We start from the raw sequence: 57,671 nt of genomic DNA on the forward strand, positions 1-57,671 counted from the left end.
ACCAGCGCCATCCGCCGCTTCGGGTTCTCGGCGGCACGGGCCAGCTGCTCGGGATCACGGCGGCCGAAGTAGCCGACGCACTCCTGCCAGACGTCGTCCAGCGGGCGGCGGATGATCTGGGTCTCCAGCCGGGCGCGCTCACTGTCGGGCAGCGCCTCCAGGCCGTCGTACCGCTGGTACAGCTCGTACAGGCGCTTGGCGCGCATCGGGAACAGGGTGCCCTTCTTCAACACCTGGAGTTCCACGCCCATTTCGAACATGTCGGCGGCCGGCGCCATCTCGCAGTCCGCGATGCCCGCGTCCGCCAGCAGTTCCTTGGTCGGCTTCGACGCACCCGACTCCACGCACGACTGGTTGACCGAGCCGGTGACCACATAGGCCGCGCCCATGGTGAACGCCGCCGCGACGGAGGAGGGACAGCCGAGGCCGCCCGCCGCGCCCACCCGGATCGGGGTCGGGTAGCGGTGGTCGTGCTGGACGGTGTCCCGCAGCCGGAGGATCGTCGGGAGGAGGGCGGTGAGCGGGCGGCGGTCGGTGTGGCCGCCCGAGTCGCCCTCGACCGTGATGTCGTCGGCCATCGGGACGTACTTCGCCAGGTCCGCCTGTTCGGCGGTGATCAGGCCCTGGGAGTGGAGGGCGCTCACCAGAGCCGCCGGTGCGGGGCGCATGAAGCGCTCCGCCGTCTCCGGGCGGGAGATCTTCGCGATGAGCCGGTGTGCGGCGACGACCTCACCGGACGGACCGCGGCGCAGGCCGGCCAGACGGTAGCGCACCACGTGCGGGCTGAGGCTCATGAAGGCCGACGCCTCCACACACCGCACCCCGTACCGCAGGAACAGCTCCACCGCCTCCCGTTCCAGGCGCTCCTCGCTCGGGCTGTGGATCAGATTGACGGCGTACGGCAGCCCCGGGATCTCGGCGGCGAACCGGGTGAGCGCCTTCTCGATGGTCTCGGGCAGCAGCCCGGCCGCCCCGTACGAGGCGAGGAAACCCTCCTGGGCCAGGGCGATCACCAGGTCGGCCGAGGCGATGCCGCCCGCCATCGCGCCCGCCATATAGGCGTACCGGACGCCGTGCGCGGCCAGGAAGGCCGGGGAGCCGAGAGCGCGCGGGGGAAGCGGGCCGGCGGCGGCCAGGAGGGGGAACCCCTCGCCCGGTGTGGCCCGGCCCCCGGAGACGGCGCCGATGCCGGTGGGTGTGCGGACGACGAAGGCGGGCCGGTCGAGGTCGGCGAGTGACCGGTAGATGCCGGCCGGGTCGGTGCCGGGGCTGCTGTCTCCGTACCACCGCAGAGGAGTGGTCTGGGTGTGCATGGTCGGGGTCGTCTCCTCTGAGCCGGTCAGGCCCGGTCGCGGGTGGTGTCGGGGCTGACCTCGATGGCCACGTCGGTGAGTTCGTAGATGCGCAGCCCCGGCTTCCACAGGTCGGCGTCCGCGATCACCACGAGCCGCCCACCGTCCCGGCGGACCTCCTTGACGTGGACGTCGAAGCGCAACTCCCCGTCGTGACGCAGGATCTGGCCCCGGTACTTCCAGCTCGTCGGGACATCCACGGCGAGACCGAACCGGGGGTTCTCGATTCCCTCGGCGAGGCCCTGCTCCAGGACGAACAGGCGCAGTCCCTGGAGGATCGCCTCCACACCGAGGGAGCCGGGCATCACCGGGTCGCGGTGGAAGTGGCAGTCGAAGTACCACTCGTCGGGCCGGACCTGGCGGTAGCCGTGGAGGTATCCGGCGCCGTGCCTGCCGCCGTCCGCGACCAGGTCGACGTGGTCGACGAGGTGGTAGTGACCGCCGGGCAGGTGCAGCCGGCCGCCGGTCGGGTCGGTGAACGCCGGTGCCTCGTCGGGGAGTTCGATGCGGCGGATGCGGGAGGCGGCCGGTTTCTCCTGCTCGATCCAGGGCGCGACGTACGTCCCGTTGTCCAGGCCCACCTGGTTGGTGAGCGCTGCCTCGCTGAAGTAGCCGAACAGGGACTCGCCGGTGTAGAAGACCTCGCCGTCGGCCGAGAGTTCGTACTTGAAGTTCTGAAGTACGGCACCCGACACGGCACTTGTCATCAGCAGCGTGGAGTGATGACGGATCGTCCTGCCGCGCAGATCGATGTCCTTGACGTACGTCGCCCTGCCGTCGAGGTTGCGGATCGAGTACTCGGTCGTCGGCTGCTTCAGGGTGGCGCCCAGGTAGTAGCCGTTGAGGATGGCCGCCTGGAGCGAGGTCTCCATCAGCACGCAGTTGGGCAGGTGGGGATGCGCGTTCTCGCGGTAGTACCAGGCGTCCGCCGGTGAGTCGTACTCCGTCACCATTTCCGCACCCGGCTTCAAATCGCCCCGAGTGCCGGTGAGTTGCATGATGCGGTCCACGAACTGGAAGTCCCCGTTGGGGATGTACGGGGCCCGGCTCTCCTTGTACACGTCGAACTCGGGGCCCATCGCCGTACCGAGGTCGCCCTTCGCGGCGTGCGCCAGATGGAGTTCGTTGATCAGGGCGGGCTCACCGGCGCGGTTGCGGCGGCCGAGGAACTCCGGGATGCCGCCGGGGCCGGCCCGGTAGGGCGTACCGTCCTTCTCGCGGATCTGGATGCCGAAGTTGCGCATCCGGATCACCGCCTTGTCGCCCAGGTACACGAGGATGTCGGCGACGACGGAGGGACGCGGCAGCAGCGTCAGCTCCATGATCTCGATCTCGTACCGGATCTCCCGGTGCTTCGGTGTGATCTGGCCGCGGACCTGCACCTCGGTCTCCAGCCCGACGATCGTCTGGAAACGGGCGTCGGGCAGCACCAGGTGCATGCCCTGGTGGAGCAGATACGCCTGGAGGGTCTGGACGGCGCCCTCCGCCACCATCGACCCCGCCAGCACCGGATCGTCGGGGAAGTGGCACTCGAAGTACCAGGCGTCCGGCTCCAGCCGCTTGTGAGCGGTGATCGCACCGATCCCGCGCGGCCCGCCCGTACGGTCGATGAGGATCTCGTCGACCATCCGCAGCCGCGCGTCGGGCAGCCGCAACGCCGGGTTGAGACCGGCGTCCTGGGCGTGGTGCGGCCCGAACACCTCGCCCGGCTTCCCCGCTGCCAGCAACTCCAGGTCGGCGGCGGTGAGCCGGTTCTTCTCGGTGTCGGCCAGCGGCTTGAAGGTGGTCCTGGTCAGTGCGGCGCGCCGCTTCCTGTCCCGCTCGGTGACGACGACACCCAACGGCGTGTCGAGTTCGGCCTGCGTGAAGAACCCGGCGCTGGCGTCCTTGAGTTCGAGGATCAGCTCGCCGTCGGCGTAGCAGAGATAGCTGAAGAAGAAGAGCGTGGTGTCGCCCTGACGGATGAAGCGGTTGATCGAGATGTCGTAGCGCAGGGTCTGGCCGGTCCTCGGCAGGTCGCCGTGGAAGACGAGGGTGCTGTCGAGGAGCCGGTAGACCCGCTCGCCCTTGTTGCGGAAGTCGATGCCGAGATAGCTGATGAGCAGCAGGTCGCACTGGCCGGCCTCGATGGCCACGGCCGGCGGCACCCCGCCGTCCACCGCGTACCAGGCGTCCTTCGGCACGTCGTACTCGGTGCGGATGAACGACGGTTCGTAGACGCCGGTCTCCGCCCGGAGATCGGTGACCCGGGTGACGAAGTGGTACGGGGGTGCGGGCAGCCGGACGCGCTTCGCGTAACCGTCGATGTCCGCGAACTCGGGGCCGAACACGTCCGTGATCCGGCCCGTGGCGAAGGCGAGGAGCTGTTCCTCGTCCCAGATGACACCGGGCGCCCTGGGCGGCGGGGTGACGTGAGGTGCCGCTTCGATGGCGGCGGGGAGCGGCGGGCCGGCAGGGAGCGCGGACGGCGGCGGGGCGACGGGCGCCGTGGTGGGCGCGGGGGGCACGAAGGCTGCTTCGAGCAGCGCCTCCGTGCGGGCCAGGGTGTTCTCCTGGAGGACGCGCTGTGTCTCCATCACCACCGAGTGCGTGGCCACCATCTGCTGCCGGATCTCCCGTACGAGATCGGTCGCGGCGTTTCCGGACGACCACCCGGAGGACGGGACAGGGGCGGGGGTAGTGGCACGGCCGGGTGGTGGTGTGTCCGGGGCGGCGGGCACGAGGGACCTGTGCACCGGCGCCGCAGCCGGCGCGGCCGGTTCCGCCCAGGGCAGGAAGGCGATCGGTTCGCCGTCGAAGGTGATGACCTCGATGTCGTCGAGGCTCGGGTCGGCGGGCATCGGGGCGGGTACCTCCAAGTCGGCCGCCGTACGGGCGGGTCGGGCGTCCTTGACGTCAACTGCCTGGGGAGAAAGCTCCGTTGAGCCGTACCTGGTAGCCACGCCGACGGTCGCGGGCTCGGGCCGCGCGGCGGCGAGGACCGGTGAGGCCGCCGCCAACCGCGCCGTGATGCCCGCCGGAATGGGTGCGCCGCCGCCGACCGGCACCCGCAGCAGGGCCGGTCGGGTGGCCGGCACGGGGTCCGGCCCGAGCAGTGCCATGAGGTCCACCGGCAGCCCGTGCGCGGTGAGCCGGGCCGCCAGCTGGGCCACGGAACGGGCGGCGGGGACACCGCGCCGGTCCACCGGCATCGCCACGTGCTCGGCGTCGCCGAGGGTGTCGTGCACCCACCGGGTACAGGTGGCGCCCGGACCGACCTCGACGAAGTAGCGGTAGCCACGGTCGTACGCGGTACGCACCAGGCGCGGGAAGTCGATCGCGGCGCGCAGGGTCCGCGCGATCCGCCGGGCCACCTCCGACCGCTCCAGTTCGGGGACGGAGCCGTAGTCGTAGGCGCTCAGCAGGTCGAGGCCGCCCGGGGAACCGGTCGGATGGTCGTTGAGCTCGGCGAGACCGGCCGACTCCCCGTCCACGACCGGACAGTGCATCACCGAGCCGACCGGTGAGCGGGCCGACGGGCAGCCCAACTCCTCGATCAGAGAACGGCACTGAGCGGGATCACCGGCGATCACCGCCTCGCGCGGGGTGTTGACATGGGTCAGGAACACCCTGGCGTAGGGGGTGTCGGCGCGGGAGAGGGCCTCCGTGATCCGGTCCGCGGACTCCAGCAGCACGAAGCTGCCCCACACGGCCTCGTCCGGTGTGTCCTCGGAAAGGCGCCACAGTTCACGGACGGTACGGCGGGGCCCGGACAGCCGGTCGCGGAACAGGGGAGTGGCGCTGATCCGGTCGTCCCGGCGGGCCGAGCGCTGCCAGCCGCCGGTGGCGAACAGCATGCTGCTCTCGCCCAGGCTGTAGCCGAACGCGCCGTGCGCACGCACGCCGAGCAGCTCGCGCACCAGGTCGGTGTAGAGGATCGCGAAGGTGGTGCCGGTGGCGAGCATGAACGGGATGTCCTCGCCGAGTTGGCCCTCCAGAGCCATCAAGTCCCGTCGCTCAGGGGTGACTTGAGTGCGCGGATAGAGCTGGGCCGCGCGGAAGAGCCGGTCCGGGTCGGAGGCCTCCGCCTCGAAGGTGTCGAGCAGGGACGGGAAGGCCCGGAAGAAGTCCTGGCCCAGCCCCGGGTACGAGTTGAACGCGCCCGGATAGACCAGGGCCACCTTCCCCTCCGGCCCGATCGGCCGCGGCGCGAAGCAACTCCCCGCCGGGGTCGTCCACTCCTCGCCCTTCGCAGCCGCGCCGGGCAGGTCACGTGCCGCCAACTCGAGCTGGGCACGAAGCTGTTCGGCGTCACGGCCGACCAGGACGACACGCAGCGCACTGCCCGGTAGGCGCTCGGCGGCGGCCCGGCCCAGTCGGTACGGATCGACGCCCTCGCCGAGGAGCCTCAGATGCCGGTCCACCTCGGCGAGCAGCCCGTCGACGTCCGGTGCGCCGAGCGGCAGCAGCACCGGGCCGCCGGCCTTGCGCCAGTCGCTGCGGGCGATGTCGCCCCGGGTGCGGTCGGCGGACAGGACGACATGGGCGTGGGCGCCGTCCGAGCCGATGGCGCTGACGGCCGCGTACCGACGTACACCCTGCGCGTCGCGCAGCCAGGGCCGGGACGCGTCCGGCACATGGAACGCCGATGCGGCGAAGTGGTCGGCCAGCTCCGGCGCGGGCCTGCGCCAGCCGGGTGCGCCGGGAACGTAGGCGTGGTGCAGGCACAGCACGGCGCGCAGCAGGCCCGCCATCGCGGCGGCGGTCTGGGTGTCGCCGAGCTGCGCCTTGGCACTGCCCAGCGCGACCGTGCCGGAGCCCGCCGGGTACACCTGGGCAAGCGCCCCCAGCTCGGCCGAGTCCTGCCCGGGTGTGCCGCCCGCATGCGCCTCGACATAGCCGACGTCGGCCGGGCCGATGCCGGCGGCGGCCAGCGCGTCCCCGGCGGCCAGGGCGAGCGTGTCCGCGTCCGCCTCCGGCAGCACACCCGCGACGGGCGAGGCGTGCCGTACGGCCACGGAGTCGATCCGCGCGTACGCACGCCGTTCGTCCGGGGCCGCGCCGGGACGCGTGACGACGACGGCACCCGCGCCCTCGCCGATCCGCCGGCCGTGCTTCCCCTCGCCGAAGCTCAGACCCGCCCCGGACACCGGCTTGTCGTCGCGCAGCAGCAGGTTCTCCGGCGAGGCCGCGAGATCCACCGCGCCGACCAGCACCGCTTCGACACTCTCGTCCAGCAACAGGAGTTGGGCGATCTGGAGCGCCTCGGCGGTGCCCGCGCCGTCGGACGAGACGGTGAAGGACGGTCCGGTGAGGTTCCAGAGGGAGGAGATCCGGCTCGCCATGATGTTGCCGATGTAGCTCAGCACCTCGTTGGCGACGATCGGCTCGTGGACGCCCTCCCGGGCGACGGCGGCGACGGCGGCGAACTGCTCCTCCGTCAGTTCAAGGCCGGCATCGTCGTAGGCGCGGCGGAGGAAGTCGCCGAGCCCGTAACGGGCCAGGTGCAGATGGGCACTTGGCTCGATCTCCATGGCCACGACCACCGCGATCCGGCGCGGCTCGGGCGCCTTGCGGCCCGTCGGCACCGTCCGGTCGTACCCCGCGTCGCGCAGCGCCTCGTCGGCGACCTTCGACATCAGGGCGTGCTGGAGGTTGTAGTTGCGCAGGTCGGCCGGGGGAATGCGGTTGTCGGCCGGATCGAGTTCGACGCGGTCCACGAACCCGCCCTCGGGCAGCGCCGCCCGGTGCAGCCCCGCCCGCTCCAGCGTGCCGCCGCGGGTTTCCTCCAGGCCGCGCCAGCGGTGCTCGGGCAGCGGCTGGAAGGCGTCGGTGCCGTCGTGCAGGGCGCGTTCGAAGGCGGTCACGTCGGCGAGGGTGCCGAAGTGCGAGCCGAGACCGATCACGTCGAGGGCGGGCGGTACGACGGGTTCCGCGACCCCGGCTTCCAGGGCGTCCGGCCGCTGGGAGAGGACGACATGGGCGTTCGTACCGCCGAATCCGAACGCGGAGACCGCCGCCCGGCGCGGTCCCGGCCCGCGGTCGGGCCAGTCGCGGCCCGCGCGCACCACCGGCACCTCGCCCGCGCTCGGTGTGCTGAGCGGCCGGTCGATGCCGATGGTCGGCGGGAGATGCCCGTGTGCCATCGACAGGATCACCTTGAGGAGACTGCTCAGCCCGGCCACGGTCAGCAGATGACCCAGGTTGCCCTTGACCGAGCCGAGCGGCGGGACCGTGCCCCGCGTTCCGAACCAGGCGGCGACCGACTCCGCCTCCGTGCCGTCCCCGATGGGCGTCCCGGTGGCGTGGCACTCCAGGTAGTCCACCTGCTCGGGCCCGAAACCGGCCTGGGCGTAGGCGAGTTCGTAGGAGCTGAGCTGTCCCGCCGGATTCGGCACGAGGAGATGGCGGCCGGCGCCGTCGTTCGACAGTCCGATGCCGTCGATGACCGCGTAGATCCGGTCGCCGTCCGCGATCGCGTCGGCGAGCCTGCGTACGGCGACCATGCCGGCGCCCTGACCGGTGAGGATGCCGGTGGAGCGGGCGTCGAAGGGCTGGCTGACACCGTTCTGCGGGTAGGCGTGCAGGTCGGAGAAGGACAGGTGGATGAGTGTCGGGTCTGGTGCGCACACCCCGCCCGCCAGCACCAGGTCGGCCTGTCCGGCGGCGAGATGGTCGCAGGCCAGCTTCAGCGCGTACAGGGCCGAGGAGCAGGCGGCGTCGAGGGCGTAGCGGGGGCCGCCGAGGCCCAGGGCGGTGGCCGCGAGCCGGGCGGGGGCACCGCTCACCCGGGCGTCCGCCGGGAACACGGCGGCGGGGTCGAGCAGTGGGCCCGGGGCGGGCGCGGGGCTGCCGGACCCGCGCAGGCCCTCCAGCACGGCTTCGTGGACGAGAGGCAGGCTGATGCGGGCCGAGGCCGGGGTGGGGAAGGAGTAGTCGCCGACCACCAGGCCGGTGCGGGCCAGCAGTTCCGGGCGGCCGTCGTGACCGCTGTCCCGGAGCGCCTCGCGGGCCACGTGCAGCGACCAGTGGAAAACCCGGTCGAGACCGGCGAGAGCGTCGGGGCGGAGCAGGAATCCGGTGGGGTCGAACTCGAAACCGGTGACGAAACCGCCCCGGACACAGGTGATGGTGTGATCGGGATCCGGAGCCTGCTGCCGGTCGTCGGCCGGTCCGGGAGCGGCGGGGCCGAAGACCTCCGGGCCGCCCTCCGCGCGGCTGTCGACGCCGGCGCGGAGGTTGTCCCAGAACGCGCCGGGAGTGTCCGCCCCGGGGAAGAGGCAGGAGATCCCGACGATCGCGAACTTGGTGCTCATTGAAGCTGTTCCCTCCAGGGTGCCGGGGGCCCGGCGGGGGCCGAGGAGACCCTCCGCCGGGCGACCACCGGTCCGGTCGTCGGCTCAGCGGCTCGCGAACTTGGCGGCCAGCTGCGGGGTGGACACAAGGGAAACTCCTGTGAACCGAGTCAACACCCGTCCGTCGGGAGTGCATGCCGTCACTGTGAGCGCAGCGGACGTACGGTTCTGGCTCCCGCTGCCGTTCACAGAGGCCGGTTCCGGTTCCACCACGACGACGAACGGCTCCCCGTCGGGCAGGGCCTCGTAGAGATCGACCCGAGCCACCCCCATCGGCAGACTCGCCGTGTCGCGGCGCAGCCGCATCCACACCAGCGCGGCCTGGAGCAGCAGATCGGCGGTACCCGGTGCGTACCTGCCCGTCCCGAACGCCCCGCCCGCCGGCCGGTGTTCGGCCAGCGCGCACTCCAGGACCAACCGGTCCTCGTCCGACGCCAGCACCCGCCGCAGCCCGCGCAGGGACTCCCCGTGGAAGAGCGTGCCGTCGGCGTAGAAGACCTGCGCGTCACCGCCACCGCCCAGCGCGGGCAGCCCGGCCATCTGCCCCGGAACCTCACCGCCGGCGCCGCCCAGGATCACCCGGGCCGCGTAGTGCGGCCGTACGGTGCCGTCGGCACCGGTCGAACGGATCGCGACGTCGGCCTCGGCGCCGTCGGGCGTCGGGTCGACGGAGAGCTGGAAGGGCCCGCCGAAGCCCCCTGTTGCGCTGCCGCCGTCGCCACCGACGCCGTAACCACCGCTGCCGTCGAAGACCACGCCCTTGTGGACCGCGAAGTCCCGGACCTGCGCGACGACGCCGCCGGTCAGCCGCTCCACCGCACCCGCGGCCCAGCCGAGGGCAGCGGCGGCGGGCAGCACCGGTACGTCTCCGATCACATGGTCCGCGACGAGCGGATCGGTGACCAGGCCCGCGAGATCCCGTTCCAGTACGGCCGGCGAGGTCGGCGCGATCTGTTCGCGAGCCGACAGGGGAGTGGTCGGCCCGAGAACCGTGACCACGTCACCGGCCCGCTCGGGGCCGAACTGCTCGGTGAACATCACCGTCCCGGTCCCCACCGGGATGAGCGGAATGCCCCGCTGCTCGAACACCGCCTTGATCTGCGGCGACACCATGCCACTGTCCCAGGCACCCCAGTTGAGGGCGGTCACATGTGCCTCCGGACGCCCGCGCCGGAAGGCGGCCGCCCAGGTGTTGAGCACCTCGTTGGCCATCGCGTAGTCCGACTGCCCCCGATTGCCGAAGAACCCGGCGACCGAGGAGAACAGCACCACGTGCCGCAACCGCTCGGCGGGCAGAGCGGCCACCACCGAGCGCAGACCGCCCAGCTTGACCGAGAAGACCCGGTCGATCTCGGCCGCCTTCTTCGCGGAGATCAGCTGGTCCGCGAGCACACCCGCGCCGTGCACCACTCCCGTCACGCGCTCCCGGTAGGGGGCCAGCGCGGCGGCCGTCGCGGCGGCGTCGCCGATGTCCACCGCCACGTACTCGACCTCGCTGCCCGCCGCCCGGATCTCGGCGAGCGTCGAACGGACCTCGCGCTCGCCGATCACCGCCTGGTACAGCTGCTCGACCCGCTTCGGCGTCGGCTTCTCGCCCGCCCGCTTCAGCTGGTCCACGGCCGCCGCCTTGAGCGACGCCGCGTCGGCCAGTCCGCGCGCCCACTCCGGCTCCTCGCCGAGTGCGGTGCGGCCGAGCAGCAGCAGGCCCGGGCGGTACGCGGCGGCCAGGGCCACCGTGCAGCGGGCGGTGATCCCACGTCCGCCGCCGGTCACGACGAGCAGGTCGTCGGAGGTGAGGGCAGGGGCCGGCCCGGCCGGGCGTATCCCCTCGCCGGGCGCGATGTGGGGAGTGGGTTCGAGGGTGAGGGCCACCCGACGAGCACCGTCCCGGCCCACCTGCACCGGGCCGGAGGCCGCGTCGTACACCTCCTCCAGGACCAGTTCCGCCGCGTCCGCCGGGTTCAGGGCGGGGGCGAGGTCGACGGCCCGGCAGAACAGCTCGGGCGCCTCCACGGCCAGCGTCTTGACCAGCCCGCCGACACCGCCGGCAGGCACCGCGTCCTCACCCACCCCACCGAGCCCGAACGTTCCGTCGAGCCGGGTGACCGTGACGAACGCGGCCCGGTGACCGCTCGCGGCGGCCTCGGTGAGCGGGCCCACCGCGTGCTTGGCGATCAGCAGGGCGTGCGCCAGCCTGCGTACGCCCTCCGCCCAGGGCAGCTCGGCGGCGGCTGCGAAACCGAGCACCAGATGCACGCGCTCGCCGCCCAGCTCATCGAACCCGGCCGCGAGTTCGCCGGCACCCCAGCCGCCGAGAGGCAGATCGGCCGCCCCGGTGATCCGCTGAGGGACGCCGGGCAACCGCAGAACACGCACCCGCCAGCCGGTCGCGACGAGCCGTGCCGCCGTAGCCTCGGCGACCTCGCTGCCGTCGTCGACGACCACGGCGGCGGCACCCAGCGGATACGCGCCGACGAGGCGGTCCGGCGTCGGCAACCCGGCGAGCGACGCCTGCCCACGGCCGAGCGCGGCAGGCGCGGCGACGGGCGCCGCCCCGGGGTTCGGCTGCCGGGCCGGGGAGCCCACGGCAGGGGAGGCGGCACCGGCCGACCCGGACGGGGCCCCGGACAGACCGGCGACGAAGCCCACGATGTCGCCCAACGTGCGGAGTTCCGCGAGTTGTTCGGGTCCGACGGGGGTCGGGCTCGGGAACTGTTCCTGGAGGACGCCCATGATCTCGACGCGTTTGATGGAGTCGATGCCGAGGTCGGCCTCGACGTCCATGCCGAGGTCGAGCATCTCGGCCGGGTATCCGGTCTTGGCCGCCACGACGTCGAGAAGGGCCCCGCGCACGGCATCGCCTTCGACGGCGGTGGCCACGACGGGCCCAGGAGCCGTGTCGGTTGCCGGAGTTGAGGCAGAACCCCCCGAACCGCCGTTCAGACTGAGCATGAAGCCGACGATCTCGTTCAGCGTGCGGAGTTCCGCGAGTTGTTCGGGTCCGACGGGGGTCGGGCTCGGGAACTGTTCCTGGAGGACGCCCATGATCTCGACGCGTTTGATGGAGTCGATGCCGAGGTCGGCCTCGACGTCCATGTCCAGGTCCAGCGTCTCCGCCGGGTAACCCGTCTTGTCCGACACGACACCGAGCAGTACGTCCGCCACGTCCTTCGCGCCGATCGCGGCCCGGGGGGACGCGGTCGTGGTCGCGGTGGCAACCGGGACCTGCTGGACCCGAGGAGCGGCGCTGCGCGAACCTCCGAGACTGAGCACGAAGTTCACGATCTCGTTCAGCGTGCGGAGTTCCGCGAGTTGTTCGGGTCCGACGGGGGTGGGGCTGGGGAAGCGTTCCTGGAGGACGCCCATGATCTCGACGCGTTTGATGGAGTCGATGCCCAAGTCAGCCTCCACGTCCATGCCGAGGTCGAGCATCTCGGCCGGGTAGCCGGTTTTCTGCGACACCACGTCGAGGAGAGCCGCCGCCACGTCGTCTGCCGTGACGTCGGCCGACGGAGGCTCGGACGGGTCCGGGGCCGCGACAGGCGCAGGCAGAGAGACAGGTGCAGGAGCGACCGGGGGCGCGACGGCGGCTGCCACCGGAGCCACGGGAGTCACCGGCGGCGCAACAGGCGCCGCGAGCGCGGCCGGAGTCGCCGGGGCGGACGGCGCGACCGGAGCAGCCGGCGCCGACGTGCCGAGCTCCATCGACGCCAGGTCCCGCAGGATCTCGTTGGCCCGCAGATGCGTACGCCCGATGGCCAGCCCGTGTTCCTTCACGGTGGCCACACCGGGGATCACCGCGTCGACCCTGCCCTGCTCGTCCGCCCTTTCCAGGATGCCCATCAGGCGCTGGGCGCTGTTCAGCTGGCCCTGGAGATAGTCGTCGTGCAGGGCCAGGTGGTCGGCGATCAGTCCGGAGAGCCGGTCGGGGGCGGGTGTCCGGTCGTGTTCTTCCACAGGCTCGCTCTCCATGATGTGGGCGGCGGGAACGGGCGGCGCGGCGGGCGCCACCGGGTGGGGGGCCGGTCGTACGGCGACCGTGGTCGACGCGGACCCGGACGTGGTCGAAGGGGGCGGCGGCGTCTCGGGAACGCGCGCGACGGTGGCACTCGGAACGGGGACGGCCTCCTGGCCGGCCCGCGCGGCCACCGCTCCGGCGGCCTGGCTCGCGCCCGCGACCCGGTAGCCGTTCTCCAGCGCATCCCGGTACGCGTCGCGGCGGGCCTGCGGCACATGGTTGATGCCGTGGAGCGGTACCGTCATGCCCTTGGTCGGCTCGACGGCCATCGGCTCGGACACATAACGGTCGGCCGTGGCCAACGGCAGCCCGAGTGTGAAGAGTTGGGCGACCGCCCGCTTCAACGCGGTGTCGGCGTCCCCGCCGCTGCCGGGGTCGAGCTGTACCGCGAAGTGCTCGCGCTCGCCGAGGATGCGACGGACCAGCTGGGTCAGCACTCCCTTGGGGCCGAACTCGACGAACGTACGGAAGCCCGCCGCGTACATCTCCTCGACCCGGTCGGCGAACTGCACCGGTTTGACGAGCTGGTCCACCAGTGTCCGCCGGTTGGCGTCGAGGTCCGAACCGTACGAGGCGCCAGGGGAGTTGGCGAAGACCGGGCGCCGTGGTTCGACGATGCGCGCGTCGGCGACACGGCGGCCGAACGCGTCCACGGCGTGGGCGACGAACGGCGTGTGGAAGGCCGCCGACACCGGCAGCCGAGTCGCCCGTACGCCGGTCGAGGCCGCCGCCTCCACCAGTCGCTCCACGGCTTCGGTGGCACCGCCGACCACCACCTGGTCCGGCGCGTTGCGGTTGCAGACGGCCAACCCGGGGTGTGCGGCGAGGAGTTGTTCCAGCTGCCCGGCGGAGGCGGTCACCGCGGCCATCGCCCCGGGGTCGAAGCCGGGCTCGGCGGGCGGTGCCATCGCGGCTCCCCGCGCCCGGGCCAGCGCGAAGTAGGTGTCGTCGTCGATCGCGCCTGCCGCCCACAGCGCAGCCAGTTCGCCGAAGCTGTGGCCGAGGAACCCGTCGGCGTCGAAGCCCAGTTCGGCCAGATACCGGAAGTGGCCGGCGGCCAGCGCGCCGATGGCAGGCTGGGCGTACTCCGTGCGGCGCAGCTCGCTCTCCTGGGCCGTACGTGTCGCCTCGTCGAAGGCGGGCGGCGGGAACGCGACTCGGGACAAGGGGAGTTCATGGGCCCCGAAGGCGGCGTTGGCCCGGTCGAAGGCCGCCCGCAGCGGGGGCAGCGCCAGGACCGCGGTCCGGCCCGGGGAGACGTACTGGCTCCCCTGCCCCGCGAAGAGCGCGGCGACCTTTCCGGTGGGGGCGGCGGACCGGCGGAAGTAGATCCCCTTGGGGTGCACCCAGGAGTCGGCCTCGCCCCTGGCCCGCAGTTCGGCCACGGCGAGGGCACGCAGCTCGGCGAGTTCGTCCTCGCCTCGGGCCACCAGGGCGAGCCGTGGATGGGATGCCGGGGCCGGGCCGGAGCTTGGCCGTTGGTCCGCTTCGAGGGCCCGTACGAGAGTATTCATGTCAGGTTCATGCCATGCATATACCTGGCTCACAGGGAACATCACCCGCAGGTCGTCCCCGTCGCCGTGTTCCTCCAGCACCAGATGGAAGTTGGTGCCGCCGAACCCGAACGAGGAGACCCCGGCCCGGCGTTGCTCCCGGCGCGGGTCACGGATCCACGGGCGGGTCCGGGTACTGACGTAGAACGGGCTCGCGGGCCAGTCGAGGGCCGGGTTCGGGGTGTCCACGTTGATGGTGGGCGGCAGCAGCCTGTGGTGCAGGGCGAGCGCCAGCTTGATCATGCCGGCCGCGCCGGCCGCCGCCTTGGTGTGACCTATCTGCGACTTCACACTGCCGACCGCCGCGAACTGCCGTTCCTCGGTGTGTTCCGACACCACCGCCGACAGCGCCGACAGTTCGGTCGCCTCGCCGACCGCGGTACCCGTGCCGTGCGCCTCGAAGAGCTCGACCGACGCCGGGGAGCAGTCCGCGTCCTCGTACGCGCGGCGCAGGGCGGCCATCTGGCCCTCCTTGCGCGGGGCGTAGATGGACTTGAAGCGGCCGTCGCTGGACGAACCGATACCGCGGATCACGGCGTAGATCCGGTTGCCGTCCCGCTCGGCGTCCGAGAGCCTGCGCAGCGCGAGCATGCCGATGCCCTCACCGATGAGGGTGCCGTCCGCGTTCGCGTCGAACGGGCGGATGTGGCCCGCCTTGGAGAACGCAGGCGTCTTGCTGAAGCACAGGTACATGAAGATGGTGTTCTCGGCGTCGCAGCCGCCCACCAGCATCATGTCCGAGCGCCGCTCCAGCAGTTCACTGACCGCGGCCTTCACCGCGCCCAGCGAACTGGCGCAGGCCGCGTCGATGGTCATGTTGGTGCCGCCGAGGTCGAGGCGGTTGGCGATCCGGCCGGCCACCACGTTGCCCAGCATGCCGGGGAAGGAGTTCTCCTCCCAGGGCGCGAAGGCGAGCTTGAACTTCTCCGCGATTTCGTCGGCGTCCCGATCCGAAAGGCCGCAACTGCGTACGACCTCCTTGATGACGGGCGTCTGGAGCCGGGCCGACAGGGGCTGGGTGAGCTGGTTGGCGCCGGTCACCCCGAGCACGACCCCGGTCCGCGAGGCGTCGTACCACTGCTGGTCCGAGCCCGCGTCCCGGAGCAGATCGCGGGCCACGACCAGGCTCAACAACTGGAGCACATCGGTGACTTCGAGGGTGTTGGGCGGCAGCCCGAACTCCAACGGGTTGAAGGGGACGGCCGGGATGAAGCCGCCCCGCTTCGAGTACGTCTTGTCGGGAGCTGAGGGATCGGCGTCGTAGTGCTCGGCCACACTCCAGTGGGTCTCGGGCACGTCCTCGATGCAGTCGGCGGCGGAGACCACGTTGTCCCAGAAGGCGCGCAGATCACGCGACTTGGGGTACAGGGCGGACAACCCGACGATCGCGATGGGGTCGCGGGCCAGCCGGCGGTCGAGTTCGGAAGGGTGCGAAGCGTTCACGGGAGGCTCTCTTGGTCGGACGGCGGGGGACGCACCCCGCAGCGGTTCGGAGGAACTGCACATGACGCACGAGAGAAGGAATGGGGGCGGAAAGACGGAAGGAGGAGAAGGAGAAGAAAGAGGGAGAATGGGGAGAAGAAGGAGAAGAAGGACAGGGGAGATCGACGGAAAGAGGTGAAACGGCGGGAAGGTACCGGTCAGGACGCCTGGAGCAGCGGTGCGATCACGCTGAGGGAGTCCGGGTGGGCGAGCATCGTGTAGTGGTCGCCGGGACAGCGGTACGTGGTGAGGCCGTGCGGGGCGAGCGGGCGCCAGCCGAGTGTCGGGTCGGCCGGGACCAGGCTGCGTTCCGCCTGCACCAGCAGCAAGGGCAGCATGGCGGAACCGGGGCGGTGCGGAGCGGTCAGCCGGTTGTTGCGCAGCAGGCCGTCGACGTAGGTGTCGTAGAGCTTGCGCAGACCCGGCAGCGGGGTGCCGGGCAGCAGTGCCCCGGTGGCGGTCGCGGAGTCGAGGACGGCGGTCAGCCCCTCGTCGGTCCCGCACCCGGCCAGCCGGTCCATGTCGAGCGGCACCGGACGGCCCCGCTTGGCACCCAGGTACATGGCGAACCAGCTGAGCAGCAGATCCGGCCGGAGGGCGTCGTCGGGCTGCTTGTACTCCTCGACGGGGGCGATGCTGTCGAGGAGCACCAGCCGCCCGGGCAGTCGTCCGGCGGACATCAGCCCGGTCATCGCCAGGGCGAGCACCCCACCGAAGGACCAGCCGGCCAGGCTCCAACTCCCTTGCACAGTGGCGCCGTTGCCCTCACGCGACCGCTCCAGCGCGGCCAGCAGCAGGGCCGCCAGATCCTCCACGGTGGTCGCGGCCCGGCCGCCGGTGAGTGCCGCGTCCGCGTACTCGGGGACCGCGCCCAGGTCGAGCACGGTGAGCCCGGTGCCGTCCGGCAGCGCGTTCGCGAGCCCCTCGTACACCTGGACGGCCAGGGCGCCCGGATGGACGACGTACACCGTGTGGCCGCCGGACGTGGCGGTGCGGAAGGGGCGGGCGACCGGCGGCGGACCCTTACGCGGTGGCCGCACGACGGCCGCACTCCTCGGCTATGTAGGCCGCCAGGTCCTTGACGGTCGGGTGGTACCAGAGGGTCGTCGTGCTCAGCTCGAAGCCGAGCCAGTTCTCCATCTCGCCGGCGAGGATCAACGCCTCGGTCGAGTCGAGGTCGAGTTCGTCGAAGTACACCTCGGGCGAGATCTCGCCCGTCGTCACGCCCATCCGGTGGGCGATCTTCTCGATCAGCCAGTCCTGGGCCTCGCGAGCGGTCACTACGGCCATGGTGTGTCGTCCTTCCCTGTGGCGCGCCCGGTCGGGGATCCGGGGCGCGAGTGGATGGTGAACGCTCCCGCTCGAAAGGGTCCTCAATGGCCCGATTCGGGAGCGCACTGTTCCGACCCGGCATCAATCGGCTGACCGGTACGAAACGGGTCGAGATAGACGGCAGCGTTTTTTGTGACTTACTTCACCGCGTGCGGCGGAGAACAACCCGTCGGAACAACCCGTCAGTGGACGGGTGTAGTAGGAATCCGGTCTTCTGGTCCAGACATGCCACTCCGCACGAAAGGAGCTGCGTTCGGGATTGGCCGCCCGGAGCACGCAGGCCACAGTCTTGCCAGCTCGCTGAATCTTGGACAACCACTCTTCCGGAGAGTGGAAAGAAATCGTGGTTTACGGGCGTAGAACGGGAGGCGGAATATGTTACCGACGAGTGAAGTCCTGTTCGGTGGCCGCGGGGTTGGCGCTAATTCTGGGGATGGGTGCCGCGCCGGAATGTGCCAGGTGTCATATTCACCCGTCGCACGAAGAACTTGCCGAAGTTCGTGACTTCGGTGAACCCGAGCTGTCGGGCGATGGACCCTACGGGCAGATCCGTGTGGACCAGCAGGCGTTTCGCCTCCAGGGCGACGCGGGCGTCGATCAGGTCCTTGGTGGAGGTGCCGGCGACGATGCGGCAGGCCCGGGACAGCGTGCGGGGCGTGCAGTTGAGCGCGGTGGCGTAGTCCTCGACCAGCCGGGTCGTGCGGTAGGAGGCCTCCAGCTCGCGGCGGAAACGGAGGAACAGCTCACCGTTCTCGCCGGAAGGGGATTCGCCCGTCTTGTGATCACTGTGCTGGCTGCGGCACATCTGGTCGATGTACATCAGGGCGACCGCCAGCAGATGTTTGAGGATGTCCTCTCCGAGACCCTGGTCGGGCCGCGCGAACTCCTCCTCCATCAGGTCGAGTACCCGTTTGAAGCCGGCCAGCTCGTCGTCGCGGAGCTGCCAGTGGCAGGGGCGCAGGACATCGTCGAGCATTCCCATCGGGGCGCGCAGCCGCAGCGGGAAGGTCTCGGTGAACATGACGAGCTGAGCGTCCATGTTCGTCGCCGACGTGAACTGGATCACCTGGTTCGGCCGGATCCACAGCAGTGAGCCCACCCGGCACGAGTAGCGCGTGGAGTCGATCGTGAAGTCTCCGCTTCCCGACCCGATCAGCATGATCTGGTGGTATGCGAGCCGGTGGGGCGAGGTGGCGAAGCTCATGCCGACCTTCGAGCGCACCTCACTGAGCGAGGTCACGGCCAAGCCGACCCCGGGTCTGCAGACGGGTGTGTAGGGGATCACAGGGATCGGTAACGAAGCGAAATCGACCATGAGCGTTCCGGAATCGACCTTTCTCAAGCTTCTTTAAAAATCAATGATAGGCGTGGCCGCCCGTTGCCAGATCACTCTGGCGTATGCACGAGTAACTGTCCCCACATGATGTGCAGGTGAAGGGAAGTTCACGGGATGACCACCCACCCAGGCGCCCCCGAGCGCTCGGTTGTCGACCGTACGCTCAGCATCCTCGGCGTCTTCGACCGCGACAACCGCACCCTGACGCTGAGCGACATCAGCCGGCGCTCCGGTCTTCCGGTCGCCACAGTCCATCGCATCGTCAACAAACTCCAAGGCTGGGGCGCACTGGAACGAGGAGCGGAAGGCGGGTACAGCATCGGCCTGAGGCTGTGGGAGACGGCGACGCTGGCCCCCCGCTACTCGGGCCTGACCGACGCCGCGCAGTCCCACCTCGTGGACCTCCAGGGCCAGTCCGGCGGAGCGGCCGTCCTCGCCCTGCGTGACGGAACGGAGAGTGTCTGTCTGTCCTTCCTCTCCAACGACCCCGGTCTCACGGCCTTCTGGGGCGACCCCGGCTGCCGGCTTCCCCTGCACGTCACCGCGACCGGCCTGGTCCTGCTGGCCAACGCCGGTGTCGTCCTGCAGGACGAGATCTGCGCCGGCCCGTTGCGCGCGTACACCGCCGCCACCATCACCGACGGCACCACACTGCGGAATCACCTGAGCAAGATAAGGCGCGAAGGTTACGCGATGGTGTGCAGCACTCTGCGCGAGGGCCGGGGAGCGATCGCGGCCCCGGTGCGCAACGCGCGCGGCTCGGTGGTGGCGGCGGTGGGCGTCGTGGCCCCGCTGAACATGCTCCAGCCGACCCGACTGGCCCCGCTCGTCCTGGCCACGGCCGAGGCGGTCTCCCAGCACGACCGGACGGAAGGATGGCGGATGGCGGGCGTGGGCGCGTAGGCCCTGCACCAGGCACGCTGCCCCGCCCCCGGCCGCCGGCGCCGCCGCGATCCGCCGACGGGCCCGCAGCCGTTCCGACTGCGCCACCGGGGGGCAGGAGTTCCTCCCGAAGAGGGAGGAACATGCCGCCCCACCGGGTCGGGCCGGCACGCGGACAACCGCCGAACGAAGTCACCGGGCTCGGGGCATCGGACGCGGCAGCGGACATCTTCACACTCTTCCTGCACTGCCCGCCGGAACCGAAGCCCGCGCCCGGGGCCGTGACAAGTGGTCCCAGGGAAAGCGTGCGTGGGGCTGTGGACATACCGGCTTCCGGTTGAGCCCCACGCCCGGTCGCCACGCCCGCCGAATACTGGCACGCTCACCAGCGAGACCGATACGACGGACCCACGATCGGAGCGTGCATGAGGACGGACCGGACCGCGTACGGCGAAGTGCCGCCGACCGCCCAGGAGGTGGGAAAGGCGAACGCCGCCGGAGTGGAGGTGGGGCCCGTCGCGGGGCACATCGGCGCCGAGATCTCGGGAGTCGACCTGACCGAGCCCCTCGACAGCGCCGTGGTGGCAGCGATCAGGGCAGCCGTCCTGCGCTGGAAGGTGGTGTTCTTCCGCGGTCAGCGGCTGGACCACGCCGGGCACATCGCCTTCGCGCGCCGGTTCGGCGAGCCGGTCGTCCTCGGCCGGCGCGGCGGCGCCTCACCGCGAGACTTCCCCGAGATCGAGACGACCGCCGACCGGCTGGAACTGGGCGGGCGCTACGGCATGGAGCACGCCGAGTGGCTGGAGCGGCGCCGCCACTCGCTGCTGCGCGGCTGGCACTGCGACCACGGCGCCCGTGTCGACCCGCCCGCCGCGACGATCCTGCGCGCCGAGACCGTACCCCCGTACGGAGGTGACACCACCTGGTCCAACCTGGCCGCCGCGTACGCCGGACTCTCCGCGCCCGTACGGGAGTTCGTGGACGGCCTCAGGGCCGAGCACCGGCTCGGCGTCGGCTACCAGGCGCGGCCCGGCGACGACGCGTACCTCAGGCACCTGCTGGACCACCAGGTCGCCTCGGTGCACCCGTTGGTGCGTGTCCACCCGGAGACGGGGGAGCGGGTGCTGTTCGTCAACGGCTACTACCTGGAGCAGATCGTGGACGTCTCCCGCGCGGAGAGCCGACTGCTCCTGGAGATGCTCCTCGAACAGGCGACCAGGCCCGAGTACACGGTCCGTTTCCGCTGGGAGCCCGGCAGCGTGGCCTTCTGGGACAACCGGGCCACCATCCACCTGGCCCCCGGCGACAACGCCCACCTCGGCCACCCCCGGGTCATGCACCGCGTGATGCTGACCGGCGACATCCCGGCCGGCGTGGACGGCAGGCCGTCGGAGCCGGTCACCGGTACCGAACCCGGGCGGTGGTGAGAACTCCGGAGGGTCCTCAGCCGGTGGCCGGCCGCCAGCCCAGCGCGGGACCGAGCCGGGTCGCGATGTCCGTGAGGATCTGGACGTAGTCCTCGTGGCCGAAGGTGAACGGCAGCGCGAAGGCCACCTCGTCGATCTCCTGGAACGCGACGTGCGCGTAGAGGCGTTCGGCGATCTCGGCCGACGTGCCGACGAGGTCCGGCGCGAACATCAGCCGCGCCGGACCCTGTGGGGCCGCGGTCCGTGGCAGCCGCTTCGCCGCGTACTCCTCGTACTTCGCGCGCTGCTCGGGCGAGGCGCTGTCGGTGGGGATCACGACGAGACCCTGGGAGACCCGGGCCCGGTCCCCGTCCGGGTGGTGGGCGCGGAAGGCCCGGACGCCCGCGAGCTGGATCTCGGCGAAGTCCGGCGCCTCGTCGTCCCCTTCGGCCTTGACGACACTGCTGGTCAGGAAGTTCATCCCGTGCTCACCGGCCCACCGGGCCGAGCGCACACTCCCGCCGCCGTACCACAGCCGGCTTCCGAGCCCCGGGGAGTGCGGCTGCACCCGGTCGGAGAACACCTCGAACCCCTGCACCCCGCTGAAGTCGCTGGCCGCCTTCCCGCGTACGTGGTCCAGCAGCCGCTCGACCCGCTGGTAGCTGAAGTCCTCGGCGTCCGCCGTGTCCGGGTACAGGGCGCCCTTGACGTGGTCGTAGTTCATCGGCGGGCCCACACTCAGACCCGGGTTGAGCCGGCCCCCGGAGAGGATGTCGACGGTCGCCCAGTCCTCCGCCAGGCGCAGCGGGTTCTCCCAGCCCAACGGGGTGACCGCGGTGCCCAGTTCGATACGGCGGGTGCGCTGCGAGGCCGCCGCGAGGACGGCAACGGGGGAGGAGATCCCGTACTGGAGATGGCGGTGGCGCAGCCAGGCGCTGTCGAAGCCGAGTTGCTCACCCAGCTCGATGATCTCCAGCGTCGACTCGTGCCCCGCTCGCGGATCGTCCCCGTCGAACAGTCCGATGGTGAGGAAGCCCAGTTTGCGCAGCGGCTGTGAGGGGGTCGGCACGGGCTCCTCCATCGATCGTCGTACGGACGTTCACGCTTCGTCGATTGTGCCAGCCGGCCAGGTCAGCGGAATGACCACCTCGTCCTCGACCGGCGGATCCAGCTCCTGCCTGAGCTTGCCGGTCGCGGAGAAGCAGCGCAGCCGGACCTCCTCGGGGGACACGTCGAGACGCAGGAAGCTCTTGAAGAACGGCGGGCTGTACGTCGCCGAACCGGGGGAGAACAGCTGTGTGTACACCTTCCGGACCGGGAGCCGCAGCCGCCGCTTGCGGCCGGGACGGCGGGCCGTGCCCAGCAGGCCGGCGACCAGCCGGATGCGCCAGGTGAGTCGGACGGGATCGCCCGGGGTGCGCGTCGGCCGGATGCCCAGGCGCTCGGCGATCACGGCCGTCGCCTCGGCCTCGGTGAGGGTGAAGAAGCGGCGCAGGTGCAGGCGTCGGCCGTAGATCCGGCTGTAGAAGGCCAGGGAGTCGCCGCGCAACGGATAGCAGCGGAAGTCGTCCTCGGTGACGTCGGCGACGGAGACGCGCTCGATGGTGTGGGTGGCGTGCATGAACGCACCGCCCCCGCCCGAGACTATGTACTGGACGGTCCGGCCGGTCCGGTTGGTTTGGCCGACGCGGCCGGGCACGCTCACCGGATAGCGCTGGTAGTTGTGGATGTCGCCGCCTATCGCGGCCACGAAGTTCCGCTCCGGATCGCGGACCAGGTCGTCGACCGTGCCGCCGCCCTCGATCGGGCAGGGGTGGTGCTCGCCGTCCACGTACAGGGGCGACCCGGTGACCAGGATCTTCGGGACCGGCCCCGCGGAGACCTCCCTCAGCCAGCGGCCCTGCTCGGCGTCGAGCGTGCCCAGCAGACCGGTGTCGATGCCGATGACGCGCACGGTTCCGGCGTCGATCGCCCAGTACGGGCCGGGCTGGACCGCCTGTTGGGCGGGTGCCGAGCGCAACTTGCCCGCCTCGGCGAGGCGTTGCTCGTCGACGGCGCTCGGCCTGTGCCACAGCAGCGAGCGCAGCCAGGCAGGGGTGAGCGGGCGGGGCGCGGGGTCCGCCGGGAGGGGCGGGGCGTCGCAGAACACGCGCATGAAACCGTTCAGGTCCTCGTACCAGTCGTGGTTGCCCGGTATCGCGTAGATGGGCGCCGGGTAGTCCTGGTAGGGACGGAAGAACTTGGTGCCGTAGTCGTCGGTCGCCCCGACGGGGTAGATCACGTCACTGGTGAGCACGGTGAACGCCGTGTCCTGACTCACCGTCAGGAAGCCTGGGACGACGGCGTACTGCGGCGCGTCACCCTCGCCGGTGTCGCCGATGACCATGAAGGAGAAGCGGTCCAGGTCGCTGCGCCGGATCACCTTGTCGGCGGGAGCGCCCGCGGCTGTCCGTTGCTCGGTCCAGCGGCTGCGGGTACGACCCGTGGGGTCACCGAACCAGGAGGCCAGCACACCGTTTCGGGCGGGCCACAGCGTCCGGGGGTTGACCCATGAGAGCTTCTCGACCCGACCCGGCATCAACTCCCGGTAGGCGCCCGGGTCTTCGAGGCCCCAGCCGGCACCCTCCGCCGTGTCGCGAGAGGAGTGGGTGCGTGAAGAGTCGACCATCGGGGCACCGTAGCAATGCCCTACAGGCGAAGATCCGTCCGGGTCGGGGCCGGGGTCCGCTGCCAGCGGGGAGAGGGGCGTCCCGTGTCCTGGACCGACGCCTGCTTCGGTATCTGCGCCACCTGCTGACCGGGCTGTCGGCGGGGACCCTTTCCGCCCCACTCCCCGTCGCCCAGTACCAGCAGCGGGTCGAACATCACCACGACCGAGGCCAGCAGCAGGAAGATCACCGGCCCGATCAGCATCGGCAGCAGCAGCGAGGTCGGTGAGTCACCGGACCAGGTGTTGCCGGACGCCTCGTGCAGATGCACGCTGACGGCGGCCATGCCGGTGTAGTGCATACCGCTGACGGCCACACCCATCACCAGGCTCGCCCCGAGACTGGTCAGGAAGCCCCGGATGGACACGGCCGCCCACAGCGCGGCGGTCGCGGCGACGATGGCGATCACCACGGAGAGCCCCACGGTCATCGCGTCGTAGCGGATCGTCCCGTTCAGATGGAGCGCCGCCATCCCGAGGTAGTGCATCGCGGCGACACCGAGACCGGTCACGATGCCGGCGGCGGAGAGCGCCGAGGGCGTGGCGCCGCGATAGCCGACGACGAACACGCCGATACCGACGACGACGATCGCGACGGCGAGGCTGGTGACCGTCAGCCCGATGTCGTACCGGACCGCTGTCTCCTCGACCTGGAACCCGATCATCGCGATGAAGTGCATGGTCCAGATTCCGCATCCGATGGCCGCCGCACCCAGCGCCAGCCAACCCGGCTTCCACGAGTCCTGGTTGAGCAGCGATCTGACCACGCAGCGCAGCCCCAGGGCGCTTCCCAGGCAGGCCATGATGTAGGCGGCCACGGGTGTGACGAACCCGTAACTGAATCCGTCAATTGTTCCTTGCATATGCCAAATCCCCCCGAGGTGCAACATGTTGAGGGGTGAAATTCTCGCGTCAAGTGCGAACAAAGCAAGCAGTTACCGCAGGTACTTGGTGAATTTCGTTTGACTGATGGTCAAGATCGGTCGAAAAGGGATGGGACTCGGCCGGAATCCCTGGTTCCGGTGGTGATGCTGCCGTTCAGCCTGGTGATCGCTATGCTGCGCCAAAGCGTTCAAACGAACATTCCGGTGCACGGGTAGCCGATACACCCGGACATGAGGGAGCGAACGGTATGCGCGAGCCGGTCGAACTGAGGCGGCAGCGGATCCTGGCCGCCGTGCAGGCGCGTGGCGCGGCCCGGGTGACCGATCTCGCCGCCGAGCTGGAGGTCTCGGTGGTCACCGTCCGCCGGGACGTGGAGGAACTCGCGCGCGAGGGCAGACTCCGGCGCGGCCACGGCGTCGCCCGCTCCACCCTCCCCGCACCGGACGCCCGTCCCGAGCCGGTCGCCGCATCCGGGGACGGCGACACCGTCGTCCTGGTCGTCCCGGCCCGCCACTCCTACCTCTACGAGACGCTGCACGGCGCCCGCCCCGTCCTGGAGGATGCCGGCGTACGCATCGCCCTGCACATCGCCCCGCAGGTCGCCGGCGCCGAACAGCCCCTGGTGGAGCGGGCGTTGGCGGACGGTGCGCGGGGAGTGCTGATCGCCCCCCGCTGGCGGTCCCTCGCCGCCGAGGAGGCCGACGCGAAGTGGCTGTGCGGGCTCGGTGTGCCGACCGTCCTGATGGAGCGCAGACCGCGCCCCGGCAGCGCGCTGCACGCTCTGGACTCCGTCTGTACCGACCACTGGTACGGCGCCCATCTCGCCGTGGCGCACCTGACCGCTCTGGGCCACCGCAGGATCGTCTTCGCCACCCGCGACGACAGTCCCACCGCGAGGGCCCTGCGCGCCGCCCTCGCCGAGATCGCCGGAGCCCGTCCGGAGCTCGACGCCTGGGTCCTCACGCTCAGCTCCCCCGACGCGGGCCCCGACCACATGGCCGGCACGGACCGTCCGGGTGTCGACCTGCCCGGCGTGCTGCGCGAGCTGGACGCCACGGCATGCGTGCTGCACGGCGACGTGGACGCGCTGATGCTGGTCCAGGACCTGGCCGCGCACGGCGTCCGGGTGCCGGAGGACTGCTCGGTCGTCGCGTACGACGATGTCGTGGCCGCCCTCGGCAGTACCCCCCTCACCGCCGTGTCCCCGCCCAAGGGCGAGGTCGGCCGGGCCGCCGCCGAACTGCTCCTGCACCGGCTGCGTGACCCGCGCGGCAGCGGGGCAGGGCCGGCGCGGCGGATCGAGCTGCTGCCGGAGCTGAAGGTGCGAGGGTCGACACGGGCGCCGGCCTCCTCGGTGTCCCCGCCCGGCGTTGAATGAGCGTTTGATCGCTTTGTTTTCTTCTGATCGTTCTCTTGACCGTTTTCTTTGCGCCGATCAGGATTCCCCGTATGACCGTGTCCTCGCCGGGCCCCGGCTTCCGACCCCGTGCCGCTCTCGCCATGTCCCAGGACGCCGCGACCGCCGTCCTCGACCCCGCCTCGCTGACGGCCCTCGCCGCCGTCTGCGACCTCGCCCCACTGCCTGTCCTCGACGACTTCGGCACGGAGCGCGCACGCGAGATCCTCACCGACGTCGACCTCCTCGTCACCGGCTGGGGCTGCCCCGCACTGGACGCCGACGCACTCGCGGCGGCGCCCCGGCTGCGGGCGGTCGTGCACACGGCCGGCAGTGTCCGGCCGCATGTCACCGACGCCTGCTGGGAGCGCGGCATCGAGGTGTCGTCCGCCGCCGCCGCCAACGCCCTGCCGGTCGCCGAGTACACCCTCGCGATGATCCTGCTCACCGGCAAACAGGTCCTGGAACGGGCCCACGCCTACTCCACCACCCGCACCCGCGACAACTGGCTGCTCACCTCCCGCACGATCGGCAACTACCGTCGGACCGTGGGCATCGTCTCCGCGTCCCTGATCGGCCGCCGCGTCATCGAACTGCTGCGCCCCCACGACTTCGACGTCCTTCTGTACGACCCCTTCGTCACCGATGCCGACGTGGCCGAACTCGGTGTGGAGCGCGTCGAGTTGGACGCCCTGTTCGCCCGCTCCGACACCGTCAGCCTGCACACCCCGCTGCTTCCCGCCACCCGGGGCCTGGTGAGCCGCGCCCTGCTGGACGCCATGCGCCCCGGCGCCGTCTTCATCAACACCGCCCGGGGAGGTGTCGTCGACCAGGACGCGCTCACCGACGCCGTCAGTGAGCGCCGCATCCGCGCCGTCCTCGACGTCACCGACCCCGAAGTCCTTCCGCCCGAACACCCGTTGTGGAACTGCCCCGACGCACTCCTCACCCCCCACCTCGCCGGTTCCGAGGGCAACGAGTGGCGCCGCCTGGCCGATCTCGCCGTCGCCGAGACGGAACACTGGGCTTCCGGCGCGGGATTCCGCCATCCCGTACGACGCGAAAGGCTGGCCTTCCTCGCATGAGCAGCACGACCCGTATCAGCAGCAGGGGCATCCCCTTCGAACTCCCGCCCGAGGACCGCGAGTCGAGCCCGCACACCGGGTACACCCGGGCCCACTGGGAGGCCGTGGCGGACGGGCTGCTGGCTGCCGCGTGGCGCTGGAGCACCCCCGGCGGCGCGCTGCTCGACCTGCCCGGCACCCCGTCGTATTCGGGAGTGCGCTCCGACGGGCTCGAAGGTTACGCCCGCACCTTCCTCGCCGCCGCCTTCCGCGTCGCGGGGGCGGGCGGCGACGACCCGCACGGCTGGCTCGACCGGTACGCCCAGGGCCTCACGGCGGGCACCCTCACCCCGGGCCGCGCGGACACCGAGTCCTGGCCGCTCATCCTCGACCACGACGTGCAGGGTCAGCCGATGGTCGAGTCGGCCTCCGTGGCCCTCGGCCTCAGGCTGACGGCGCCCTGGCTGTGGAAACGGCTCGACTCCGCCGTACAGGACCGGGCGGAGGAGTGGCTGCGAGGCTCGCTGCGGCACTCGCCCGCGCCGAACAACTGGTACCTCTTCCCCTACACGGTCGCCGGGTTCCTGGAGTCCGTGGGGCGCGGCGACACCGAGACGGCCAGGGCGCGTGAGCGGGCGCTGGAGCTGATGGAGACCTGGTACCGGGGCGACGGCTGGTACGCCGACGGCGACGGCCGGGCCTTCGACCACTACAACGGCTGGGCACTGCACCTGTACCCGGTACTCGACGCCCACCTCGGCGACGACCGGGAAACGTCCGCCCTCTACGGTCCCCGCCTGCGCGAACACCTCGAAGGCTTCGCGCTCATGTTCGGCGCAGACGGGGCCCCGATCCACTTCGGCCGGTCCCTGTCGTACCGCTTCGCCGCTTCCGCCGCCGTCGGCCTGGGCGCCCTCACCGGCCACACCCCGCTCACCCCGGGCACGAGCCGACGCCTGATCAACGGCAGCCTCCGCCACTTCCTGGACCGGGGCGCCCTGGCCGAGGACGGCCTGCTGACCCTCGGCTGGCACGGCCCGCACCAGGCCACGCTCCAGACCTATTCGGGCCCCGCGTCCCCGTACTGGGCCTCGAAGGCCTTCGTGTCCCTGCTCGCCCCCGCCGACGCCCCCCTGTGGACGGCCAGGGAGGAGCCGGCGCCGGTCGAGGAGGGCGACCGGGTGCTCGCCCTGCCCGCACCGGGGCTGCTGGTGCAGTCGACGCGCGCGGACGGGATCGTACGGCTGCACAACCACGGCAGTGACCACGTCCGTCCGCACGAGGGCGAGACCGCGGCCCAGGACGACCCGCACTACGGCCGGCAGGCCTACTCGACGCACTCGGGTCCGACCGCCCTCGCCAACATCGCCGACAACCACCTCTCCGTGGAGATCGGCGGCCGGGGCAGTGTGCGCCGCCGTATCCACCCGCTGGGCGCGGGCCACGGGGACGGCTGGGGCTGGGCCGCGTCCTGGCACCGGCCCGTCTTCACCGCCGGGCCGCCCATGGTGCCGGGGCTGAAGGTGGAGAGTGTCACGGTGGTACGGGGCCGCCACGAACTGCGCGTCCACCGCGTGATCGGCGCGCCGGCCGGGGCACGCGTCACGCACACGGGCTGGGCGACGGGCCCCGAGGAGGAGGTGAGGTCCGCGCTGCACGGCCTGTACGGGTGGACCCCCGACGAGGAGGAGGCACGGGCCCCGCAGGGCACCGCCTACACCCGCTGGGCCCTCGTCCCCCGCCTCACCGGCGAGGCGTCCGGCACCTCGCTCCACGTTGCCCTGGCGACCCTGACGGCCGACCCGGAACCCCTCGTGCCCGAGCGGGTCGTCTCCGGCGCAGAGGTGACCGACACGGCGGTCGAGGTGCACTGGGCCGAGGACGGGGCCCGCACAAGGATCACCTTCGAGCCGCTGACCGTGCGGCACGGCTAGCCCCGGCGGGGGCGCGGCGCGGGGCTGTGTCGATCTGCGGCTCCGCCGGTGGGGGCGCGACCAGCCCCCACCGGTCCGCGGACGACGGGCCGGTCACCCGGGACGCCCGGACAGCCGGCCGTCACGGCAACAGCTTGTCCAGCGCCGCGGGTCCCTCCTCGGCCAGCTTGCGCTCAGCCCAGGCCAGGTTGCGCGGAGTGAGGTCACGGCCCGCCGCGAGCACCAGGTCCTCGGCGGACGCCCCGTGCTCCGCACCGGTGTGCAGCAGGACGTCGGGGGTCGTGGTGTCGTCGGAGGGAGAGGGCGAATCGGAGTGCTGGATCGGCATGACGTCTCCTTGCTCGACCGGACCTCCTACCACCATGCACACCCCACGCCCCCACGCGCACCCCGCACCGGCCTCCTCCACGGCGCCGGTGACGATCCGGCCCGCACCCGGCGTCCCGGTGTGCCTCGGACAACGACGTCAGAGCGTTTCCCCGGGGCGGAAGGGGCCCTCACTCGAACCGTGACGTGTCTCCCGCGCCGCGGCGCACGATCTCGGCCTCGCCGCTGGAGAAGTCGATGACGGTCGTCGGCTCCGTGCCGCAGTCCCCGGAGTCGACGACCGCGTCCACGACATGGTCGAGCCGCTCCTTGATCTCCCAGCCCTGGGTGAGCGGCTCCTTCTCGTCGGGAAGCAGCAGCGTGCTGGACAGCAGCGGTTCGCCCAGCTCGGCCAGGAGCGCCTGCACGACCGCGTGATCCGGGATCCGCACGCCGACGGTCTTCTTCTTCGGGTGCAGGAGCTTGCGCGGCACCTCGCGCGTCGCCGGGAGGATGAACGTGTAGCTGCCCGGTGTGGAGGCCTTCACGGCCCGGAACACGTCGTTGTCGACCTGCACGAACTGGCCGAGCTGCGCGAAGTTCTGGCACACGAGGGTGAAGTGGTGACGGTCGTCGAGCTGTCTGATCGACCGGATACGGTCGATCCCGTCACGGCTGCCGAGCTGGCACCCCAGCGCGAAGCACGAGTCCGTCGGATATGCGATCAGCGCGCCGGAGCGGATGCTGTCGGCGACCTGACTGATCGTGCGGGGCTGCGGGTTGTCGGGATGGACGTCGAAGTACCTTGCCATCCAACGAGCTTATGCCGTCGCGTCACCGAACCCGCGCAGGCCCGTACCAGCGACCGGACGGTGAGCGGCTCGCACCTGTCGGTGAGGTAAATTCCGGACCGTGATGCGGTATGGGACGTGATCGACCAGGGGAGAGCGGTCGTGCCAGGCAGTGGGGCCGGCGTCGGACACGACGGCGTGGCCGACAGAGGGTCCGGTGACTGGGCGGACGAACTCCTCGACCATCTGCGGCCGGCCGCCCGGGACCTCGGCAGGGTGGTCACCTGGCTCGCCGGAACCATCGAGGCGGAGGCGTCCCTCCAGGACGAGACCGGTGCCCTCCTCGCCGGCACCCGGCTACCGGCGGACGACGGCCTGATGACGGACGTGTCCACCGGCAGAATCGCTTCCGCGGCGGTGCACGCAGAGGGACGCCATGTCCGGCTGGCCGGACTCGGACACCCGGTCACCAAGGGGGTGCTCGCGGTGTCCCGCGCCCAGCCCTTCGACCGGCGTGCCACCGACATCGTTGCCCGGACCGTCTGGGTGCTCGAACTGCTCCTGCGGGAACGCGAGACGATCAGCGCCGAACGCCGGCTCGACAGGGCGACCGCCGACCTCAGGCTCGCCATCCTCCAGCTGCTCATGGTGGGTGACATCATCGCGGCCCGCCGAGTCGCCGCCGGTCTCTGGCCGGGCCTGTTCGACACCGACACCGCCTGTGTCTACGTGGTGGAAGGCCACGCCGCGCAACGCGACGACCTGGCCGAGGACTGTCAGGAGGCGGCGGAAGGGCACGCGCTGATCGTCCGCTGCCCGGCCGTGGACGAGCATCTGATCGTCGTGGCGCCCATCGACCGGGGCCAGGACAAGGCCGGTGCGGAACTCCGTTCGGTCGTCGGGGAGCGCCCCGACACCTTCATCGGCGGCAGCGTCCGCCACGGTCTGGCTCAGACCGCCACGGCGTACGGACAGGCCGTCAGCGCCCTCGCCGTGGCCCGTTTCCGCCCGGACAGGGCCGCCGTGTACGCCGAACGCACGCATCCCGAGCGGCTGATGAACCCGGCGGCACTGCGCGGCTGGGCGGACCGGCTGCTGAGCCCGCTCGACGACCTGCCCCACCACACCCGCGCCGAACTCCTCGCCACCACCCGCCTCGGATTCTCGTTCACCGCCGTCAAGACGGCGATCATCCTCGGCGTCAGCCGCAACACCGTGCGCGCCCGGATGGAACGTGTGGAAGGACTGCTCGACGCCGACTTCTCGGACCTCACCACCCGAGCCGCCGTCCAACTGGCCCTGAACACCCAGGCCGCGGTCCCGGACGGGCCCCGCCCGCCCGTGGCTCCGCCGGCCGGGCTGACCGAACTGCTGCGCACGGAGCCGCTGTTGGCCTGGGCGGACAGCCTCCTCGGACGCCTCACCGCGGACACCCGGGACCTGCGGCGGACGGTCCTCACCTGGATCGCCGCCGGTGGCAACGCGGAACGCACCGCACAGGTGCTCGGCATCCACGCGCAGACCGTCCGCGACCACGTACGCAGCGCGGAGCCCGTCCTCGAACGCCAGCTCCTGGCCGGCGGCAGCGACCTGTACGAGGTCGTCCTCGCCCATCTGGCGCTCGGTGACCTCGGCGAACCCGCTGTCGGCCGGGCGAAGCGGGACCATCCGGACGGGACTGTGCACGAGTGAGTCCCCCGCGTACAAGAGAGGGCATCGGCGAGATACACACCGTGCCCGGACGCGCGTAGCTTCATCTGGACGCCGGTGCTCCGGTATGTGCACCTCCCTCGGAGGTGTGCCTGAGCTCCGGGGCCGACGACGTGGTGCCTGGCCGGGAACACCGGCCCTGTGGGCCCGCGGGCGCGGGGGGCGCGGCCGGCACGGGGGTCCGGCCGTACCCCGCGCCCGCGTCTTTCCGGCAGCCGGCTCGTGGCCGCCGCAGGTGGGTGGTGCGAGTAGCCGACCGGTTCCGGGGCACTCGGCGGCCATGAACACGGCAGAAGCAGCAGACGCGGGACAGGTGCTCGCCGCATCGAGCGACGTACTCAATGTGATCGCCGCCTTCGCCGGTGGCCTGATCGTGGTGGCCCTGCTGATCTGGGCCGTCCGGCTGGGAGTGAAGACCAAGGAGGCGGAGTCGCCCCCGCCCGGCCCGGAGGAGCAGCCCAGGCTGCCGGAGACCGGGCCGGTGCACGAGGAGCGGGAGATGCGCGAGCCCAACGAGGTGCCGCACACCTCGGAGGAGAGCGAGCGGCTCAGGCCGCACAACCTCGATTCCGCCGGCACGAAACGCGGCGAGGACCAGACCCGCCCCCGGTGGTCGCCCGGCAACAGCGGTTCCTTCGGCAGCGGCGGCTCGGGTCGGAAGTGACTCCTCTGCCGGCCCGTGCCTGACCCGGCCTCATAGAGTGGGCCGCATGGGGCAAACACCACACACGCGGCCCACCTCGGAGTTCCACGCGCGCAACTTCTCCACGGCGGACGTCGGACGGCTCGTGGCGGGCCTGGACGCGCAGGACGGGGCCGACGGCGTACGACGGCTTCGCGTCTGGGCGCAGAGCGCCCTGGACCCGTGGCCGGGCGAACAGGTGATCGACGTGGGCAGTGGCACGGGATCGCAGACCCTGGCCCTGGCGGCAGCCGTCGGTCCAACCGGCGACACCGTGGGCATCGAGGCGAACCCGGCGCTGCGCGAGGTCGCCGAGCGACGGGCGGCGGCGGCCGGCAGCACGGCCCGCTTCCTGGACGGCGACGCGCTCGCCCTCCCGCTGCCCGACGCCACGGTGGACGTGGTCTGGTGCGAACGGGTCCTGCAACACCTGTCCGAACCGGACAGGGCCGTCGGTGAGATCGCGCGGGTCCTGTGCCCCGGCGGACGCGTGGTGCTCATCGACTCGGACTGGGCCACCGCCCTCCTGCACCCCGGTGATCCCGACGCGGTGGCCGCCCTCCTGGCGGGAACCCTGGCCGCGGCGGCGAACCCGTACTCCGGACGCCGGCTCCCGGACCAGCTGTCCGCCGCGGGGCTGGTCATCGACGACCAGGGCTCGCAGGCGCTGCTCCAGGACAACAAGGCGGTGCCCTGGCCCCTGGTCCGCATGATGGGCGAGTCGACCGTGCGGCGCGGACTGATGACCGAGGAGCAGCGCGAGGGCCTGTACGCGGCGCTGACCGAGGCCGCGGAGCGGGGCGCGCTGCACATGTCGGTGACGATGTTCGCCGTGGTGGCGCACCGCCCCACCTGACCTGCCCCGGGAGTCCGTCGGCGCCCGGCATGCGGCCGGAGTCGTGTCGTGGTCCGCTGTGAGGCCGAGGACGCGACGACGGACCCTGTGGCGGCGTGATGTGCTGGAGTGCGACGGCTGATCTGGTGGCGGGCGTGGGCATCGCCGCTGTCGGCGTGGCCAGTGTGACAGCGGTGACCCGGGCGGGCAGGGGCCGGGATCTGCCGCTGGCCGCGCTGCCGCTGCTCCTCGGTGCCCACCAGATCGTCGAGTCCCTCGTCTGGCGCGCGGACGGCGGAACCGGCCGGGCGATCACGGTCTGGGCCGTCATCGCCCTCCCGCTCCTCGCCCTGTGGGTGCCGGCGGCCGTCCTGTGCGCGGCACCCGGGAGCGCGAGACACCGCCTCCTGCTGCCGCTGGCCGTGGGCAGCGTGACGAGCGCGGCACTCGCCTACAACCTGGCGACGCACCGGGTGACGGCGGACATCCGCGGCCACACGGTCGGATACGGCATCCACCTGTCCCACTCCGGACCGCTCATCGCGGGCTATCTGCTCGCCACGGTCGGCTCACTGCTTCTGTCCGGCGACCGCCGGCTGGTGCTGTTCGGACTCCTGGCCGGGGCGGGTGCTCCGCTGTGCTGGGCGTTGTGGCGGCTGGAGTTCGTGTCGACCTGGTGCGCGCTCGCCGCGCTCTGCTCCCTGGTCCTGCTGGGCTGGGCACGCGGACGCCCGCTGTCACGGCACTGACGGGACCGGCCCCGGGGAGCCGGTCCCGTCAGTGCCCTGTGAGCCGTACGCCCTACTCGTTGTCGGCGCCGGCTCCGACGAGCGCGCGGACCTCGAACTCCTCGTACGAGGAAGTCTCCTGACGGTGTGTCAGTACTGTGCCGAGCCAGCCGAGGAAGAAGCCGGCCGGGATGGAGACGATGCCGGGGTTCTGCAGCGGGAACCAGGCGAAGTCCGCCGACGGGTAGATGGAGGAGGAGGTCGACGAGACCACCGGCGAGAACACCACCAGAAGCACCGAGCAGATGAGCCCTCCGCACAGGCTGAGCAGCGCGCCCCGCGAGTTGAAGCGGCGCCAGAACAGGCTGTAGAGGAGCGTGGGCAGCAGGGCGGACGCGGCGATGGCGAAGGCGAGGAAGGCGAGCGTCGAGACGTTGGTCTCCCACGACAGCAGGGCCAGCCCCATGCCCAGCACGCCGATGAGGACCGCGGCCAGCCGGGCCACGCCCAGTTCCTCGGCCTGGGTGGCGCGCCCCTTGCGGATGACCTCGCCGTACAGATCGTGGGCCAGGGACGAGGCCGCCGCGAGGGTGAGACCGGCCGCGACCGCGAGCAGCGTGACGAAGGCCAGGCAGGACAGGAGTGCGGTGAGTATCCCCCCGCCGATGGACTGTGCCAGCAGCAGGACGGCGGCGTCGCCCTTCGGGTCGGTGTCGATGATGGAGTCGCGGCCCACGAGGGCGGTGGCGCCGAGGCCGAGGATGCCGGCGGCCAGACAGACGAAGCCGACCAGACCCGCGGCCCACACGACCGAGGAGCGCAGGACGTTGGTGGAGCGTGGGGCGAGCAGCCGCATCATCACGTGGGGGAGTGCGGCGAGACCGAGCACGATGGCCAACTGGAGGCTGAGGAAGTCGAGTTTGCTCGTGGTGCTGGCGCCGTAGCGCAGGCCGGGCTCCAGGAACCGCTGGCCGATGCCGCTGTTCTCGGTGGCGGCCGCCAGCAGAGCGTCGAAGTTCCAGTCGAAGCGGTGCAGCACCATGACGGCCGTGACGGCGACGCCCGATATGAGCATCACGGCCTTGACGATCTGGATGAACGTCGCGCCGGGCATACCGCCGAGCGACGCGTACACGATGACGATGGTGCCGATGACGACGACGCACAAGGTGCGGGTGGTGGTGCTGGGTACGCCGGTGAACTGGGTCAACAGGGCTACACTGCCCACGAGTTGGGCCACCAGGTAGAGACAGCAGATGGTCAGGGTGCAGATGGCGAGCGCGAGCCGGACCGCCCGTCCGCCCTGGGGCAGCCGCAGCGCCAGGGTGTCCCCGAGGGTGAACCTGCCGGAGTTGCGCAGCGGTTCGGCGATCACCAGGATCACCATCATCCAGGCGACCGTCGTGCCGCACAGGTACAGAAGCCCGTCGTACCCGGTGAGGGCGACCAGCCCGGTACTGCCCAGCAGGGTCGCGGCCGAGAGGTAGTCCCCGCACATCGCCAGCCCGTTGCGCAGCGGCGACATCTCCCGGTTGCCGAGATAGAACTCGCCGACCTCGTCGCGCTGCGGGGCGATCAGGAGCGCGGCGAACAGCGTGACCACGACGACCGACAGGAACAGTACGAAGGTCAGCTGCCGGCTGAACGGGTCGACGACACCGGCACCGATGGTCACCATGTGCGGTACTCCCTCGCGCTCCGCGGACGGGCGCCGGCCTGCTCGGCCGGACGGTGCTGCCCGGTGCGCGGCTGCTCCAACTGGGCGCGCAGCCCGCGGGCGACCGGATCGAAGCTGGTGCGCATGCGCAGTACATAGCGCCAGGCGGTCACCACCATCACGAGGAACTGCCCCAGTCCGAGCGCGAGTCCGAGGGTGAAGTGACCTGCGAGGGCCTGATTCATGATGCCGGGTGCGAAGTTCGACAACAGGACGTACAGAAGGAACCCGCCGACGGAGAGCGCCGTCGACGTGGCCGCGAAGCGGCGGTACCCCTTCCGCATCGACTGAAATTCAGGATGGCTGTGGATCGCCCGTACCGGAGTGGGTTCGGTGTACTTCGGGCTGTGTGCGGGCGGCTCGTCCGGCCGCGTGAAATAATTGGACATAAACGCACCTTCTTCGCTGCATTATGTCGCGCATCCAACTCTTCCGAGCCGTCGATCCTCCAACTCGCCAGAATGACGGAAAAAGCCGGAGTCCCGTTCTTGTGCGCACTTGGTGGGGGAATCGTGAATCCGGACGTATCGCCGAGTGAATTCCGGCGCGGAGCATCAGGGGGTTTTGTGTCAGCCCTCGGAGGGCCCGCCGGGGGTGACGACGGGTCAGGAAGCGGATTATGGCAGCGGCGTTCAGGAACAATCAACTCGCTGTGAATTACTATTGAGTACTGGCTCATTCGCGCTCTTCGTGGGCGCTTTGTGATCCGGCGCAACCTGCGGGAATCCGCCGCGGCTGGACAAGGTCTGTACTATCCCCACCTCGGACTGTCTCAAATGTGCTGTGCGGGACAGGTGTCGAGGCCGCGGTGTGGAGACGTGGTGAAGGGGTAGCCGAAGGGCAGGAAGGCCGAAGCAGGGCATGCGCGGAACAGCGGAGGGGTGATGGATTCCACCACGACTGTGATGGTGATCGTCGCGGTCCTGGCGGCGGCCGTGCTGGCCGTGGCGGCGACAGTGCTGGTTCGGCTGGTCCGCACCCGCCGGGATCTCCGCCGCGCGGGCCTGCCGACGGGCTCGCGCTGGGTCTTCTGGGGTGCGGTTGCCTACCTGGTGCTCCCGGTCGACCTCGTGCCCGATCCCGTCTACCTCGACGACATCGGCGTACTTCTCCTGGCGCTGCGCAGCATGCGTAACCAGGCGCGGGAGTTCGGCATCGGAGGACAGGCCGATGCCGTGCCGACCGGCCGCCCGGATCCGGTCGGCCGCCTGGACAAATCCGGGTGAGGGACGAAGAGGGCTCGGCTCGCGGTATACCGCGAGCCGAGCCCTCTTGCTGCTGTGGCCCCGCTTACGCCTCGCTGGCCCGGAGCATGTCCTCGCGCTCGACGAGCTTCACGCGCTCGCGTCCCTGGGGCTCTCCCAGGGCCTTCTCCGCGGCGTCCAGGCGGTGCCAGCCCTCCCACGTGGTGAAGCGGACGTCCCGCTCGCCGAGGAACGCGTCCACGGCCTCCGGTGCGGGCGAAGCCGGCTCGGGCAGACGGCCGTCCGCGTAGTCGGCCAGCAGATTGGCGACGGTCTCGTTGGCGTCGCCCTTCGTGTGCCCGATGAGCCCGACGGGGCCGCGCCTGATCCAGCCGGTGACGTACATCGACGTGAGGTGCTCGCCGGTCTCCTCGATCACCCGGCCGCCCTGATCGGGGACGGTGCCCGACTCGACGTCCCAGGGCAGCTTGGGCAGCTTGTCGGACAGGTAGCCCACGGCACGGTAGACCGCGCTCACGTCCCAGTCCTTGAAGGTGCCGGTGCCCTTGACGTTGCCGGTGCCGTCGAGGGCGGTGCGCTCGGTGCGCAGGCCGACGACCCTGCCGTCCTCGCCGAGGATCTCGGTGGGCGACTCGAAGAAGTGCAGGAACAGCTTGTGCGGGCGGTCGCCGGTGTCGCGGATGGCCCAGTTCTCCAGGGTCTTGGCGACCATGTCGGCCTGCTTGTTGCCGCGCCGGGTCGCGATCGAGCCGTCGTCGTAGTCGATGTCCTCGGGGTCGACGATGACCTCGATGTTGGGGGAGTGGTCCAGCTCGCGCAGCTCCATCGGGCTGAACTTGGCCTGCGCCGGGCCACGACGGCCGAAGACGTGGACCTCGAGCGCCTTGTTGGCCTTGAGTCCGTCGTGGACGTTCGGCGGGATCTCGGTCGGCAGCAGTTCGTCCGCCGTCTTGGCGAGAATCCGCGCCACGTCGAGCGCGACGTTGCCGACCCCGAGGACCGCGACCTTCTCCGCGTCGAGGGGCCATGTGCGCGGCACGTCCGGGTGTCCGTCGTACCAGGAGACGAAGTCGGCGGCGCCGTAGGAGCCGTTCAGGTCGACGCCGGGTATGTCGAGGGAGCGGTCGGCCGTGGCCCCCGTGGAGAAGATCACCGCGTCGTAGAAGGCGCGCAGATCGTCCAGGTTGATGTCGCCCGGGTAGTCGACATTGCCGAAGAGGCGGATCTGCGGCTTGTCGAGCACCTGGTGCAGGGCCGTGATGATGCCCTTGATGCGGGGGTGGTCGGGGGCGACGCCGTACCGGATCAGCCCGAACGGGGCCGGCATCCGCTCGAAGAGGTCGATGGACACGCCGGGCTCCGCGGCCACTGCGGACTTGAGCAACGCGTCGGCGGCGTAGATCCCGGCGGGGCCGGCTCCGACAATGGCCACCCGCAGAGGGCGAGGCATGATCAGGTTCCCTTCGAGTGATGACAAGAGATCTTCGAAAGAAGCCTAAACTAAGGCAAGCCTAAGCTGGTACGGGGGTCAGGGTTATGAGCTCATAAAGTGGACTTATGGGCCTCGTGGACCCTCTCGGGGACCTTGTTTCCTTAGAGGTTCCTATGAATCCGCGTTGTGCTTGAACGCCGGTGCGTCCGCCTGCGTATGGGACTGGGGATCTTTCCATGCCGAACCGGCCATGAAGCGGAGTACTTCCGTGGGACGTAACACGCGCAGACGCCCGACAGGTCCACGCCGCGCCACCTTCGCGGCGATCGCCCTGATGCTGGGCGGGGGTGGACTGGTCGTGGGAAACGTGTACGCCTCGGCCACCGAAGGAGGTCTCGGCGGTGACCAGGCTCAGCAGAGCCGGACCGACCGGACCCTGTCCTCGGGAGCCGCCACGATCGACTGCCCCGATGTCGGCGACCGGTTGGCGTGGGTACCGGACGAAGCCCGGTCGGAGGTCGACAGCGAACTCGCCGCTCTGGACCAGCAGATCGCCGAGGCCTATCAGCGGCTGCAGGAGTCGACGCAGGCGATGCAGCAGGACAGCGGTTTCGCCGACTCCGCGATCATGAATCCGCTGAAGGAGAAGCGGGCCGCGACCATCGAAGGGATCGCGACCGCCATCGGCCGGGCGGGAGACCGCCCACAGGGACTCGAGAACATGGCGGGCTGTGGGTTCCGCGCCTCCGGCAATCAGGCCGGGGAGTGGCAGGACCAGAACGGCGACCAGGGTGGCGAAGGCCAGGACGGCCAGGACCAGGGCGACGGTCAGGGCGACGCCGGACAGGGCGACGGCCAGGAAGACCAGCAGAACGGCAACGGGGGCCAGGCCGGAAACGGCCCGGTCGCCGACGACTTCGCGGACATCACCACCGTCCAGCCCAACGTGCAGAACCCGTCCCCGGAGAACGGCGCCTCCCGCGGCACCTTCGCCACCAGCTGCGGTGTGAACGCGAACGGCCTGTTCAACTCGGACAACGTCATCGTGGCCCCCGGCGTCTCCAACGGCGCACACCACTTCCACGACTACGTCGGCAACCAGTCCAACGACGCGTTCGCCAGCAACGACGACCTGGCCCAGGCGCAGACCAGCTGCGTGGACCAGGGCGACAGGTCCTCCTACTTCTGGCCCGTGCTGCGCCTACAGAACGGTGCGCAGGAACAGGACGCCCAGTCTCCCGGCGGCGGCATCGAGGGCAACGCCGGTGAGATCGTCACGCCCGGCCAGGTCACGATGACGTTCGTGGGCAACCCGCGCGGCCAGGTCGTGGCCATGCCCAAGCTGCTGCGCATCATCACCGGCGACGCCAAGGCGTTCGTCAACGGCAACGCCAACGTCAACGCCTCATGGAGCTGCACCGGGTTCGAGGACCGGCAGCTGAAGGACAAGTACCCGCTGTGCCCCCAGGGCAGCGACGTGGTGCGCACGTTCAGGTTCCAGAGCTGCTGGGACGGCAGGAACATCGACAGCGCCAACCACCGCACCCACGTGGCGTTCGCCGACGCCGCCGGGAACTGCGGAGACGGTTTCCTGGCGATTCCGCAGCTGGTGCAGCGCATCGTCTACGACGTCGACGCACCGAGCCTTCAGGACGGCGGCCGTACGGTGCCACTGTTCGCCGTCGACTCCTTCCCCGAGCAGCTGCACAAGCCGGTCACGGACCACGGCGACTTCATCAACGTCTTCGACGAGGACCTGATGGGGGAGATGGTCGACTGCATCAACACCGGCCGGCAGTGCGGCGCCGGTTCCTCGAACGGCGAGGACCCGGAGAACAACCCCGCGCCGAATCCCGACCCGCCGTCCGACGGGACCGACGAGCCGACTGCCGACCCCACGGCCGCCCCGAGCCAGGACGAGACCCCGGAGCCCTCGGACTCCCCTTCGCCCTCCCCGAGTACGCGGACCCCGGACCCGGCGAGCGCCACTCCCACGAAGGAGCCCGTCGAAGCGGAGCCCAGGGCCTACACGTCGCCGCCGGCCACCCAGCGGGCCGAGTCCGCGGCGCCGACGGACGCCGCCGACGACACAGGAAGCGCGGGGACCGCAGACGAAGGCGACGCCGACGGCAACAGTGTGGGTGACGTCTCCGCCCCGCAGCCCGAACCGCAGGCCGTCTCCGGCGATCTCGCCGACACGGGAACCCAGCTGTGGCCCGCCGCGCTGGGAGCGCTTCTCCTGATAGCCGGTTTCGTGATGCTTCGCCGCGTCCGGCACGGATCACGATGACGGCCGTGGGCGTCTCCGCTCAGGGTCGGTAGGACTGCTGCGGCGGCGTGTCGGTGCGGCCACCGACAACGCCGCCGACGCCCTGCATCTGTTCCGCCTGTTCCCTGGTCACTTTCTGCTCCGCACCACAGAACGTGCACTGGGTCGTGTACTTCGTCGAGAAGGGGAACAGGGGCACGAAGAACAGAGTGAACTTGGTGACGCGTTTCCGGAGCGCGTGCGCGGAGGGATTCCCGCATTGGCCGCACACCAGCGTGAGTATCGCGAGCTGGTACAGATATCCCTTGGTGCCGAAAACAATCATGTTGCAAATCCCTTCGTCGGTGCTTCTGTTGTCGGTCCGGCCCCCCTCAGAAGGGGGTAGTGGATCGTGTGCGTCCGGTTCATGGTGGGGGCATGACCGAACTGCGGACTTTCCCACTGCCCCCGACCGTCGAAGGCAGTGACGCCGACCGGTTACTCGGTCGGGCGCTCATCGCTGCCTGGCAGGTCGACGGTATCTTCCAGATCCAGGCCACTCCCGACCAGGATGCCGCCACCGGCCGAGCCCTGGACGCGTCCAGGGCCTTCGTCGGCCGCCCGCTCAAGGAGAAGGCCCAGTACGTCTCCGACCTCACCTACAGCGGATACGTCGCGTCCGGTGAGGAGGAGACAGCCGGGGAGAAGGACGGTTCCGAGATCTTCACCGTCTGCCCCGACATCCCCGGGGACGACCCCCGCGTCCTCGACAGGTGGCCGTGTCACGGCCCCGCCCCCTGGCCGTCCGACCAGTACGCCGCAGCCATGAAGGACTACATGGCCGTGGTGGGAGACATCGGCCACCGTCTGCTCCAGCTGACCGCGCTGGGACTCGGACTGGACGACATGGAGCACTTCACGCGGCTCACCGACGACGGCTGGCACCACATGAGGGTGCTGCGCTTCCCGCCGGCCGACGCCACCTCCGAGCGCGGAATCGGCTCCCACACCGACTACGGTCTTCTCGTCATAGCGGTCCAGGACGAGGTCGGCGGCCTCTACATACGGCCGCCCGTCCCCGGTGAGAGCCGGGGGCGCAACTGGCTGCCCGACGAGTCCATGGCCGGTCGCTACGAGAACGAGGACCCCTGGACCTTCGTCCCCCCGACCCCCTCGGTCTTCACCGTCTTCCCCGGCGACATCATGCAGTTCATCACCGGCGGAACCCTCCTCTCGACCCCGCACAAGGTGCGTCTGGCCGACCGTGAGCGATTCACCATGGCGTACTTCCACGAGCCGTCGTTCCAGGCCGTCGCCCGCCCGCTGGACGCGCCCGAGGCGGACGAGTTCATCCACTACGGCACGCACTTCACCAACATGTTCATGCGCTGCTACCCCGACCGCTCGACCACCGCCCGTATCGAGCAGGAGGACCGGCTGGCGGTCCTGGAGCGGCTCCGCAAGGAGGCTCTCACCTCTTGACCGGTGCCTGCCGCACATCACGAGGTCCGGCTCATTCCGAAGTCGTCCAGCCGCCATTGGGCGGCCCCCCGGACGGCTGGGCGGCTCCAGAATGAGCCGGACCCGGGAAACAGTGTCTTCACCCCGGCAGTCCCGCTCTCAGGGCAGTAGACCCAGGCGGCGGGCGGTCATGACCGCCTCCAGACGCGAATGGCATCCCAGCCTGCGCATCGCGCTGCGCAGATAGCTCTTCACCGTTTCGGCCCGCAGCCCGAGTTCATCCGCTACGTCGGTGTTGGTCCGCCCCAGGGCGACGCACGACAGGACGTCGAGTTCTCGCGACGAGAGGACCGGATCGGTGGGGCGCCGGGAGTCCGGGGCTCCGGCGTCGGCCAGCTTGTCGCTCAGTGCGGCGACCCGGTCGCGCAGATCGCTGTCCGTGAGGTGCTGGGCGAGCACCCGCAGCTCGGCGTACGCCTCGCGAATCGTCTCCCAGCGGGGGGACGCCGGCTCCGGCATGCGGTCGGCGGCCGTCCCGGGCTCGCCGAGACGGCCGAGATGGCGCGCCACCTCGTCGCGCACCGCCAGGTTCTGTTCCAGGGCGCGGGCGGTCTCCATGACCGCGTCGACCGTCCGGTCGCCCAGCCCGACGGACTGGCGGACCGCGCCGTACATCACCGCCCGCACCGTCCGGTTCACCACGACGGGGGCCGCGACGACGGCGCGGATGCCCTCGGCGGCGACCATCAGATCGTAGTGGTGGCTGATCCGCTTGGAGTTCGCGTAGTCGTTGACCGCGATGGGGCGGTGCAGAGCCACCGCCTTCCCGCCGAGTCCCATGCCGAACCCGAGGGTCAATCCCATGAGGGCTCTGGTCGAGTTCCCGGCGAACTCGGTGAGCTGGGCGTGGCGCCCCCTGGTCACGACGCCGCCGAAGGTGAGATCCACGCCGGTGGTGTGACGTAACGAGTCGATGGCGCGCTTGAGTTGACGGTCGTCGTCCGAAACGGGGGGTGGGTTCACTGTCATACGTTTTCCTCGGTCTGCGTGGGAGCCCAGTCTGCTCCCGATGTGCCTTGCCGCGCGGGGTCAGCGGCCGGTGGGGAGCGTGAGGACGCGGTCCTCGGTCCAGTCGACGGTCAGTTCCCGGCGGGTGAAGCGCCAGGCTCCTGTCGTACGCCGGTAGGAGTCGCGGTAGCGGATGGAGCGCACGCGCAGTCGGGCGGCGTCGGCGTCGGCGGCGTACATCTCGTGCGAGAGGCAGTCGGTCTCTCCCGAGGCGCTGTCGCCGGACAGCCGGACCTTGTGGCTGCCGACGAAGTGAGTGGTGACGACGCACGGCGCCAGTACGGACAGTACGCTCGCCCAGCCGTCCCGCCCGTCGAGGACGAGGGGCGGACGGCCGGTGCCTGCCGGGGGGTTCAGGACCAGTTCGCCGTCCTCGTGGAACAGCGAGGCGAACAGCTTCGGGTTCTGCCGGTCCAGGGCGGAGGCGTAGGTGTCGACGAGCCGGCGCAGGTCCTGCCGGTCCTGTGCTCCGTCCTGCCAACCGGCTTTCTTCTCCGGTGAGTTGCTCGGATAGGTGGGTGTCACTTGTACCGCCAGACGGATGTGGGGTTCGTTTCCGCGGCGCCGAGGTCAGCTGCCGGTGGTCTGCGAGGCCTCGGGCAGGGGCAGCCCGGACTCGTGGACGATGTGTGCGCCGACCGGCTGGAGCGGGGCGGCGGCTGTCGGCAGCGCGGGGAGGGCCGTGCCGACGCCGGCCGGGCGGGCGGGCGGCACGTCCTCGGGGGATGCGACCCCGCAGCGGGCGGGGACCGCTCGGGCGACCGGACCCGGATCGCGGTCGTGGACCGCCACGGTGACCCCGAAGGCCGGGACACCGTCGGGCGGGGCGGCGTGTTCGCCGAAGTCGCCTCGCCAGGTGCCCATCGGCGCGATGTCGCGGAACATCTCCCGGCACCGGGACGCGCAGTGCTGGACCGCGTGGCACGGCTCCATGGCGTCGCGCAGGGCCGGGACCGGGCTCCATCGCGGCACGGCAGACGCGCTGACCGGACAGGCCGTTCGATGAGCGCGTCGTCCGCGGTGAGGGCCTCGCCCACCGCGGAGACGGGCAGCGGCCCCGGCAGTCCTCGTGTGCCGGCCTCCACGGCCACCGCGCTGGCGCTGGGAGCCCTGGGGTCGCACCCCGGTCGATCTCCCACGCGATCCGCTGCGACGGCGTGTGTCGACGGCGACGCCGGTCGCCGGAATCGACGGCGTGATCAGGTGGTCCGCCAGGTCGCCCGATACGTCGTCGGTCTCGCATTCGTCCTCGTGCACCGCGATCTTCCGGGTGAGATCGACAGCGCTTTCCTCGGGATCGGCAAGACGCGGTGACTGGGAGAAATCCATGGGGGTTCCTCTCTGGGCGTGCGGGCAAGGTGCCGCCGGGTGCACACGACGGCCTTGCGCTGGGGTGGAGTGGAGCGCGGTCCAGGGGACGGGTCATACGGCTGTACATCCCGTTCTGTGGACCGGGGAGCGGCCTTCTACTGGCACCACCATGAGGTAAACCGTGCCGCTCAGCTACCCCCGGATGAGGGGCAAGTGGAGGGAAGTGCTCCTCATGAAACGTGTCGAACATGTCGAAACCATGCCGGAACCACCCGGCCCTGCGGGTTTCGGGGTGTGGGCGCGCCACTTCAAGAAAAGCTGACGATTGGTCAACTATGGTTTCCTGCACGGAACTTGACGTCGAAGGGAGCTTGCAGAAGTGTTCTCCTGGCAAAAGGAGGGGCACGGGGCTGCCGTGAGGTGAGGAGTCGACCGGGTCGTGTTGCCGGCGGAGGACAGTGAGGTGGCTGCCGCCACACGGGCGGCGGTGCTGGCGCTGCGCAGGGACAGCGGGATGCCTGTCGCGGGTGCGGCCTGGGTCGTCGGCCCCCAGTTGCTGCGGATCAGTGAGACCAGCGGTGTGAAGTCGCCGGGTCGCCGGGGCTTTCCCGTGCCCGCGGGCGACGGACTGATCGGCAAGGTGCTGACGACACGTCGGCTGGCAGCGGTGAGCGACTGTCGGGCGGCTCAGCAGATCAGCCATGAGGACGACTGCTTCGTCGCGGCGGAGGAGGTGCGGGCGATGGCCGCGGCACCCGTGATCGTCGGCACCACGGTACGAGCAGCCCTCTTCGTGGGGTCGCGAGACGCGGTACGGCTGGGTGACCGCGTACTGACCGCGGTGACGGAGGCGGCACGCGACCTGGAGCAGTTCCTCGCCACCCACGAGCACGCGCACCGGCTCCTCTCGGAGGCCCGGGCCGTGCGGAGCCCTGCCTCACCCCGTGACGCTGCGGCCCTGGAACAGGTGCACGAAGTCCATACCGAGCTGCTGGATCTGACGGCGACGATCGGCGAGGGCCACCTCAAGGAGCGCTTCCACGAGGTGTGTTCCCTTCTGGAGTCGGGCTGCTGCTCCGAGCGGTCGTCACATGAGCCGACGGCGAGTCTGTCGCCGCGTGAACTGGACGTCCTGGTCGCGGTCGCCGCGGGTTGCACCAACCTGGAGATCTCCGGCCGGCTCGAGATCGGCCTGGAGACCGTGAAGGGCCATCTGCGTTCGGTGATGCGCAAGCTCCGCGCCAGCACCCGACTCGAAGCCGTCACCGCGGCCCGCCGGGCGGGCCTGCTGCCCTAGACGAGTCATTCCGATGTGATCAGTGGTCGTAGGCGATGAGGGATCGTAGGACCGGCTGGCCGGTCTTGTGGTTGTGCCAGATCGCAGCAGCCATCGCGAGGACGCGCTGGGCGACGCGGACGGCGACGCCTTCGAAGGTCCGGCCGCCGTGCTGTTCCAGGTCGAGCTGGCCCTTGAGGGTGTCGTTGACCGACTCGATCAACTGCCGCACCGACTTCAGCAGGGACTCGCCCTTGCGTTTCTTCTCGCGCTTGAACGACGGCCGCAGCAACTCAGCGCCCCTCAGGGCCAGATCGGCCTCGAACTCCCTGGAAGCGAAACCCTTGTCGGAGATCACCAGCAGCCCCGGCCGGTTCGTGACCGTCTCGGGTTCGCGGTCGAGCATCGCGGTCAGTACCTCGCGCTCATCCAACTTCGGGGTCGCCAGAGCCCACAGGATCGGCATCCCGGTCGGGGTGCACACCAGGAACAGGCGCAGGCCCCAGAAGAACCGGCTGTGACTGGCGCAGTACCCGTATCCGGCCCAGCCGGCCATGTCCGACCGCTTCACCGTCGGACGCGAGCGACCGCACTCCACCGGCGTCGAGTCGACGATCCAGTGGTTGTCGAACCAGAAGTCCGTATCGACGGCCAGCAGCCGTATCGCCTTCTTGACCAACGGCAACGCAGCCCGCAGCCGCTTGTTCCAGCCCGGCTGCCTGGGCACGTACGGGAACATCCCGCCCAGGCGGGAGTCCACGAACCGCAGCCACCGCGACTCCGAGGTGAAGCCCAGCAACGCCTGCGCGACAGCGAGGCAGACAAGCTCGGAATCCGTCAGCCGCGGCGGCCGGCCCAGCCACCGGGTACCCCCGATCTCGTCGTCGATCTTCACGTACAGTGCGGTCAGCAGGGCGTCCAGGTTGTTCGTCACACAACGATCTTGGACGCCCTGTCTGCGTTCCCGGACACACCGTCAGCATTCGGAATGACTCGTCTAGGGTCCGTTGGTTCCCACCCGTGCCGTTCGCCTCAACCCCCGAAGCGCGACGCGCCGAGCGTGACCTGGTGACCGACGAGGCCGATCTCGACGCCGTCCGGTTCGGCGCGCGCCGATTCGAAACCGACGCCCTCCGGGAGGTCGACCCGCCAGACGTTTCCTGCCCGTTCGACACCAGGGACCGTCAGGGAGAGTTCCGTGCCCTGGGCGAGGAGCGTTCCCGTGGTGTTCAGCGCCGTCCCACCGACCGTGCCCGAGACCTTGACGCGTGCCGCCTGGCCGTTCGATCCCGGCGCCCGGGAGACCTGCAACGGGCCGGCGTTGCCCGCGAGCCGGGTCAGCGCCTCGGACAGCTCCTTGTACGAGAGGGTCAGGGTGCCGGTGGCCAGGTTCGCTTCGGCGCTGCGCGCCGTCAGCGATGTCACCGTCACACCACGCAGGTCCAGATGGAGACGGTCGATGTGCAGATAGCCGCCCTGGGCGTTGGTCGTGGTGTCGACGAGGAACCGGCTCGCGGTCAGCGCCACATGACCGAACTCCTGGTCGGCAGCCTGGGTCAGGAAGGGAAAGCCCTCGATCGTCACGTCCAGACGGCCGTCGGTGGTGTTGGCGTAGCCGTACTTCTCCTTGGCGAGCTGTGTGGCTTCCTTGTCGGCGTAGTGCACGGCTGCGCGGTCGGCGGCCGTGAAGAGTGCGGCGAGCACCACGACCGTGATCAGCAGAACCTTCACCCATCGACGTCTCACGCCGATCCCCCCATGTGCGGTGAGTCCAGTACAGGGCGCTCACATGGAGGCCGGGGGAGACTCTAGGAGGCCGTTGGACATGAACGGACGTGCGGTTGTTCAAAGCAGCGTCAAGGTGTCCGGCAGGGGGCGCCCGGCCGGGGTGGCCGGGCGCCCACGAGGTGTCAGACGGCGTCGAGTTCGGCCGACTCCTCGGCGGAGAGCACCAGGTCCACAGCGGCGGCGGAGTCCCGGATCGTCTCCGGGCGGCTGGCACCGGGGATCGGCACGACCACCGGTGACTTGGCGAGCATCCAGGCCAGGCACACGCGCTGCGGGCTGACGCCGTGGGCCGCGGCGATCCGGGCGAAGGGGGCGTACGCCGAACCGAGACCGCCGGCCCGGGAGATGCCGCCGAGCGGACTCCAGGGCAGGAACGCGATGCCCAGTTCGTCGCACAGCCGCAGTTCCGGTTCGCTGGAGCGGAAGGCCGGGGAGAACTGGTTCTGCACGGAGACCAGACGGCCGCCGAGGATCTCGTTCGCCTGCCGGATCTGCTCCGGGTCGGCGTTGGAGATGCCGGCCATACGGATCTTGCCCTCGTCCAGCAGATCCCGGACCGCGCCGACCGACTCCGCGTACGGGACCCTGGGGTCGGGGCGGTGGAACTGGTACAGCCCGATGGCCTCGACGCCCAGGCGGCGCAGCGAGGCCTCGCACGCCTCCTTGATGTGTGCGGGGGAGCCGTCCAGGGTCCAACTGCCGTCCCCGGGACGCAGATGCCCGCCCTTGGTGGCGACCAGGACGTCCGGGCCGCGCTCGTGGGAGGCGAGCGCCTTGGCGATGAGCGTTTCGTTGTGGCCGACCTCGTCGGCGTCCCGGTGGTAGGCGTCCGCCGTGTCGATCAGTGTGAGGCCCGTGTCGAGCGCGGCGTGGATGGTGGCGAGGGAACGGGCCTCGTCCGGCCGTCCCTCGATCGACATGGGCATCCCGCCCAGACCGATCGCGCTGACCTCCACGTCACCGATGCGTCGAGTCTGCATGTGCTCGTGACCTCTTTCGGGTGTCGCGAAGTAAGGGTGCGCGCTCCAGCCTTGCTCGCCGACGCTCCGAGGTCCAATAGAGGAATACGAACGCATTCAGCACCTGGGCATCTGAATCGTGGTTCCGCCGCTGATAAAATGGGCTCACGCTTCGACACCGCCGGGGCCCGTACCAAGGGGTACGGGCCCCGGGGCGTTCCAGGCGTCAGACCAGGAAGGTTCCTCATGAACGCCAAACCGTCGGGCCCCGGACACTCCCGTGCAGGCAAGCCCCAGCAGGCTGCGCTGTCGCAGGGCGAGATCTCCGCCCCGAAGACGGTGTCCCCGGGTCTTCCTCCGGCCGCTTCCTTCGACGCGCTCGGACTGCCGCCCGAGCTCATGGAGACGTTGACGGGCCTCGGGGTCACGGAGCCCTTCCCGATCCAGGCGGCGACGCTGCCCAACGCGCTGGCCGGCCGAGATGTCCTGGGCCGCGCGCGAACCGGCTCCGGCAAGACGCTCGCCTTCGGGCTCGCGCTGCTCGTCCGTACGGCGGGCCGGCGCGCGGAGTCCAAGCGGCCGCTCGCGCTGGTGCTGGTGCCGACCCGGGAACTCGCGCAGCAGGTGGGCGACGCGCTGGCACCGTACGCGCGGGCACTGAACGTGCGGCTGGCGACGGTCGTCGGCGGGCTGTCGATCAACCGGCAGCAGGCGGAGCTGCGGGCCGGCGCCGAGGTGGTCATCGCGACTCCGGGGCGGCTGACCGACCTGGTGTCGCGGCGGGACTGCGTCCTGAACCACGTGCGGATCACCGTGCTGGACGAGGCGGATCAGATGTGTGACCTGGGGTTCCTGCCCCAGGTGTCGGACATCATGGACCAGCTCCCCTCCGACGGACAGCGGCTGCTGTTCTCGGCGACGCTCGACCGCAACGTCGACCAGCTGGTACGCGACCACCTGCACGACCCGGTGCTCGCCACGGTCGACCGGGCGGCGGGCTCGGTGACCACGATGGAACACCACGTCCTGAACATCCACGCCGCCGACAAGTACGCGACCGCGACCGAGATCGCGGCACGGGACGGCCGGGTGCTGATGTTCCTCGACACCAAGACCGGCGTGGACCAGTTCACCCGGCACCTGCGGGCCAGCGGGGTGCGGGCGGGCGCCCTGCACAGCGGGAAGTCGCAGCCGCAGCGCACGCACACGCTCGGCCAGTTCAAGGACGGTGAGATCACCGTGCTGGTGGCCACCAACGTCGCCGCGCGGGGCATTCACATCGACGCCCTCGACCTCGTCGTCAACGTCGACCCGCCGGCCGACGCCAAGGACTACCTGCACCGCGGCGGGCGTACGGCGCGCGCGGGGGAGTCCGGGAAGGTCGTCACCCTGGTCACCCCCAACCAGCGGCGCGACGTGAACCGGATGATGTCCGACGCCGGGATCCGCCCGACGGTCGCACAGGTGCACTCCGGCGAGGAGAAGCTGACCGCCATCACCGGCGCGAAGCGCCCGCCGACCGAGACGAAGACCGCCACCGGCAACGCGCCCTTCCGCGGCATCGGCACCCGCCCGGGCCGCCCCGCCAAGGAGTCCCGCAAGACCGCCGAGGCCCGCAAGACCGCGGAGGCCCGAGCGGCGGCGCGGGTCCGCAAGGGCCGCTGACACCGAGGCGCGAGAGAGGCAACCCACTCCCCGGCTCTCCGGCGGACCGGCCCCTGCGGGTGCGACCGCTCGGGGCTACGGCTTACGGCCGAGCCCGCCGTGTTCGCCGATGACCTGGGGCGCGGGGGCCGCGGGATCCGGGCGCCAGAGCGGGACCGAGACGACGCCCGGGGCCAGTAGTTCCAGGCCGTCGAAGTAGGACGTGATCTCCTCGACGGTGCGCAGGTTGTAGGGGACGGCGCCGCTTTCGTTGTACGCGGCCTGGGCCCGCTCGAAGACGGGGTCGATGCCTGCCGAGCCGTCGTTCACGGAGAGGTGGCTGCCGGACGGCAGTGCGTCCATCAGTGCGGTGACGGTTCTGCGGGCCTGCTCGTGCGTGGCCACGTGGCCGAGGATGTTGCTGAGGATCAGCGCGGTCGGCCGGGACAGGTCGAGCGTCTGCGCGGCGGCGTCCAGGATGCGGTCGGTGTCCAGCAGGTCGGCGTCGATGTACGCGGTCGCTCCCTCCGGTGTGGAGTGGAGCAGGGTTCGCGCATGGGCGAGGACCGTCGGGTCCTTGTCGACGTAGACGATCCGGGCGGTGGGGGCGATGCGTTGGGCGACCTGGTGGGTGTTGTCGGCGCTCGGCAGCCCGGTGCCGATGTCCAGGAACTGGCGTATGCCCGCCTCGGCGACCAGGTAGGTGATGTTGCGGGCCAGGAAGGCGCGGCTGCTGCGGGCGATGGTGACGATGCCGGGGAAGACGTCCGTGTAGGCGTCACCGGCCGCTTTGTCGACGGGGTGGTTGTCCTTCCCGCCCAGCCAGTAGTTCCAGATGCGCGCCGAGTGCGGCACCGACGTGTCGATCCTGTGGTGTTCCGTCGGCCCGGGCTTTGCGGGGTTCTCGGTCATGGGCGGCGTTCCGTCCTTCGGCAGGGGGCGAGGAGGGTTCGATCGTGGTGCCGACCGCTCGTCAGAGGGCGAACGCCTCGGTCAGGCGCACGTGGTAACCGTCCTCCTCCATCAGGACGACGGTGACCCCGAAGGGGGAGGGGTGGTCGATGTCGAGCGGGATGAAGGAGTAGTCGACAGCGGCCCGGACCGGGGGCAGGAGTTCGCCGTCGGGCTGGGGTTCGGGCGCGGGGAGCCACTGCGGTTCGACCGTGCCCTGGCCCTCGGGGGCCTGCTCGGTGTAGGGGAAGCGGTGCAGGGTGTGGCCGTCCTTGGTGGCGTGCACCAGGTTCAGACACGGCGCCGGGTCGGTGACCGGCAACTCGCAGGCGGCGGCGACGTCCTGGGTCTCCCAGGCGAGGACGACCTCGTCGGCGCCGGACGCCGCGGCGATGTTCGACAGCTGGGCGATGCCCGTGAGCGCGTCCTTGCCGGTCTCGACGGGACGCAGCCAGATCAGGCCGACGAGTTCACCGCGGACCAGCGGCATGATGACCGGGCGGGGCACGGTCCCCTCGCCCAGGCCCGCGGTGTACGCGTTCTTCATCGAGGCGGCCAGTGCGTCCCAGGTCTGCGTGTCCACGAACTTCCTCTCACCAACAGCACGTTCACGAATCAGGAGACCCTGTCATGGCAGCCGCGCCGACGCCACCTCGATCGAACGGGACCAGTGGCAGCAGCGGCCGGTCCGGGACGGCCCGCGGAATCCGCTCCAGGACACCGCCCGCGAACACGTCGTACAACGGCAGCGTCTCCAGGTGCACATATCCGATGTGGCAGTCGCACACCTCCGACGGGCAGGCCCGCGGGCGCAGCGCGGCACGGTAGGAGCCGTCGTACAGATTTCCCAGCTCCGCGCGGACGAAATGACAGCGGCGCACCGTGCCCTCACCGTCCACCGAGAGCACCGACTCACCGGTGCGGCACGGCAGACCCGCCGAGCGGTGCGGGTGGCGGCTGAGCGGGAAGAGCGGGTCGAGCTCGGTCCACCGGTCGGCCTGTTCGTCCGTGTAGGTGTGCCCTTCGGCGGCGTTCACCCACAGATACACGTGCTCCGGCAGCTCGGCGCGCAGCCGTCGCGCGTGCTCCAGATGGTCCGGTACGCCGACGACGCCCACACTGAAACGGACCCCGAGGGCGGACAGCTCGTACGTCTTGGCAAGGAACCGTTCGTAGGGCGTCTGGCCGGGGTGGAAGGTGCACCACAGGGCGACGGTGTCGCGGTCCGCGTCCGCGAGCCAGTCGGTGCGGCAGCTCAGGTTGGTCTGGATCGCGACCCGGCGTACATGTGGCTGGTGTGAGAGTTCGACGAGCGCGCGCCGGTACCAGGAGCGGACCAGTCCCTCGCCCCACGGGGTGAACAGCAGCGACAGCCCGTCCTCCCGCTGCTCGCACGCCCATGCCGTGAAGCGCTCCAGTGCCGCACGGTCGGCGCGCAGCTGCGCCGTGGTGTCGCGGCGCTTCGCGAACGGGCAGTACGGGCAGTCGTAGTCGCAGGAGGAGAGCGGCCCGCGGTACAGCAGTGTCAGATCCACCGGGCGCCTCTCACTTCGTCTCGTAGGCGGCCATGGCGTCGCGCACGGCCGGTGAGAAGAAGTCGGGGCCGATGGCGTCCGAGTGGGCCAGGCCCTCGGCGGACAGGCGCAGCCGGTCCGCCCGGTCGCCGTCGAGCCAGCCACGGGCCGCGAGGGTGTCCAGCTCGGCGGGAAAGTCGTCGTACGGGTCCGAAGCGAACCGCAGTCGGTACTCCGCGACGGGCAGGCCCTCGGCCTGGAGCAGCGACTGCAGCAGATGCCGGCGCCGTGCCTCGTCCTCGTCGACCCAGCGGCCGTGCAGCACGCGGGAGAAGTCCTCGGTGGCGGTGTAGTCGTCGATGATGCCGCGTATCTCCCGCATCGACACGGCGTAGTCGAAGGAGTAGTGCAGCCGGGAGGTGTACGAGCGGGCACCGCAGCCCAGGCCGATCATGCCGTCGGTCTGGCAGGCGTAGTCGTCAGGACCCTGCGGCGGCGCGTCCGAGCGCCGGAACATACGCATCGACACCTGCTCGTACCCGTGGGAGAGGAGGTGGTCGCGGCCCTCCCGGTAGCGGCGCAGGCGTTGTTCGTCCCATTCCCGGTCGGCTGCCAGTGGGTCGGTGTGGCGGCCGAGGCCGGTGAGCGGGCGGATGTAGAGGGGGTAGAGATAGATCTCCTCGGGGCGCCAGGCGAGGGCGGCGTCCAGGGAGTGGCGCCAACTGGCCGCTGTCTGACCGTCGATGCCGTAGATCAGGTCGATGTTGAGGACGGGCACGCCGGCCTCACGGATACGGGTCAGTGCCGCCTCGACGTCGGACCTGTGCTGTGGGCGTGCGGCGGCCCGTGCCTCCTCCTCGACGAAGCTCTGCACACCGAGGCTGAGGCGGGTGGCGCCCCGCTCGACCAGCACGGCCAGCCGGTCGGCAGTGGCCGTGGACGGCGACGCCTCCACGGAGAGCGGGACGGCCCGCAGGTCCACGCCCGTCTCACGCTCGGCGATGTCGCACAGGCGCTCCAGCTCCGCCGCCTCCAGAAAGGTCGGAGTGCCGCCGCCGAACGCCGCGTTGGCGAACCGCGGGGCCTGCGTGTCGCCCAGCGCCTCACGGACAGCGGCTGCCTGGCGCTCCAGGGCGTCCAGGTAGCGGCCCGTCAGACCGTCCGGCGCGCCGATACGGGTGAACAGGTTGCAGAAACCGCAGCGGACCTCGCAGAACGGGATGTGCAGGTACAGGGACAGGGCCTGGCGGGACTCGCCGGCCCACAGGTCCGCGAGCCGGGGCCCGGGCGTCAGCGGCCGGTAGGCGGTCTTGTGCGGGTACGCGTACGTATAGCTCTGGTACGGCCGCGGCGGGCGGACGGAGGTGTCCGCCGAGTTGTCGGCCGGTGTGACGGTCGTGCTCATACGGACGGCTCCAGGAAGAAGTGGCCGTAGGGCACGGTCCACACGGATTCGTGACCGAGGCGGTGACCGGTGTAGCCGTCGTCCCCGTAGGCGGTGCCGTGGTCGGAGCAGACGATGGCGAAGCAGCGGCGGCGCGAACTCATCGCCGCGAACAGCCGACCGACATGACGGTCGACGTACTCCAGCGCGGCGGCATGGGTGAGCCGGCTGTCGCCCGCCTCGCGGGTCGCACCGGGGAGGTGGAACCAGTTCGGCTGGTGCAGCGCGGAGGCGTTCAGGAAGAGGAACAGCCGCTGTTCGGGCGGCAGTTCGGACACCGTCTGCTCGGCGCGCGCCACCTGCGCCTCGAAGGAGGTGGGGGAGGCCACCGAGAACTCCGGCTCCCAGTGGCTCTCCTGGAAGAACCCGGGCAGTACGTCGCCCAGGGCGCCCTGCTTGTTGAAGAAGCCGACGCCGCCGACGCACACCGTGCGGTAGCCGTGCGCGGCCAGGCCGGACACCAGGTCCGGGGTGTCGAAGACGTACGTGCCCTCGGCTGTCGTCTCGCTGCCCGCGAACCGGGCCGCGAACAGGCGCCGATGCGGCCCCGGAGACGCCGGTGTGGGCAGGAAGCCCGCGAACATCGCCTGGTGGGAGGCGTAGGTGAAACTCCCGGGCGCGTGACGCTTCTCCCAGGTGCCGCCCGGCAGGTGCGCGGTCAGGTTGGGCAGCCGTCCGGCGGCGGCGAGTTCGACGGCCACGTCGTGGCGCAGGGTGTCCAGGGTGAGCAGCAGCAGGTCGTCGCGGCCCACCACCTGGTTCATGTCCGGCCCGGCGGCCGGGGCGGGAAGGGGCTCAGACGGCGGCATGTGTGGTCCTCGGCAGTTCGTACGGTCGTACCGGCGGCGCGGATGCGGCGGGCAGCCCCGGTGCCCCGGGCAGGTGGCCGGCGGCGAAGGGTACGGCCGCCGCCACCTGAGCGGCGTAGGTGTCCAGGCCCTCCGCCCCGCTGCCGGGGAGGCCGGTGAGGCGGGGGAGCAGGTCACCGAACGCGTTGACCTCGCCGACGGCGAAGCGACGCCAGCCGACGGCCGGCAGCAGGTCGACACCGACGCACAGGGTGCCGGGGAAGCAGGCCGCGGCCCGTTCACTCGTTTCGAGGGCGGAGGCCCACCGGTCACCGGCCAGCACCCGTACGGCCGCCAGGTCGCCGCGCGTACCGCCCAGATGCAGATTCGTCAGCGGGGAACGGCTGGTGCGGACCACGGCGTGGGTGGCCCGGCCGCCCACGACCACGATGCGCAGATCCGCCGACCGGCCGCCGAGCGACGCCTTGGGCAGCCACCGTTCGATGTGCAGTCCGTCCGGGGCGATCGTGTCGACGATCGCGGCGATCTCCCGCTCCTCGGTGTAGCGGCGCACCCGCAGCGAGTTGTGGAGCCGGCCGTCCTCGGTCCGCTCCACGGACGTGGTCGCGCGGATGCGCCCCGAAGCGGTCGTCTCGATCGCCAGGACACCGGAGGCGGAGGAACCGTGCGCGAGCTTGACGAAGACACGCCGCAGTCCCGCCTCCTCCATGAGGCCCCGTACGTCCGCCCAGTCCCGCACCGGCGCCACGCCCCCGGAGGTAGGGGACGGCGGTACCGGGACGCCCGCCCGGAAGAGCCGGTCGTGACACAGCCGTTTGTCGAACATCACGGCCAGGTCCACCGGGTCGTCGAGCCGTCGCCCACCGCGCAACGAGGCCACGCACTCCAGGAACCGCCCGTACCAGCGCGCGGACCCCTCCACCCGCGTCGGATCGTCCACACCGCGCAGCAGGGCGTCCACCTCGGGGTTCTCCCCGGGAGAGTCGAGGCGGACGAACTCGTCGTCGGCGAAGTCGTGGCCGCCCTCGCGCAGCACGTCCCGCCACTCGACCACGCGAGGCGTGCCGTGACCGGCGGCCTCGGTGGCCGCGGCGAACAGACTCACCCGACGGTTGTCCCCGTTGGCGACCACCACCCACCTCGGCGAGGCGCTCCCCACCTCCGTGTACCGCATGCCGCTCCCCATCCCCCCACCTGCCTTGGTTCCCTGGTCCGGACGCCGGTGTGCTACTCGCCCACCGAGACGAAACGCCAGACCTCGCCGTCGTCGTCCTCGTCGGAGTCGGCGTCCTCGGGATCGGCGTCGACCTCCACACCGGCGGGCTCCAGCGTCTGGAGCAACCGCGTCCGCAGCGCCTCACTGAGGTAGTTGTGGTGCAGGTCGAGCTTCTTCAGATGTGTCAACGGCTGACCGGTCAGCAGTGCCGTGGCGCCGTCGTCGGTGAGCACGCCCATCGAGACGTCGAGCACCTCGAGACGCGCCACCACCGGCGCGGACGCGAGCGCCGTACAGATGGCGTCCTGGATCTCGCTGTTGCGCAGGGCGAGCCGCCTGAGGTTCGGCAGTCTGGTGCCCGCGAAGAAGGGCTCCAGGTCGGCCACGTCGGCATCACCGCCGTACTCGGACGTGCCCAGCCACAGGTCGAGTTCGACGAGGGCGGGCAGATCGCTGCCCGCGATGCCGCGCACCACCTCGACGGGCATGCCGCCGGTCTCCACGGTCAGCCTGCGCAGCCGCTCGTGGCGGACGGCGGGGAAGACCAGCTCGTTGCCCCCGCGGACTCCGAACTCCTCCAGGTCGGGAAAGGCGGCCAGGAGGGGAGCGACATCGCCCTGGTTGATCCAGGAGATCTCGCACTCCTCCGACAGGATGTCGGCCAGGAACAGCCCGCGCAGGGCGGGCAGTCGGTCGCGGGCCGCCACCAGTGCCCCGATCACGCCGTCGGGGGCGTTGTCGTACGCGTCGCTCCACGCGCCGACGATCAGCGCGCGGACCCGCTCGGTGTCGACGGCGTCAAGGAAGCGGGCGAAGGCCTCCTCCCACTGCTCCTTGGCGTCGTAGGAGTCCACCGCGATGCGCCAGGCGACGGACTCGGGCGACGGAAGGGCGGACATGTCCGCCGATGTGTCACCGGCGTCGGGAAAGGTGAAGGCCGGGAGGCCGTGGAGTTCCCCGAGGTGGCTGCCGAGTGTCATGCGTGCCTGCTCCCTGATGCCGAGACCGGTGGATCGGCTGTGATGGTGCTCGTCCTGGCGCGCGCCGATCGCGTCCAGGTAGAGGAGTTCTACCAAGCCCCACTGACAACGCCGCGAACAGGGGCCTCCTACTCGGCCCAACGGCCCTTCCGCGAGCCCCACCTGACCACCCGCCACGCCATCGGCGAAGGTGGTCCGGCCCGGCAGCCAGGTCCGATTGTCAGTGCCCGCCCCTACGGTCGTTCCATGGCACACGCCGTGCCGTAGCGGGAGGGAGACCCATGTACCGGCAAGGTGACGTTCTGATCGTGGCGCTGGCCGAGGGGGCGGTGCCGGAGTACGCGGTCGACGCGGCGTCCGAACCGCGTGACGGCCGCGGCAGGCTCGTCCTGGCCCTCGGTGAGGTCACCGGGCACGCCCACGCGGTGGCCGGTCCGGGACGGCTGATCCGGGAGGCCGGCGTGTTCGGGCCGATGCTGCTGCACGTGCCCGAGGGCGCGCGTGTCGTGCACGAGGAGCACGCGGCGATATCGCTCCCCAAGGGCTGGTACCGGGTGATCCGGCAGCGGGAGTACATCCCGGGTTCGGTGCGCGTCGTCGCCGACTGACAGCACCCGGGCACGCGGGGAAGCGAAGGGCCGGGCGGCACGGGGATGTGGTCCGGCACAGCACTGGGAGAGGAACGGCGTTGAAGGATCAGGGCAGTTGGCGGGCGGCGGCAGCGGCGACGGGGCCGGGGGACCGGGCGGCGGCCGAGGCAGGTGTCCGACTCGCCTACCGGCGCGCAGGCCTGCCGGAACCCGACCGCATCCTGTGGGCGCGCTCGCCCCGTGAGGCGGTACGGATGCTCATGACGGCCACCCACCCGGACGGTTCGGCGCTGGGCCCCCTCGGCGCCGGTGTCCGCGACGCCGT

The 57,671-nt window shown here is 70.9% G+C and carries 44 protein-coding genes (2 of these 44 running past the window's edge); 16 read left to right on the forward strand and 28 right to left on the reverse strand.

Annotated elements, in window-relative coordinates:
• From OHN74_RS40755 to OHN74_RS40780, 6 genes are all read right to left on the reverse strand, one after another.
• Positions 1-1,313, reverse strand: the 5' portion of a protein-coding gene (locus tag OHN74_RS40755; RefSeq protein WP_327699598.1) for a PfaD family polyunsaturated fatty acid/polyketide biosynthesis protein. The gene continues 304 nt to the left of window position 1, outside the view; only the first 1,313 of its 1,617 coding nucleotides appear in the window; it begins with the start codon at positions 1,311-1,313; its stop codon lies beyond the left edge, outside the window.
• A 26-nt stretch (positions 1,314-1,339) separates the two neighbouring features.
• Positions 1,340-8,647 (reverse strand): beta-ketoacyl synthase N-terminal-like domain-containing protein, encoded by a 7,308-nt coding sequence (locus tag OHN74_RS40760; protein ID WP_327699599.1) that lies wholly within the window; start codon positions 8,645-8,647, stop codon positions 1,340-1,342.
• A gap of 84 nt (positions 8,648-8,731) precedes the next feature.
• On the reverse strand, positions 8,732-15,700 hold the full coding sequence (locus tag OHN74_RS40765; protein ID WP_327699600.1) for an SDR family NAD(P)-dependent oxidoreductase: 6,969 nt from the start codon (positions 15,698-15,700) through the stop codon (positions 8,732-8,734).
• A gap of 197 nt (positions 15,701-15,897) precedes the next feature.
• Positions 15,898-16,779, reverse strand: a complete 882-nt coding sequence (locus tag OHN74_RS40770; RefSeq protein ID WP_327699601.1) for a thioesterase domain-containing protein — start codon at positions 16,777-16,779, stop codon at positions 15,898-15,900.
• A complete protein-coding gene (locus OHN74_RS40775) occupies positions 16,763-17,029 on the reverse strand; it encodes an acyl carrier protein (protein ID WP_327699602.1) in 267 nt (88 codons plus the stop codon). The genes OHN74_RS40770 and OHN74_RS40775 overlap by 17 nt, the downstream gene beginning before the upstream one ends.
• 463 nt (positions 17,030-17,492) lie before the next feature.
• On the reverse strand, positions 17,493-18,311 hold the full coding sequence (locus OHN74_RS40780; RefSeq protein WP_327699603.1) for an AraC family transcriptional regulator: 819 nt from the start codon (positions 18,309-18,311) through the stop codon (positions 17,493-17,495).
• A 210-nt stretch (positions 18,312-18,521) separates the two neighbouring features.
• Between OHN74_RS40780 and OHN74_RS40785 the strand changes: the two genes are divergently transcribed.
• Both OHN74_RS40785 and OHN74_RS40790 read left to right on the forward strand, forming a co-directional pair.
• Positions 18,522-19,310 (forward strand): IclR family transcriptional regulator, encoded by a 789-nt coding sequence (locus tag OHN74_RS40785; protein WP_327699604.1) that lies wholly within the window; start codon positions 18,522-18,524, stop codon positions 19,308-19,310.
• 404 nt (positions 19,311-19,714) lie between these two features.
• Positions 19,715-20,716 carry a TauD/TfdA dioxygenase family protein gene (locus OHN74_RS40790; protein WP_327699605.1) on the forward strand — a complete coding sequence of 334 codons (1,002 nt, stop codon included), beginning with the start codon at positions 19,715-19,717 and terminating at the stop codon, positions 20,714-20,716.
• A gap of 16 nt (positions 20,717-20,732) precedes the next feature.
• Here the strand turns inward: OHN74_RS40790 and OHN74_RS40795 are convergent, their stop codons facing one another.
• The 3 genes from OHN74_RS40795 to OHN74_RS40805 are packed head-to-tail and all read right to left on the reverse strand — an operon-like array spanning position 20,733 to position 24,265.
• Positions 20,733-21,764, reverse strand: coding sequence for an LLM class flavin-dependent oxidoreductase (locus tag OHN74_RS40795; protein WP_327699606.1), 1,032 nt, complete (start codon positions 21,762-21,764; stop codon positions 20,733-20,735).
• A gap of 30 nt (positions 21,765-21,794) precedes the next feature.
• Positions 21,795-23,363: a metallophosphoesterase family protein gene (locus OHN74_RS40800; protein WP_327699607.1), complete on the reverse strand. Its 1,569-nt coding sequence runs from the start codon at positions 23,361-23,363 to the stop codon at positions 21,795-21,797.
• A 20-nt stretch (positions 23,364-23,383) separates the two neighbouring features.
• On the reverse strand, positions 23,384-24,265 hold the full coding sequence (locus OHN74_RS40805) for an MHYT domain-containing protein (protein WP_327699608.1): 882 nt from the start codon (positions 24,263-24,265) through the stop codon (positions 23,384-23,386).
• 269 nt (positions 24,266-24,534) lie between these two features.
• Between OHN74_RS40805 and OHN74_RS40810 the strand changes: the two genes are divergently transcribed.
• The 3 genes from OHN74_RS40810 (at position 24,535) to OHN74_RS40820 (ending at position 28,681) form a co-directional block, all read left to right on the forward strand.
• On the forward strand, positions 24,535-25,665 hold the full coding sequence (locus OHN74_RS40810; RefSeq protein WP_327699609.1) for a substrate-binding domain-containing protein: 1,131 nt from the start codon (positions 24,535-24,537) through the stop codon (positions 25,663-25,665).
• A gap of 71 nt (positions 25,666-25,736) precedes the next feature.
• Positions 25,737-26,768, forward strand: coding sequence for a hydroxyacid dehydrogenase (locus tag OHN74_RS40815; RefSeq protein WP_327699610.1), 1,032 nt, complete (start codon positions 25,737-25,739; stop codon positions 26,766-26,768).
• Positions 26,765-28,681: a DUF2264 domain-containing protein gene (locus OHN74_RS40820; RefSeq protein ID WP_327699611.1), complete on the forward strand. Its 1,917-nt coding sequence runs from the start codon at positions 26,765-26,767 to the stop codon at positions 28,679-28,681. The genes OHN74_RS40815 and OHN74_RS40820 overlap by 4 nt, the downstream gene beginning before the upstream one ends.
• A gap of 121 nt (positions 28,682-28,802) precedes the next feature.
• Here OHN74_RS40820 and OHN74_RS40825 read toward each other — a convergent pair whose 3' ends face one another.
• Positions 28,803-29,009, reverse strand: a complete 207-nt coding sequence (locus OHN74_RS40825) for a hypothetical protein (protein WP_327699612.1) — start codon at positions 29,007-29,009, stop codon at positions 28,803-28,805.
• Positions 29,010-29,178: 169 nt separating this feature from the next.
• Positions 29,179-29,799, reverse strand: coding sequence for an L-threonylcarbamoyladenylate synthase (locus tag OHN74_RS40830; protein ID WP_164312012.1), 621 nt, complete (start codon positions 29,797-29,799; stop codon positions 29,179-29,181).
• A gap of 141 nt (positions 29,800-29,940) precedes the next feature.
• Here OHN74_RS40830 and OHN74_RS40835 point away from each other — a divergent pair, with 141 nt between their 5' ends.
• The 4 genes from OHN74_RS40835 to OHN74_RS40850 all read left to right on the forward strand — a co-directional run bounded on the left by OHN74_RS40835 (position 29,941) and on the right by OHN74_RS40850 (position 33,754).
• A complete protein-coding gene (locus OHN74_RS40835; RefSeq protein ID WP_327699613.1) occupies positions 29,941-31,470 on the forward strand; it encodes a helix-turn-helix domain-containing protein in 1,530 nt (509 codons plus the stop codon).
• A gap of 298 nt (positions 31,471-31,768) precedes the next feature.
• Positions 31,769-32,152 carry a DUF6479 family protein gene (locus OHN74_RS40840; RefSeq protein WP_327699614.1) on the forward strand — a complete coding sequence of 128 codons (384 nt, stop codon included), beginning with the start codon at positions 31,769-31,771 and terminating at the stop codon, positions 32,150-32,152.
• A 46-nt stretch (positions 32,153-32,198) separates the two neighbouring features.
• Positions 32,199-33,026 carry a methyltransferase domain-containing protein gene (locus OHN74_RS40845; RefSeq protein WP_327699615.1) on the forward strand — a complete coding sequence of 276 codons (828 nt, stop codon included), beginning with the start codon at positions 32,199-32,201 and terminating at the stop codon, positions 33,024-33,026.
• A 98-nt stretch (positions 33,027-33,124) separates the two neighbouring features.
• Positions 33,125-33,754: a DUF6629 family protein gene (locus OHN74_RS40850; RefSeq protein ID WP_327700440.1), complete on the forward strand. Its 630-nt coding sequence runs from the start codon at positions 33,125-33,127 to the stop codon at positions 33,752-33,754.
• A gap of 52 nt (positions 33,755-33,806) precedes the next feature.
• Here OHN74_RS40850 and OHN74_RS40855 read toward each other — a convergent pair whose 3' ends face one another.
• Both OHN74_RS40855 and OHN74_RS40860 read right to left on the reverse strand, forming a co-directional pair.
• A complete protein-coding gene (locus OHN74_RS40855; protein ID WP_327699616.1) occupies positions 33,807-35,411 on the reverse strand; it encodes a solute symporter family protein in 1,605 nt (534 codons plus the stop codon).
• A complete protein-coding gene (locus tag OHN74_RS40860; protein ID WP_327699617.1) occupies positions 35,405-35,839 on the reverse strand; it encodes a DUF485 domain-containing protein in 435 nt (144 codons plus the stop codon). Before OHN74_RS40860 ends, OHN74_RS40855 begins: the two co-directional genes overlap by 7 nt.
• 495 nt (positions 35,840-36,334) lie before the next feature.
• On the opposite strand from OHN74_RS40860, the gene OHN74_RS40865 reads away from it, so the two are divergent.
• Positions 36,335-36,676 carry a YkvA family protein gene (locus OHN74_RS40865; RefSeq protein ID WP_327699618.1) on the forward strand — a complete coding sequence of 114 codons (342 nt, stop codon included), beginning with the start codon at positions 36,335-36,337 and terminating at the stop codon, positions 36,674-36,676.
• A 64-nt stretch (positions 36,677-36,740) separates the two neighbouring features.
• Here the strand turns inward: OHN74_RS40865 and OHN74_RS40870 are convergent, their stop codons facing one another.
• Positions 36,741-38,105 (reverse strand): FAD-dependent oxidoreductase, encoded by a 1,365-nt coding sequence (locus OHN74_RS40870; protein WP_327699619.1) that lies wholly within the window; start codon positions 38,103-38,105, stop codon positions 36,741-36,743.
• 250 nt (positions 38,106-38,355) lie between these two features.
• On the opposite strand from OHN74_RS40870, the gene OHN74_RS40875 reads away from it, so the two are divergent.
• Positions 38,356-40,377: a DUF1996 domain-containing protein gene (locus OHN74_RS40875; RefSeq protein WP_327699620.1), complete on the forward strand. Its 2,022-nt coding sequence runs from the start codon at positions 38,356-38,358 to the stop codon at positions 40,375-40,377.
• A 19-nt stretch (positions 40,378-40,396) separates the two neighbouring features.
• Here the strand turns inward: OHN74_RS40875 and OHN74_RS40880 are convergent, their stop codons facing one another.
• The gene (locus OHN74_RS40880) at positions 40,397-40,681 is read right to left on the reverse strand and encodes a zinc-ribbon domain-containing protein (protein WP_327699621.1); all 285 of its coding nucleotides are present in this window, start codon (positions 40,679-40,681) and stop codon (positions 40,397-40,399) included.
• Between the two features lie 92 nt (positions 40,682-40,773).
• On the opposite strand from OHN74_RS40880, the gene OHN74_RS40885 reads away from it, so the two are divergent.
• Positions 40,774-41,817: a 2OG-Fe(II) oxygenase family protein gene (locus OHN74_RS40885; protein WP_327699622.1), complete on the forward strand. Its 1,044-nt coding sequence runs from the start codon at positions 40,774-40,776 to the stop codon at positions 41,815-41,817.
• A gap of 138 nt (positions 41,818-41,955) precedes the next feature.
• Here OHN74_RS40885 and OHN74_RS40890 read toward each other — a convergent pair whose 3' ends face one another.
• Genes OHN74_RS40890 through OHN74_RS40900 form a run of 3 tightly spaced genes read right to left on the reverse strand, consistent with a single transcriptional unit; the run spans position 41,956 to position 43,836 of the window.
• Positions 41,956-42,825: a helix-turn-helix transcriptional regulator gene (locus OHN74_RS40890; RefSeq protein ID WP_327699623.1), complete on the reverse strand. Its 870-nt coding sequence runs from the start codon at positions 42,823-42,825 to the stop codon at positions 41,956-41,958.
• A 60-nt stretch (positions 42,826-42,885) separates the two neighbouring features.
• Positions 42,886-43,389 (reverse strand): nuclear transport factor 2 family protein, encoded by a 504-nt coding sequence (locus OHN74_RS40895; protein ID WP_327699624.1) that lies wholly within the window; start codon positions 43,387-43,389, stop codon positions 42,886-42,888.
• Positions 43,390-43,434: 45 nt separating this feature from the next.
• Positions 43,435-43,836 carry a helix-turn-helix domain-containing protein gene (locus OHN74_RS40900; protein ID WP_327699625.1) on the reverse strand — a complete coding sequence of 134 codons (402 nt, stop codon included), beginning with the start codon at positions 43,834-43,836 and terminating at the stop codon, positions 43,435-43,437.
• Positions 43,837-44,638: 802 nt separating this feature from the next.
• Here OHN74_RS40900 and OHN74_RS40905 point away from each other — a divergent pair.
• Positions 44,639-45,472, forward strand: a complete 834-nt coding sequence (locus OHN74_RS40905; protein ID WP_327699626.1) for a helix-turn-helix transcriptional regulator — start codon at positions 44,639-44,641, stop codon at positions 45,470-45,472.
• A gap of 19 nt (positions 45,473-45,491) precedes the next feature.
• On the opposite strand, the gene OHN74_RS40910 is transcribed toward OHN74_RS40905, so the two are convergent.
• The 3 genes from OHN74_RS40910 to OHN74_RS40920 all read right to left on the reverse strand — a co-directional run bounded on the left by OHN74_RS40910 (position 45,492) and on the right by OHN74_RS40920 (position 48,219).
• Positions 45,492-46,385, reverse strand: a complete 894-nt coding sequence (locus tag OHN74_RS40910) for an IS982 family transposase (protein WP_327694926.1) — start codon at positions 46,383-46,385, stop codon at positions 45,492-45,494.
• A 98-nt stretch (positions 46,386-46,483) separates the two neighbouring features.
• The gene (locus OHN74_RS40915; protein ID WP_327699627.1) at positions 46,484-47,197 is read right to left on the reverse strand and encodes an LmeA family phospholipid-binding protein; all 714 of its coding nucleotides are present in this window, start codon (positions 47,195-47,197) and stop codon (positions 46,484-46,486) included.
• Positions 47,198-47,361: 164 nt separating this feature from the next.
• Positions 47,362-48,219: an aldo/keto reductase gene (locus OHN74_RS40920; protein WP_327699628.1), complete on the reverse strand. Its 858-nt coding sequence runs from the start codon at positions 48,217-48,219 to the stop codon at positions 47,362-47,364.
• 225 nt (positions 48,220-48,444) lie between these two features.
• On the opposite strand from OHN74_RS40920, the gene OHN74_RS40925 reads away from it, so the two are divergent.
• Positions 48,445-49,863 (forward strand): DEAD/DEAH box helicase, encoded by a 1,419-nt coding sequence (locus OHN74_RS40925; protein ID WP_327699629.1) that lies wholly within the window; start codon positions 48,445-48,447, stop codon positions 49,861-49,863.
• Positions 49,864-49,938: 75 nt separating this feature from the next.
• On the opposite strand, the gene OHN74_RS40930 is transcribed toward OHN74_RS40925, so the two are convergent.
• From OHN74_RS40930 to OHN74_RS40960, 7 genes are all read right to left on the reverse strand, one after another.
• Positions 49,939-50,754: an SAM-dependent methyltransferase gene (locus OHN74_RS40930; RefSeq protein WP_327699630.1), complete on the reverse strand. Its 816-nt coding sequence runs from the start codon at positions 50,752-50,754 to the stop codon at positions 49,939-49,941.
• A 61-nt stretch (positions 50,755-50,815) separates the two neighbouring features.
• Positions 50,816-51,376 (reverse strand): hypothetical protein, encoded by a 561-nt coding sequence (locus OHN74_RS40935; RefSeq protein ID WP_327699631.1) that lies wholly within the window; start codon positions 51,374-51,376, stop codon positions 50,816-50,818.
• Positions 51,377-51,401: 25 nt separating this feature from the next.
• On the reverse strand, positions 51,402-52,328 hold the full coding sequence (locus OHN74_RS40940; RefSeq protein ID WP_327699632.1) for an STM4011 family radical SAM protein: 927 nt from the start codon (positions 52,326-52,328) through the stop codon (positions 51,402-51,404).
• Positions 52,329-52,338: 10 nt separating this feature from the next.
• Positions 52,339-53,712 (reverse strand): STM4012 family radical SAM protein, encoded by a 1,374-nt coding sequence (locus tag OHN74_RS40945; RefSeq protein WP_327699633.1) that lies wholly within the window; start codon positions 53,710-53,712, stop codon positions 52,339-52,341.
• Positions 53,709-54,515 carry an STM4013/SEN3800 family hydrolase gene (locus tag OHN74_RS40950; RefSeq protein WP_327700441.1) on the reverse strand — a complete coding sequence of 269 codons (807 nt, stop codon included), beginning with the start codon at positions 54,513-54,515 and terminating at the stop codon, positions 53,709-53,711. Before OHN74_RS40950 ends, OHN74_RS40945 begins: the two co-directional genes overlap by 4 nt.
• A gap of 31 nt (positions 54,516-54,546) precedes the next feature.
• Positions 54,547-55,734: an STM4014 family protein gene (locus OHN74_RS40955; protein WP_327699634.1), complete on the reverse strand. Its 1,188-nt coding sequence runs from the start codon at positions 55,732-55,734 to the stop codon at positions 54,547-54,549.
• Between the two features lie 53 nt (positions 55,735-55,787).
• A complete protein-coding gene (locus OHN74_RS40960; RefSeq protein WP_327700442.1) occupies positions 55,788-56,756 on the reverse strand; it encodes an STM4015 family protein in 969 nt (322 codons plus the stop codon).
• Between the two features lie 281 nt (positions 56,757-57,037).
• Here OHN74_RS40960 and OHN74_RS40965 point away from each other — a divergent pair, with 281 nt between their 5' ends.
• Together OHN74_RS40965 and OHN74_RS40970 are read left to right on the forward strand one after the other, a co-directional pair.
• Positions 57,038-57,364, forward strand: coding sequence for a hypothetical protein (locus tag OHN74_RS40965; protein WP_164312027.1), 327 nt, complete (start codon positions 57,038-57,040; stop codon positions 57,362-57,364).
• Positions 57,365-57,444: 80 nt separating this feature from the next.
• Positions 57,445-57,671 carry the 5' end (the start) of a DUF6745 domain-containing protein gene (locus OHN74_RS40970; protein WP_327699635.1) on the forward strand. Its footprint extends 802 nt past the window's final position, so the window shows 227 of its 1,029 coding nt (coding positions 1-227); its start codon is at positions 57,445-57,447; the stop codon falls past the right edge of the window.

The organism is Streptomyces sp. NBC_00459, from assembly GCF_036013955.1.
GTDB lineage: Bacteria > Actinomycetota > Actinomycetes > Streptomycetales > Streptomycetaceae > Streptomyces.

Coding starts and splice junctions, on each gene's coding strand:
- OHN74_RS40760 (WP_327699599.1), bottom strand. CDS start 8,647: ATGAGCACCAAGTTCGCGATCGTCGGGATCTCCTGCCTCTTCCCCGGG.
- OHN74_RS40775 (WP_327699602.1), bottom strand. CDS start 17,029: ATGGCCGTAGTGACCGCTCGCGAGGCCCAGGACTGGCTGATCGAGAAG.
- OHN74_RS40785 (WP_327699604.1), top strand. CDS start 18,522: ATGACCACCCACCCAGGCGCCCCCGAGCGCTCGGTTGTCGACCGTACG.
- OHN74_RS40790 (WP_327699605.1), top strand. CDS start 19,715: ATGAGGACGGACCGGACCGCGTACGGCGAAGTGCCGCCGACCGCCCAG.
- OHN74_RS40800 (WP_327699607.1), bottom strand. CDS start 23,363: ATGGTCGACTCTTCACGCACCCACTCCTCTCGCGACACGGCGGAGGGT.
- OHN74_RS40805 (WP_327699608.1), bottom strand. CDS start 24,265: ATGCAAGGAACAATTGACGGATTCAGTTACGGGTTCGTCACACCCGTG.
- OHN74_RS40810 (WP_327699609.1), top strand. CDS start 24,535: ATGCGCGAGCCGGTCGAACTGAGGCGGCAGCGGATCCTGGCCGCCGTG.
- OHN74_RS40815 (WP_327699610.1), top strand. CDS start 25,737: ATGACCGTGTCCTCGCCGGGCCCCGGCTTCCGACCCCGTGCCGCTCTC.
- OHN74_RS40820 (WP_327699611.1), top strand. CDS start 26,765: ATGAGCAGCACGACCCGTATCAGCAGCAGGGGCATCCCCTTCGAACTC.
- OHN74_RS40825 (WP_327699612.1), bottom strand. CDS start 29,009: ATGCCGATCCAGCACTCCGATTCGCCCTCTCCCTCCGACGACACCACG.
- OHN74_RS40830 (WP_164312012.1), bottom strand. CDS start 29,799: ATGGCAAGGTACTTCGACGTCCATCCCGACAACCCGCAGCCCCGCACG.
- OHN74_RS40840 (WP_327699614.1), top strand. CDS start 31,769: ATGAACACGGCAGAAGCAGCAGACGCGGGACAGGTGCTCGCCGCATCG.
- OHN74_RS40845 (WP_327699615.1), top strand. CDS start 32,199: ATGGGGCAAACACCACACACGCGGCCCACCTCGGAGTTCCACGCGCGC.
- OHN74_RS40850 (WP_327700440.1), top strand. CDS start 33,125: ATGTGCTGGAGTGCGACGGCTGATCTGGTGGCGGGCGTGGGCATCGCC.
- OHN74_RS40855 (WP_327699616.1), bottom strand. CDS start 35,411: ATGGTGACCATCGGTGCCGGTGTCGTCGACCCGTTCAGCCGGCAGCTG.
- OHN74_RS40860 (WP_327699617.1), bottom strand. CDS start 35,839: ATGTCCAATTATTTCACGCGGCCGGACGAGCCGCCCGCACACAGCCCG.
- OHN74_RS40865 (WP_327699618.1), top strand. CDS start 36,335: ATGGATTCCACCACGACTGTGATGGTGATCGTCGCGGTCCTGGCGGCG.
- OHN74_RS40870 (WP_327699619.1), bottom strand. CDS start 38,105: ATGCCTCGCCCTCTGCGGGTGGCCATTGTCGGAGCCGGCCCCGCCGGG.
- OHN74_RS40880 (WP_327699621.1), bottom strand. CDS start 40,681: ATGATTGTTTTCGGCACCAAGGGATATCTGTACCAGCTCGCGATACTC.
- OHN74_RS40885 (WP_327699622.1), top strand. CDS start 40,774: ATGACCGAACTGCGGACTTTCCCACTGCCCCCGACCGTCGAAGGCAGT.
- OHN74_RS40890 (WP_327699623.1), bottom strand. CDS start 42,825: ATGACAGTGAACCCACCCCCCGTTTCGGACGACGACCGTCAACTCAAG.
- OHN74_RS40920 (WP_327699628.1), bottom strand. CDS start 48,219: ATGCAGACTCGACGCATCGGTGACGTGGAGGTCAGCGCGATCGGTCTG.
- OHN74_RS40925 (WP_327699629.1), top strand. CDS start 48,445: ATGAACGCCAAACCGTCGGGCCCCGGACACTCCCGTGCAGGCAAGCCC.
- OHN74_RS40930 (WP_327699630.1), bottom strand. CDS start 50,754: ATGACCGAGAACCCCGCAAAGCCCGGGCCGACGGAACACCACAGGATC.
- OHN74_RS40945 (WP_327699633.1), bottom strand. CDS start 53,712: ATGAGCACGACCGTCACACCGGCCGACAACTCGGCGGACACCTCCGTC.
- OHN74_RS40950 (WP_327700441.1), bottom strand. CDS start 54,515: ATGAACCAGGTGGTGGGCCGCGACGACCTGCTGCTGCTCACCCTGGAC.
- OHN74_RS40955 (WP_327699634.1), bottom strand. CDS start 55,734: ATGCGGTACACGGAGGTGGGGAGCGCCTCGCCGAGGTGGGTGGTGGTC.
- OHN74_RS40960 (WP_327700442.1), bottom strand. CDS start 56,756: ATGACACTCGGCAGCCACCTCGGGGAACTCCACGGCCTCCCGGCCTTC.
- OHN74_RS40965 (WP_164312027.1), top strand. CDS start 57,038: ATGTACCGGCAAGGTGACGTTCTGATCGTGGCGCTGGCCGAGGGGGCG.